Origin of the sequence: Kitasatospora sp. NPDC058048, from assembly GCF_042885555.1 — a bacterium.
Taxonomy (GTDB): Bacteria; Actinomycetota; Actinomycetes; order Streptomycetales; family Streptomycetaceae; genus Kitasatospora; species Kitasatospora lactacystinica.
The window spans coordinates 57672-115342 of sequence record NZ_JBHVRT010000013.1 but is presented as its reverse complement, the minus strand read 5'-3'; the positions used below and the strand labels follow the sequence as shown (position 1 = coordinate 115342).

Annotated in this window: 10 protein-coding genes (2 of these 10 cut by a window edge); 4 read left to right on the top strand and 6 right to left on the bottom strand. The window is 76.2% G+C overall.

Going from position 1 to position 57671, the window contains the following annotated elements; all coding sequences use genetic code 11:
- From ACFVVA_RS16280 to ACFVVA_RS16260, 5 genes are all read right to left on the bottom strand, one after another.
- On the bottom strand, positions 1 to 10872 hold the 5' portion of the coding sequence (locus tag ACFVVA_RS16280) for a type I polyketide synthase (RefSeq protein ID WP_387690101.1). It extends 204 nt beyond the left edge of the window; only the first 10872 of its 11076 coding nucleotides appear in the window; it begins with the start codon at positions 10870 to 10872; its stop codon lies off the left edge, out of view.
- Between the two features lie 75 nt (positions 10873 to 10947).
- The gene (locus ACFVVA_RS16275; protein WP_387689969.1) at positions 10948 to 48762 is read right to left on the bottom strand and encodes a type I polyketide synthase; all 37815 of its coding nucleotides are present in this window, start codon (positions 48760 to 48762) and stop codon (positions 10948 to 10950) included.
- Between the two features lie 307 nt (positions 48763 to 49069).
- Positions 49070 to 49906: an ABC transporter permease gene (locus ACFVVA_RS16270; protein ID WP_380350910.1), complete on the bottom strand. Its 837-nt coding sequence runs from the start codon at positions 49904 to 49906 to the stop codon at positions 49070 to 49072.
- A complete protein-coding gene (locus ACFVVA_RS16265; RefSeq protein ID WP_387689967.1) occupies positions 49906 to 50919 on the bottom strand; it encodes an ATP-binding cassette domain-containing protein in 1014 nt (337 codons plus the stop codon). Before ACFVVA_RS16265 ends, ACFVVA_RS16270 begins: the two co-directional genes overlap by 1 nt.
- A gap of 101 nt (positions 50920 to 51020) precedes the next feature.
- Entirely contained in the window at positions 51021 to 52259 is a 1239-nt protein-coding gene (locus ACFVVA_RS16260) for a cytochrome P450 (RefSeq protein WP_387689965.1), read from the bottom strand.
- Positions 52260 to 52522: 263 nt separating this feature from the next.
- On the opposite strand from ACFVVA_RS16260, the gene ACFVVA_RS16255 reads away from it, so the two are divergent.
- The 4 genes from ACFVVA_RS16255 to ACFVVA_RS16240 all read left to right on the top strand — a co-directional run bounded on the left by ACFVVA_RS16255 (position 52523) and on the right by ACFVVA_RS16240 (position 56205).
- Entirely contained in the window at positions 52523 to 53440 is a 918-nt protein-coding gene (locus ACFVVA_RS16255; RefSeq protein ID WP_387689964.1) for an ABC transporter ATP-binding protein, read from the top strand.
- 54 nt (positions 53441 to 53494) lie between these two features.
- On the top strand, positions 53495 to 54223 hold the full coding sequence (locus ACFVVA_RS16250; RefSeq protein WP_387690099.1) for an ABC transporter permease: 729 nt from the start codon (positions 53495 to 53497) through the stop codon (positions 54221 to 54223).
- Positions 54224 to 54334: 111 nt separating this feature from the next.
- A complete protein-coding gene (locus ACFVVA_RS16245) occupies positions 54335 to 55570 on the top strand; it encodes a sensor histidine kinase (RefSeq protein ID WP_387689962.1) in 1236 nt (411 codons plus the stop codon).
- Positions 55567 to 56205 carry a response regulator gene (locus ACFVVA_RS16240; protein ID WP_387689960.1) on the top strand — a complete coding sequence of 213 codons (639 nt, stop codon included), beginning with the start codon at positions 55567 to 55569 and terminating at the stop codon, positions 56203 to 56205. The genes ACFVVA_RS16245 and ACFVVA_RS16240 overlap by 4 nt, the downstream gene beginning before the upstream one ends.
- 25 nt (positions 56206 to 56230) lie before the next feature.
- Here ACFVVA_RS16240 and ACFVVA_RS16235 read toward each other — a convergent pair whose 3' ends face one another.
- Positions 56231 to 57671 carry the end of a type I polyketide synthase gene (locus tag ACFVVA_RS16235; protein ID WP_387689959.1) on the bottom strand. It continues 9554 nt past the right edge of the window, so 1441 of the gene's 10995 nt are visible here — the last part of the coding sequence; its start codon lies off the right edge, out of view — the gene reads right to left on this strand; it ends in the stop codon at positions 56231 to 56233.

Genomic DNA, 57671 nt, shown 5'->3' with positions numbered 1-57671 from the left:
GGCCTCCCGCAGCCGCTCGATCGGGATGGCCGCCAGCGCCGCGCGGACCGCCGCCTCGTCCGGCCCGGCGGGCCGCTCCTCGGTCAGGACGCCCAGCTCCTCGCCGAGGAAGGCGGCCACCCGCTGGGGGGTGCGGTGGTTGAACACCAGGCTCGGCGGCAGGCGCAGGCCGGTCACCCGGCTCAGCCGGTTGCGCAGCTCGACCGCGGTCAAGGAGTCGAAGCCGAGGTCCTTGAACGCCTGGCCCGCCGCGACGGAGCGGCCGTCCTGGTAGCGCAGCACGGCGGCCGCCTCGGCCCGCACCACGTCGACCAGGATCTGCGGGCGCCGGCGCGGCGGCGCCGCCGCCAGCCGGGCGGCGAGGGCGGACGCCTCGTCGGCGTCCTCCGCCGCGGCCGGCTCCGCGCTCGCGGCCGCCGCCGGCTCCTCCAGCAGTTCGTGCAGCAGCGGGCTGGGCCGGACGGAGGTGAACGCCGCGCCGAAGACCTCCCAGTCCACGTCGGCCACGGTCAGACCGCTCTCCGCCCGGTCGACGGCCTGGGCGAGGGCCTGAACGCCGAGTTCGGGATCCATCGGGGTGACGCCGCGGCGCAGCAGGCCGCCGGTGTCCCCGCTGACGGCCAGTCCGGCGCCCGCCCACGCCCCCCAGGCCACCGAGGTGCCGGCCAGGCCGCCGGCCCGGCGGTGCTCCACCAGGGCGTCCAGGAAGGCGTTGCCCGCCGCGTACGCGCCCTGTCCGCCGCCGCCCCAGACCGCGGCGATCGAGGAGAAGACGACGAACTGCTCCAGGTCGAGCCCGGCGGTCAGCTCGTGCAGGTGCACCGCTCCCCCGAGCTTCGCGGCCAGCACCGCATCGAGCCGGTCGGTGTCGGCCTCGTCCAGCCGGCCCAGGCCGTCGACCCCGGCGGCGTGCAGCACGGCGGTCAGCGGCAGGTCCTGCGGCACGGCGGCCAGCACGCGGGCCAGGGCGTCGCGGTCGGCCACGTCGCACGCGGCGAGGGTGACCCGGCTGCCGTACCCGGCCAGTTCGGCCGCGAGCTCCCGCGCGCCGGGGGTGTCCGCCCCGCGCCGGCCGAGCAGCACCAGGTGCGCGGCGCCGCGCCGGGCCAGCCACCGGGCGGAGTCCGCGCCGAGCGCGCCCAGCCCGCCGGTCACCAGGACCGTTCCGGTGGGCCGCCAGCCCTCGGGCGCCGGAACGGCGGTGTCCAGCGGGGCGCGCACCAGCCGGCGGGCCAGCAGGCCCGTCCCGCGGATCGCGACCTGGTCCTCGCCGGTGTCCTCGCCGAGCAGGACGGTCAGCAGGTCGGCGGCACGGGCGTCCACGGTGACCGGAAGGTCGACCAGGCCGCCCCAGCGCTCCGGATTCTCCAGCGCGGCCACCCGGCCGAGACCCCAGACCGACGCCTGGGCCGGGCTGTCCAGCGGATCGTCCCCGCCGGTGCGGACGGCGCCCCGGGTGGCCACCCAGAGCGGCGCCTCGATCCCCGCGCCGCCGAGCGCCTGGAGCAGGGCCACGATGGCGGCGGTGCCCTCGGGCAGCGCCGATCCGGGCAGCGCGGAGCCGACCGCGGCGGTCAGCGACAGGACGCCGGAGACCTCACCCGCCGCTCCGGCCGCCTCGGCGAGCAGGGCGGCCAGCGCGTCCCGGCCGGTGCCCGGGTCGACCACGACGGTGACCTCGGCCCCGGCGGACCGGAGCGCGGCGGTGGCCCACTCGGTCAGCTCGGAGTCCTGCGGCGCGACGACCAGCCAGCCGCCGTCCAGCAGCCCCGTGGCGGGCAGACCGGTCAGCGGCGTCCAGTCGACGCGGTAGCGCCAGCCGTCGATCGTCGCGTCCCGGCGGCGCCGGGTCCGCCACGCGGCGAGCGCCGGCACGACCGGGTCCAGCGCCTGCGGGCCGAGGTCCAGCGTGTCGGCCAGCTCCGCCAGGTCGCCGCGCTCCACGGCGGCCCAGAACCCGGCCTCCGCCGGGTCCGCCGGGTCGGCGTCCTGCGGCCTGACGGCCGGGGCCTGGACCGGGTCCGGCCAGTAGCGGTCCCGCTGGAAGGCGTAGGTCGGCAGCGGAAGGTGACGGGCCGTGGGCAGCAGCGCGGACCAGTCGATCGCGGCACCCGCCGTCCAGAGCGCGGCCAGCGCGGTCAGGACGGTCTCGCGGCCGTCCCGGTCCTTGCGCAGCAGCGGCACGCCGACCGCGTCCGGGGCGCTCTGCGCGGCCAGCGCGGTCAGCACACCGTCCGGGCCCAGCTCCACGAGGCGGGTCACGCCCTCGCGGTGCAGGGTCTCGACGCCGTCGGCGAAGCGGACGGCCTCCCGGACCTGCCGCACCCAGTACTCGGGGGTGGCGAGCAGGCCCGGCTCGGCGATCCCGCCGGTCAGGTTGGAGACGAGCGGGATCCTCGGCTCGGCGAAGGTCAACTTCGCGAGAACGGCGGCGAATTCGGCGAGCATCGGCTCCATCAGGGCCGAGTGGAAGGCGTGCGAGACCGTGAGCCGGCGGGTCTTGCGGCCCTCGGCCTTCCAGCGCTCCGCGAACTCCTCGACCACCTCCGCCGGACCGGAAACCACCAGCGAGGTCGGGCCATTGACGGCCGCCACGTCCAGGCGGTCGCCGACCGCGTCGCGGACCTCGGCCTCGCTGGCCTGCACGGCGAGCATCGCCCCGCCGCTCGGCAGCGCCTGCATCAGCCGGCCCCGCGCCGCCACCAGGGCGCACGCGTCCGGCAGCGGGAAGACCCCTGCGACGTGGGCGGCGGCGATCTCGCCGATCGAGTGCCCGAGCAGGAAGTCGGCCGTCACGCCCCAGGATTCGAGCAGCCGGTACGAGGCAACCTCGACCGCGAACAGCCCGGCCTGCGCCCACACCGTCCGGTCCAGATCCTCCGCCCCGTCGAACACCACGTCCTTCACCCGCTGGTCCAGCAGCAGGTCGAACTCCGCGCAGACCGCGTCGAAGGCCGCCGCGAAGGCGGGGAACGCCTCGTACAGGTCCCGGCCCATCCCGACCCGCTGCGCACCCTGCCCGGTGAACAGGAACGCCGTCCGGCCCTCCGTCGCGACACCGGAGACGACCCCGCCCGCGGAGCGCCCGTCCGCCAGCGCGGCCAGACCGTCCCGCAGTGCCGCCCGGTCGTCGCCGAACACCACCGCGCGGTGCTCCAGCGCGGCCCGGGAGAGCAGCGTCGACGCCACCTCCACCGGCCCGAACTCCGGCTCCCCGCCGAGGAATTCGGCCAGTCGCCCGGCCTGCGCCGCCAGCGCGCCGGCCGAGCGTCCCGACACGAGCCAGGGCAGCACGCCCTGTGCGGTCTCCGGCTCCTCGGCCGCCACCGCCGGAGCGGCCTCCAGGATCACGTGGGCGTTGGTGCCGCTGATCCCGAAGGAGGACACGCCCGCGCGACGCGGGCGACCGGCCTCCGGCCACGGCCGGGCCTCGGTCAGCAGCTCGACCGCGCCCGCCGACCAGTCCACCTCGGAGGTCCGCTGCTCGGCGTGGAGGGTGGCCGGCAGCACCCCGTGCCGCAGCGCCTGCACCATCTTGATCACACCCGCCACACCGGCCGCCGCCTGGGTGTGCCCGATGTTGGACTTGATCGAGCCGAGCCAGAGCGGCTCGCCGTCGCGGCCCTGCCCGTAGGTGGCCAGCAGCGCCTGGGCCTCGATCGGGTCGCCCAGGCTGGTGCCGGTGCCGTGCGCCTCGACGGCGTCCACCTCGGCGGCCGACAGTCCGGCGCTCGCCAGCGCCTGCCGGATCACCCGCTGCTGGGCCGGACCGTTCGGCGCGGTGAGGCCGTTGGACGCGCCGTCCTGGTTGACCGCGCTCCCGCGCACCACGGCCAGCACCTGGTGCCCGAGCCGCCGGGCGTCCGACAGCCGCTCGACCACCAGCACGCCGACGCCCTCGCCCCAGCCCGTGCCGTCCGCGCCGGCCGCGAAGGGCTTGCAGCGGCCGTCCGCCGCCAGCCCGCCCTGCCGGGCGAACTCGGTGAACACCCCGGAGCCGGTCATCACCGTCACCCCGCTCGCGAGGGCCAGGTCGCACTCGCCGGAGCGCAGCGCCTGCGCCGCGAGGTGCAGCGCGACCAGCGAGGACGAGCAGGCCGTGTCCACGGTCATCGCCGGGCCCTCCAGCCCGAACGCGTACGCCACCCGGCCGGACAGGACGCTGGTCGCGCCACCGGTCAGCCGGTGCCCCTCGGTGTCCTGGGGCAGGTCCACATCGACGCCGTAGTAGGACGGCGCGGCGCCGGCGAAGACGCCGATCGGCTCGCCCTTGAGCGCCCGGGGATCGAGGCCGGCGGATTCGAAGGCCTCCCAGGAGGCCTCCAGCAGCAGCCGCTGCTGCGGGTCCATCGCCAGCGCCTCGCGCGGCGAGATCCCGAACAGCCCGGCGTCGAAGTCCGCGACGCCGTCGACGAAGCCCCCGAGGGTGGCGTAGGCGCCGGACTGCCCGGTGAGGTCCCAGCCGCGGTCGGCCGGGAACCGCACGATCCCGTCCCCGCCCGTGGAGACCAGTCGCCACAGGTCGGCCGGGGAGGCCACGTGGCCGGGGAAGCGGCAGGACATGCCGACGATGGCGATCGGCTCGCCGGGGTCGGCGACGGCAGCCGTCGCGCGGGGCCGGTCGGCCTCCTCGGCCGCGCCGAGCAGCAGGGTGGCGAGGAAGTCCGCGAGGGCCGCGGCCGTCGGGTAGTCGAACACCAGGGTGGCGGGCAGCCGCCGGCCGGTGGCGGTGTTCAGCCGGTTGCGCAGTTCCACCGCGGCCAGCGAGTCGACGCCGAGGTCCTTGAACGCCTGCTGCGGTCCGACCGCCTCGGCACCCGCGTGGCCGAGCACGGTGGCCGTGTTCGTCCGGACCAGGTCGAGCAGCAGCTGCCGCCGCTCGCCGTCCTCCAGGCCCCGGAGGCGGCGTTCCAGCGTGGCCTGCCCGCCCGTCACCGGGCCGTCGGCGGCCTGCCGCAGGGTGGGGCGGACCAGGCCGCGCAGCAGGGACGGCGGCTCGGCGCCCGAGGCGCGGGCGGCCGCGAGGTCGAGCGGGACCGGCAGCAGGTGCGCGGCGGGCAGGGCGGCCGCGCGATCGTGGAGGGCCAGTCCGAGCTCGGCGGTCAGCGTGCCGGAGAGCCGGTCGCCGCTGGTCACGGTGGCACCCTCGGCGAGGTGTCCGGTGAGGGCGCTGGCCTTCGCCCACAGGCCCCACCCGAGCGACTGCGCGGGCAGGCCGTGCGCCCGGCGGTGCGCGGCGAGGGCGTCCAGGAAGGCGTTCGCGGCCGCGTAGTTGGCCTGGCCGCCGGTGCCGAAGGTCCCCGCGGCGGAGGAGTAGAGCACGAACGCGGCCAGGTCGGCGTCGGCGGTGAGCTCGTGCAGGTTGACGGCCGCGTCCACCTTGGGGCGCAGCACCGCATCGAGCCGGGCCGGGGTGAGCGCGCCGAACACGCCGTCGTCCAGGACGCCCGCGGTGTGCACCACGCCGGTGAGCGGGTGCTCGGCGGGGATCGCGGCGAGCACCGCGGCCAGCGCCTCGCGGTCGGCGGCGTCGCAGGCCGCGACGGTCGCCTCGGCGCCCAGGTCCCGCAGTCCGGCGACGAGTTCGGCGGCGCCGGGCGCCTCCGGACCCTGACGGCTCAGCAGGAGCAGGTGCCGCACGCCGTGCTCGGCGACCAGGTGACGGGCCAGCAGCCCGCCCAGGGTGCCGGTGCCGCCGGTGATCAGGACGGTGCCCTCGGGGTCGAGCGGCGCCGGGACGGTGAGGACGTTCTTGCCGATGTGCCGGGCCTGGCCGATGTGCCGGAAGGCCTCGACGGCGTTGCGCACGTCCCAGGCCGTGGTCGGCAGGTCGTGCAGCGCGCCGGCGTCGAACAGCGCGATGACCTCGGCGAGGATCTCGCCCATCCGCACCGGTCCGGCCTCGCCGAGGTCGAAGGCGCGGTAGCGGACGTCCTCGCGCGGGAGGTCGGTGCGGACGTCGGCCTTGCCCATCTCCAGGAAGCGGCCGCCGGGCGCGAGCAGGCGCAGCGAGGCGTCGACGAACTCGCCGGCCAGCGCGTTGAGCACGACGTCCACGCCGCGTCCGCCGGTGGCGGCCCGGAAGGACTCCTCGAAGTCCAGGTCGCGGGAGGAGGCGATGCGGGTGTCGTCGAGGCCCTGGGCGCGCAGCACGTCCCACTTGCCGGCGCTGGCCGTGCCGTAGACGTCGAGGCCAAGGTGCCGGCCGAGCTGGACGGCGGCCATGCCGACGCCCCCGGCGGCGGCGTGCACCAGCACGGACTCGCCGGGCCGGACGTCGGCCAGGTCGCGCAGCCCGTAGTAGGCCGTCGCGAACACCAGCGGGACGGCGGCGGCCCGGCCGAAGGTCCAGCCGTCGGGGATGCGGGCCAGCAGGTCGCGGGCCGTGACCGCGGTGGCGGCGATGCCGCCGGAGAAGAAGCCGAACACCCGGTCGCCGGGGGCGAGGCCGGTGACGCCGGGGCCGGTCCCGACCACCACGCCGGACGCCTCGGCGCCCATCGGCGCGCGCTCCGGGTACATGCCGAGCGCGAGCAGCACGTCGCGGAAGTTCACGCCGGCCGCGCGGACGGCGACCCGCACCTCGCCGGGGCCGAGCGGCCGGTCGGCGTCCGGCGCGGGGACCAGGGCGAGGTTCTCCAGCGTCCCGGGGCCGAGGGTGTCCAGGCGCCAGGCCTCCCGGCCGGACGGTACGGCGAGCGTGTCCGAGGGCCGGGCCAGCCGGGCGGCGAGGACGGCGCCGTCGCGGACGGCCAGCACCGGCTCGTCGCCGTGGGCGGCGACCGGGCACCAGTCGTCGGCCGGGGCCTCGCCGTCCAGGTCGACCAGCACGATCCGGCCGGGGTTCTCGGTCTGCGCGGAGCGGACCAGGCCGCGGACCGCGGCGGCGACCAGGTCGACCGGCTCCTGGCCCACGGCGACGGCACCGCGGGTCACGACCACCAGCCGGGTGTCCGCCAGCCGCTCCTCGGCCAGCCAGGCCTGGAGGTCCGTCAGGAGGCGGCCGGCCGTCTCCCGCACCCTGGCCGGCAGGTCGACGGCCTCGGCGGCGGTGACGGGGACCGGCAGCACGACGGCCTGCGGCGCCGGGCGTCCGTCGTCGAGCGCGGCGACCAGCTCGGCGAGCCCGGCGTACCGGGGCGCGTCGAGCGGCGGGACGGCGGGCGCGGGGGCGTCCGCGCCGCCCGGGGCGGGCGCACCGAGCACGGCCCAGGTCGCGGGCCCGGCACCGGTGGCGCCCACCGGCGTGACCGGGGTCCAGTCCAGCGCGAACAGCGCCTCGGCGACGGCCGGGCCGACGGCGGGGCGCAGCTGCTCGGCCTCGACCTCCCGCAGCACCAGGGACTCGATGGTCATGACGGGCGCCCCGGTGCCGTCGGCGACGCTCAGCGCCACGCCGTCGGCGGTCACGGTCAGGGTGACCCGCAGCACGGCGGCACCGGCCGCGTGCAGCCGGACGCCGGTCCAGGCGAACGGCATCCGGGCGGCCCGGTGGGCGTCCACGGCGGCGGAGAAGCCGACCGCGTGCAGCGCGGCGTCCAGCAGCGCGGGGTGCAGGCCGTACGCCTGCGCCTGACCGGCGGCGGCCTCGGGGAGCAGCACCTCGGCGTGGACGCTGTCGCCGTCGCTCCAGGCCGCGTGCAGGCCCTGGAACACCGGTCCGTAGCCGTAGCCGACGGCCGTCAGGCGGTCGTAGAAGCCGTCGAGGTCGACGGGCTCGGCCCCCACCGGCGGCCAGGTCCCGGCAGCGGCGGAGCCATCGGCGGCCGGAGTGGCGGAGCCGTCGGCGGCCGGGGCGGCGGCGCCCGCCGGGGAGAGCACCCCGGTCGCGTGGCACACCCACGCGGCGTCCTCCGCCTCGGAGCGCGACAGGACCTGCACGGTGCGGTCCCCGGCCTCGTCGGCCTCGGAGACGCTCACCTGGACGGCGACGCCGCCCTGCTGCGGCAGCACCAGCGGCGACTGGATCACCAGCTCGCGCAGCACCTCGCAGCCGGCCTCGCGGCCCGCCCTCAGCGCCATCTCCACCAGGGCGGTGCCGGGGACGAGCACGGTCTCCAGGACGGCGTGGTCGGCGAGCCAGGGGTGCACGGCCAGGCTCAGCCGCCCGGTCAGCACCAGTCCCCCGCCGTGCAGGGCGACGACCGCGCCCAGCAGCGGGTGCCGGGCCCCGGTCTGGCCGAGGGCCTTCACGTCGCCCGCCCCGGCGGTCGGCTTCGGCCAGTACCGCTGCCGCTGGAAGGCGTAGGTCGGCAGGTCGAGCCGGCGTCCACCGGTGACGACCCGGGACCAGTCGAGTTCGGTGCCGCTCGTCCACAGGGTGGCGAGCGCGGTCAGCGCGGTCTCGGACTCCGCGCGGTCACGGCGCATCAGCGGGGCGACCACGCCCTCGGCGAGCTGCTGCCCGACCAGGCCCGACAGCACGGCATCCGGGCCCAGCTCGACGTAGCGGGTGACGCCCCGGCCGTGCAGCGCTTCGACGCCGTCGGCGAAGCGGACGGCCTCGCGGACCTGACGGACCCAGTACTCGGGGGTGGTGAGCAGGCCGGGCTCGGCGATCCCGCCGGTCAGGTTCGAGACGACCGGAATCTGCGGCTCGGCGAAGGTCAACTCCGCGAGGACGGCGGCGAATTCGGCGAGCATCGGCTCCATCAGCGCCGAGTGGAAGGCGTGCGAGACCGTCAGTCGACGGGTCTTGCGGCCCTCGGCCGACCAGCGGGCCGCGAACTCCTCGATCGTTTCGACCGGGCCCGAAACCACCACCGAACGCGGCCCGTTGACGGCCGCCACATCCAGCCGGTCGCCGATCTCCGAACGCACCTCGGCCTCGGCGGCCTGCACGGCGAGCATCGCACCGCCCTCGGGCAGCGCCTCCATCAGCCGACCCCGCGCCGCCACCAGCGCACAGGCGTCCGCCAGCGAGAACACCCCGGCGCAGTGCGCCGCCGCCACCTCACCGATCGAATGCCCGAGCAGGAAGTCGGCCGTCACACCCCAGGACTCCAGCAGCCGGAACGACGCCACCTCGACCGCGAACAGCCCGGCCTGCGCCCACACCGTACGGTCCAGATCCTCGACGCCCTCGAGGACGACCTCCCGCACCGACCGCCCGAGCCTCCCGTCCAGCTCCGCACAGACCGCGTCGAACGCCGTCGCGAAGGCGGGGAAAGCCTCGTAGAGGTCCCGGCCCATCCCGACCCGCTGCGCGCCCTGCCCGGTGAAGAGGAATGCCGTCCGGCCGTCCGCCGCGACACCGGTCACTACCCCGCCCGAGGGACGACCGTCCGCCAGCGCGGCCAGGCCGTCCAGCAGCGCCGCCCGGTCGGACCCGAGCAGCACCGCGCGGTGCTCCAGCGCGGCCCGGGAGAGCAGCGTCCCCGCCACCTCCACCGGTGCGAACTCCGGCTCCCCGCCGAGGAATTCGGCCAGTCGCCCGGCCTGCGCCGCCAGCGCCTCGGACGATCCGCCCGACACCGGCCACGGCGCCATGCCGTTCGGCGCCGGGGGCTCCTCCACCGGAGCCCCCTCCGCCGAAGCCCCCTCCGCTGAAAGCTCCGGCGCCGACTCCAGGATGACGTGGGCGTTGGTGCCGCTGATGCCGAAGGAGGACACACCCGCGCGGCGCGGACGGTCCGCCTCCGGCCACGGCCGGGCCTCGGTCAGCAGCTCGACCGCGCCGGTCGTCCAGTCCACGTGCGGGGACGGCGCGTCCGCGTGCAGGGTGGCCGGAAGGACGCCCTGCCGCATCGCCTGCACCATTTTGATGACGCCCGCGACACCGGCCGCCGCCTGGGTGTGCCCGATGTTCGACTTGATCGAGCCCAGCCACAGCGGCCGCCCCTCGGGGCGCTCCTGCCCGTAGGTGGCCAGCAGCGCCTGGGCCTCGATCGGGTCGCCCAGGCTGGTGCCGGTGCCGTGCGCCTCCACGGCGTCCACCTCGGCCGCCTCCAGCCGGGCATTGGCCAGCGCCTGGCGGATCACCCGCTCCTGCGAGGGACCGTTCGGGGCGGTCAGACCGTTGGACGCACCGTCCTGGTTGACCGCGCTCCCCCGGACCACCGCCAGCACCCGGTGCCCGAGCCGCTGCGCGTCCGACAGCCGCTCCAGCACCAGCACGCCGACGCCCTCGCCCCAGCCCGTGCCGTCCGCGCCGGCCGCGAAGGCCTTGCAGCGGCCGTCCGCCGCCAGCCCGCCCTGCCGGTTGAAGCTGGCATACCCGCCGGGGGTGGACATCACGGTGGCGCCGCCCGCGAGGGCCAGGTCGCACTCGCCGGAGCGCAGCGCGTGCGCCGCGAGGTGCATGGCGACCAGCGAGGACGAGCAGGCCGTGTCCACGGTGACCGCCGGGCCCTCCAGCCCGAACACGTACGAGAGCCGGCCGGACATCACGCTGGCGGTGGTGCCGGTGGCGATGTGCCCCTCCAGGCCCTCCGGGGAGGCGAGCGCGACCAGGCCGTAGTCCTGGCCGTTGGTGCCCGCGAACACCCCGGTTCGGCTGCCGCGCAGCGCGCGCGGGTTCAGGCCGGCGGCCTCGAAGGCCTCCCAGGAGGCCTCCAGCAGCAGGCGCTGCTGCGGGTCCATGGCGGTGGCCTCGCGCGGGCTGATGCCGAAGAACGCGGCGTCGAACTCGTCGGCGTCGTGGAGGAAGCCGCCCTGCCGGGCGTAGTCGTCGTCCTCGTCCTCGGCCCAGCCCCGGTTGGTCGGGAAGTCGCCGACCGCGTCGGTGCGTTCGGCCACCAGCCGCCACAGTTCGGCGGGCGTCCGCACCCCGCCGGGGAAGCGGCAGCCCATGCCGACGATGGCGATCGGCTCCTGCGCGCGGTCCTCGATGGTGCGGATCCGGCGGTGCGCCTGGCGGAGCTCGCCCGTCACCCACTTCAGATGGTCGAGCAGCTTCTGGTCATCCGCCATGGATCTTCCCCTTCACGAACGGTGCCTCGACGACGATCAAGCCGGGCCCCCGAATTCCTTCCGGATGAGGTCGAGGACCTCATCGGCGCTGGCGTCGTCCAGCGCGTCGTCCGATTGCGTCTCGCCCGTGCCCGCCAGGCGGGCCAGCAGGCCCTGGAGCCGGGCGGCGACGTCCGCCCGTTCCCGCTCGTCGGCGTCGAGCCGCAGCAGCCTGGCCTCCAGCCGGTCCAGGTCCGCCACCAGGTCGACCGTCCGGTCGGCCTCCTCGGGCAGCAGCAGGCTGCCGAGGTGGGCGCCGAGCGCGGTGGGCGTCGGGTGGTCGAACACCAGCGTGGCCGGCAGGTTGAGACCGGTCTCGTGGTGCAGCAGGTTGCGGAACTCCACCGCGATCAGCGAGTCGAACCCGATCGAGCGGAACGCCTGGTCCGGTGCGACGGCCTCGGCGCTGTCGCGGCCGAGGACCGCGGCGGCACGGGCGCGGACCAGGTCGAGCAGCATCCGCTGCCGCTGCGGGGCGGGCAGCGCCGCCAGTTCCCGGCGCAGCCCGGCGGAGCCGTCGAGCACGACCGTCTCGGCCACCGACGGGACCAGCGCCGCGAACTCCGCCAGGTCGCGCATCAGCGGGTTCGGCCGCGTCCCGGCGAACCGGGGCGCGAAGGTGGGCCAGTCGATGTCCGCGACCACCAGGTTCGGCCGGTCCCCGCCGATCGCCCGGGCCAGGGCCCGGACCGCCGAACGCGGGTCCATCGCCGGGACCCCGCTGCGGCGCAGCCGGTCCGTCACGACCTGACCGGTGGCCATGCCGTCCTGCGCCCACGGGCCCCAGGCCACCGACACGCCGGGCAGGCCCCGGTCGTGCCGGTGCTCCATCCAGGCGTCCAGGAAGGCGTTCGCCGCGGCGTAGTTGCCCTGTCCGGCGCTGCCGACGGTGCCGGCCAGCGAGGAGAACGCCACGAAGAAGTCCAGGTCACCGGTGAGTTCGTCCAGGTGCACCAGTCCGGACGCCTTCGCCGCCAGGACGGTGGCGAACCGCTCCGGGGTGAGGGCGTCGAGCGTGCCGTCGTCCAGGACCCCGGCCGCGTGCACCACGCCGATCAGCGGGGCGTCGGACGGGACCTGCGCCAGCACCGCCGCCAGCGCCTCGCGGTCGGCGGCGTCGCAGGCCGCGACGGTCGCCTCGGCGCCCAGTTCGGCGAGTTCGGCGACGAGTTCGGCGGCGCCGGGCGCCTCCGGGCCGCGGCGGCCGGTCAGCAGCAGCCGGGTGACGCCGGACTCGGCGAGCCAGCGGGCGACCACCGCGCCCAGCGCGCCGGTTCCGCCGGTGACCAGCACCGTGCCGGGACCGGACGGCGCCCACGAGGGCTCCGCCGCACCGTCGGTGGCGGCGACCCGGCCGAGGCGCCGCACGAGGGCCTCGCCCGCGCCGCGCAGCGCGACCTGGTCCTCGCCCGGTGCGCCGCCCAGCACGCCGGCCAGGGTCCGGCCGGCCGCCGCGTCCACGGTCTCCGGCAGGTCGACCAGGCCGCCCCAGCGCTGCGGGTGCTCCAGCGCGGCGACCCGGCCGAGGCCCCACACCTGCGCCTGCGCCGGGTCGGCGAGCAGGTCACCGGTGCCGGTCCGGACGGCGCCGCGGGTGAGCGTCCACAGCGGCGTCTTCAGGTTGGCGTCGCCGAGCGCCTGCACCGTCACCAGGGTGGCGGCCACGGCCGGCGACACGGCGCGGTCGGCGTCCGGGCCGTCGTGGGCGGCGGCCAGCAGCACCGCGCCGGCCACGTCGGGCACGCCCTCGACCGCGGCCAGGAGGCGGGCCGCCAGAGCGGCCCGGTCGAGGTCCGCCGGGTCCAGCACGAGGTCGACGGTGCGCGCCCCGGCGGAGCGGATCGCCGTGCGCACGCCCTCGGCCGGGTCCCGGTCGGTCCCGTCGAGGACCAGCACCAGCCAGCTCCCGTCCAGTTCGGGCTCGGCGACCGGCGCCGGGACCGGCTTCCAGGTGACCTCGTAGCGCCAGCTGTCGAGCACCGAGTCCCGGCGGCGCAGCCGGCGCCAGGAGGAGAGCGCGGGCAGGATCTCGCCGAGCACCTCGGACCGCTCGCCGAGGCGCAGCGTGCCCGCCAGTTCGGCCAGGTCCTCGCGCTCGACGGCCTCCCAGAACCGGGACTCCACGGCGTCCCCGGACGGCACCGGCGCGGGCGCCGGGGTCGGCCAGAACCGCTCGTGGTGGAAGGCGTACGTCGGCAGGTCGACCCGCCGGCCGCGCGGCAGGACCGCCGGCCAGTCCACCTCGGCGCCGGCCGTCCAGAGCCGGGCCAGCGCGTGCAGCGCCGTCCCGGCCTCGTTCCGGTCGCGCCGCATCACGGGGGCGAACACGGCCTCGGCGACGGACTGCTGGGCCAGCGCGCAGAGCACGCCGTCCGGGCCGAGCTCCGCGAAGCGGGTCACGCCCTCGCGGAGCAGGGCCTCGACGCCGTCGGCGAAGCGGACGGCCTCGCGGACCTGCCGCAGCCAGTAGTCCGGCGTGGACAGCAGGCCGGGCTCGGCGAGCTCGCCGGTCAGGTTGGAGACGACCGGGATGCGCGGCTCGGCGAAGGTCAACCCGCCGAGCACGGAGGCGAATTCGTCGAGCATCGGCTCCATCAGCGCCGAGTGGAAGGCGTGCGAGACGGTCAGACGGCTGGTCTTGCGGCCCTCGGCCTTCCAACGCGCCGCGAACTCCTCGACCACCTCGATCGGACCGGAAACCACCAGCGAGGTCGGGCCGTTGACGGCCGCGACGTCCAGGCGGTCGCCGATCGCCTCCCGGACCTCGGCCTCGGTGGCCTGCACCGCCAGCATCGCCCCGCCGCTCGGCAGCGCCTGCATCAGCCGGCCCCGCGCCGCCACCAGGGCGCACGCGTCCGCCAGCGAGAACACGCCCGCAGCATGGGCGGCGGCGATCTCACCGATCGAGTGCCCGAGCAGGAACTCCGGTGCCACGCCCCAGGATTCGAGCAGCCGGAAGGACGCCACCTCGACCGCGAACAGCCCGGCCTGCGCCCACACCGTACGGTCCAGATCCTCGACGCCCTCGAACACCACGTCCTTCACCCGCCGGTCCAGCAGCAGGTCGAACTCCGCGCAGACCGCGTCGAAGGCCGCCGCGAACACCGGCTGCGCGTCGTACAACTCCCGGCCCATGCCCGCGCGCTGGGCGCCCTGGCCGGTGAACAGGAAGGCCAGGCGGCCCTCCCGCACGGTGCCGGTGACCACGTCCGCCGAGAAGGCCGCCGAGGCGAGGGCCCCGGCGCCGGAGCGCAGCGCGTCCCGGTCGGCGCCGAGCACGACGGCGCGGTGCGCCAGCCCGGCCCGTCCGGTCGCCAGCGACCAGGCCGCGTCCACCGGGTCGTGGCCGGGTTCGGCGTCCAGGTGCGCGGTGAGCCGCTGTGCCTGGGCCCGCAGCGATTCGGCGCTCTGCCCGGAGAGCAGCCACGGCAGACCGCCCGCCGGCACGGCGGTCGGGGGCTCCACCGCTTCCGCCGCTTCCGCCGACTCCACCGGGTCCGCCGGGGCGGACTCCAGGATGATGTGGGCGTTGGTGCCGCTGATCCCGAAGGAGGAGACACCGGCCCGGCGCGGCCGGTCCAGCTCGGGCCACGGCCGGGACTCGGTGAGCAGTTCCACCGCGCCCGCCGACCAGTCGACCTGGGGCGACGGCTCACCGACGTGCAGGGTGGCCGGGAGCGTCCCGTGCCGCAGCGCCTGCACCATCTTGATCACACCCGCCACACCGGCCGCGGCCTGGGTGTGGCCGATGTTGGACTTGATCGAGCCCAGCCAGAGCGGCTCGCCCGCACGCTCCCGGCCGTACGTGGCCAGCAGCGCCTGCGCCTCGATCGGGTCGCCGAGCCTGGTGCCGGTGCCGTGCGCCTCGACGGCGTCCACGTCCGCGGCCGTCAGTCCGGCGTTGGCGAGTGCCTGGCGGATCACCCGCTGCTGAGCAGGGCCGTTCGGGGCGGTCAGGCCGTTGGAGGCGCCGTCCTGGTTGACCGCGCTGCCCCGCACCACAGCCAGCACCCGGTGCCCGTTGCGGCGCGCGTCCGAGAGCCGCTCGACCAGCAGGACGCCGACGCCCTCGCCCCAGCCCGTACCGTCCGCGTCCGCTGCGAAGGCCTTGCAGCGGCCGTCGGCGGCCAGGCCGCCCTGGCGGTCGAACTCGCTGAACACGCCCGGCGTGGACATCACGGTGACACCGCCGGCCAGCGCCAGTTCGCACTCGCCCCGGCGCAGCGCCTGCGCCGCGAGGTGCAGGGCGACCAGGGAGGCGGAGCAGGCCGTGTCCACGGTCAGCGCCGGTCCTTCGAGGCCGAAGGCGTACGCCACCCGGCCGGAGAGCACCGCCGCCGCGTTGCCGGTGGCGACGTGCCCCTCGACCTTGTCCTCGGCGGCGGCGAGCAGCGTCGGGTAGTCCTGGCCGTTGGTGCCCGCGAAGACGCCCACGGACCGGCCCCGCGCGGACCGCGGGTCCATTCCGGCGGACTCGAAGGTCTCCCAGACCGTCTCCAGCAGCAGGCGCTGCTGGGGGTCCATCGCCAGCGCCTCGCGCGGCGAGATGCCGAACAGCGTGGCGTCGAACTCCGCGACGCCGTCGAGGAAGCCGCCGACGGCCGCGAACGAGCCCGACCGGTCGGCGAGGTCCCACCCGCGGTCGACGGGGAAGCCGGTCATCGCGTCCCCGTTGCCGGAGAGCAGCGCCCACAGGGCCTCCGGCGTCCGGGCGCCGCCCGGGAACCGGCAGGCCATGCCGACGATCGCGATCGGCTCGTCCTCGGCGGCGACGGACGCGGTGTCCGGCGCCGACACCGGCACCGGGTCGGCCGCACCGTACAGCTCGGCGAACAGGAACTCGCCCAGGGCGATCGGCGTCGGGTGGTCGAAGACCAGGGTGGCCGGCAGCCGGAGGCCGGTGCGGGCACCGATCAGGTTGCGGAAGGCCACCGCGGTCAGCGAGTCGAAGCCGATGTCGCGGAAGGCCCGGCCCGGTTCGACGCTCGCGCTCGACGCGTGCCCCAGCACCGCGGCCGCGCAGCTGCGGATCAGGTCCAGCAGCGCCCGGTCGCGCAGGGCGGGGGGCAGCTCCGCGAGCCCCTGCGCCCCGGTCGCTTCCGCCCCGGCGTCGTCGGCCCGCTCGGCCCGGTCGGCCCGGGCCGCTTCGGGCAGCTCGGCCAGCAGCGGGCTGGTCCTGGCCCCGGCGAAGGCGGGCAGCATCCGCGCCCAGTCGACGTCGGCGATCGCCACGAGGTCCTCGCCGTGGTCGACGGCCCTGGCCATCGCCTCCATCGCCAGCCGTGCGTCCATCGGCGTCAGTCCGGCGCGCCGGACCCGGTCGGCCACCACGTCCTCGGTGGCCATGCCCTGCTCCGCCCAGGCGCCCCAGGCGATCGAGAGTCCGGCGAGACCGCGGTCGCGGCGCCGCTGGATCCAGGCGTCCAGGAAGGCGTTCGCCGCCGCGTAGTTGCCCTGCCCGGCACTGCCCAGCATCCCCGCCAGCGACGAGAACACCACGAACAGGTCCAGCTCCAGCCCGGCGGTCAACTCGTCCAGGTGCAGCAGCCCGCCGACCTTGCCCGCGAAGACCGTCTCGAAGCGCTCGGCCGACTGCGCGTCCAGCATCCCGTCGTCCACCACACCCGCGGTGTGCACCACACCGCTCAGCGGCAGCTCGGCCGGAATCCCCGCCAGCAGGGACACCACCGCGCCACGGTCCGCCACATCACAAGCCACCACCGTCACCCGGGCACCCAGGCCCGCCAGTTCCGCCACCAGCTCACCGGCGCCCGGCGTCTCGATGCCCCGACGACCGGTCAGCACCAGATGCGGCACACCACGCCCGGCCAGCCAACGGGCCACCGACGCACCCAGCGCCCCCAGACCACCGGTCACCAACACCGTCCCGGACGGCGTCCACCCGTCGACCCGGCCGACGGGCTGGGGCGCGTGCACGAACCTGCGGCCGTACGCACCCGAGGAGCGCACCGCCACCTGGTCCTCACCACCCCCCAGAACGGAGGCCAGCCGACGACCGGCCCGCTCGTCCACCACCGGCGGAAGATCGACCAACCCGCCCCATACATCCGGCAGCTCCAGCGCCGCCACCCGGCCCAGCCCCCACACCTGCGCCTGCCACGGACTCACCAACCGGTCCGCCCGGCCGATCGACACCGCACCGGACGTCAGGGACCACAGCTTGGCGCGCACGCCGGAGTCGGCGAGGGCGTGCAGCAGGGTCAGCGTCGCGGCCACCCCTGCCGGGAGCAGCGAGCCCCCGGCGTACGGCTCGGCGTGCGACTCGGCGTCGGCAGCGAGCAGCGAGACCACGCCCGCCAGCCCGCCCCCGGCGTTCAACTCGCGGATCCGGTCGGCCAGTTCCTCCCGGTCGGCGCAGTCGACGGCCAGCGGAACGACCTCCGCACCGGCGGCCAGCAGCGCGCTCTCCACGCCCTCCACCGACACACCCGCACCGGCACCGGCACCGGCACCGGCACCGGCACCAGCACCAGTCACCAGCAGCCAACGGCCCGACAGCCGCCCCTCCGCCGAACCGGCCAACGGCTTCCACGTCACCCGGTACCGCCAGGAATCCACCACCGAATCCACCCGGCGCCGCTGCCGCCACGAGGACAGCACCGGCAGGACGGAGCCCAGTTCCTCGGGCGCCCGGTCGATGTCCAGGGCCGCGGCGAGTTCGCCGAGGTCCTGGCGCTCCACGGCCTGCCAGAAGCGCGCCTCGTCCGGGTCGGCCACGACGGCCGTTCCGGGCGCGGCCTTCGGCCAGTAGCGCTCCCGCTGGAAGGCGTAGGTCGGCAGCTCGGTCCGGCGGCCGGCGGGCAGCAGCCCGGACCAGTCGATCTCCGCCCCGGCCGTCCACAGCGTGGCGAGCGCCCGCAGTACCGTGTCGTGGTCGTCCCGGTCCTTGCGCAGCAGCGGCGCGCAAACCGCGTCGGGGAGCATCCGGCCGGCCAGCGCGGTCAGCACGCCGTCCGGGCCGAGCTCCACGAAGCGGGTCACGCCCCGGCCGTGCAGCGCCTCGACGCCGTCGGCGAAGCGGACGGCCTCACGGACCTGCCGCACCCAGTAGGACGGGGTCGACATCAGCCCGGGCCCGGCGAGTTCGCCGGTCAGATCGGAGACGATCGGCAGCTGCGGCTCCGAGTAGGTCAACTCCGCCAGAACGGCGGCGAATTCGGCGAGCATCGGCTCCATCAGGGCCGAGTGGAAGGCGTGCGAGACGGTCAGCCGGCTGGTCTTGCGGCCCTCGGCCTTCCAGCGCTCGGCGAGCTCCTCGACGGCCTCCGCCGGGCCCGAGACCACCACGGCGGCCGGGCCGTTGACGGCCGCGACGTCCAGGCGGCCGCCGATCGCCTCGCGGACCTCGGCCTCGGTGGCCTGCACCGCCAGCATCGCCCCGCCCTCGGGCAGCGCGTCCATCAGGCGGCCGCGCGCCGCCACCAGGGTGCACGCGTCGGCGAGCGAGAACACGCCCGCCGCATGGGCGGCGGCGATCTCGCCGATCGAGTGCCCGAGCAGGAAGTCGGGCGTCACGCCCCAGGATTCGAGCAGCCGGAACAGCGCCACCTCGACCGCGAACAGCCCGGCCTGCGCCCACACCGTACGGTCCAGATCCTCGACGCCCTCGAACACCACGTCCTTCACCGGCCGGTCCAGCAGCAGGTCGAACTCCGCGCAGACCGCGTCGAAGGCCTCGGCGAACACCGGGAACCGCGCGTACAGCCCGGCCCCCATCCCGGCCCGCTGCGCGCCCTGCCCGGTGAACAGGAACGCCGTACCCCCCTGCGCCGTGACGCCCGAGACCACCTGGGCCGAGGGCTCGCCCGCCGCCAGCGCGGCGACACCGGAGCACAGCTCGTCCCGGTCGCCGCCGAACACCACCGCGCGGTGGTCCAGCGCGGCCCGGGAGAGCAGCCCCGCGGCCACCTCCGCCGGTGCGAACTCCGGTGCGGCCGCGAGGAATCCGGCCAGCCGCCCGGCCTGCGCCACCAGTGCGGAGGCGGTCCGCCCCGACACCGGCCACGGCAGCACACCCTCGACGGCCACCGACTCCTCGGCCGCCACCGCGGGCGCGGCCTCCAGGATGATGTGGGCGTTGGTGCCGCTGATGCCGAAGGAGGAGACACCCGCGCGCCGCGGCCGGTCCAGCTCGGGCCACGGGCGGGACTCGGTGAGCAGTTCCACCGCGCCCGCCGACCAGTCGACCTCGGAGGTCCGCTGCTCCGCGTGCAGGGTGGCCGGCAGCACCCCGTGGCGCAGCGCCTGCACCATCTTGATCACACCCGCCACACCGGCCGCGGCCTGGGTGTGGCCGATGTTGGACTTGATCGCGCCGAGCCAGAGCGGCTCACCGGCCCGCTCCTGGCCGTACGTGGCCAGCAGCGCCTGGGCCTCGATCGGGTCGCCGAGCCTGGTGCCGGTGCCGTGCGCCTCGACGGCGTCCACGTCGGCGGCCGACAGCCCGGCGCTCGCCAGCGCCTGCCGGATCACCCGCTCCTGCGAGGGACCGTTCGGGGCGGTGAGGCCGTTCGACGCGCCGTCCTGGTTGACCGCGCTGCCGCGCACCACCGCCAGCACCTCGTGCCCGTTGCGGCGCGCGTCCGACAGCCGCTCCAGCACCAGTACGCCGACGCCCTCCGACCAGCCGGTGCCGTCCGCCTCGGCCGAGAAGGCCTTGCAGCGGCCGTCCGAGGCCAGGCCGCCCTGCCGGGCGAACTCGGCGAAGGCGGTGTTGGTGGACATCACGGTGACACCGCCGGCCAGGGCCAGTTCGCACTCGCCGCGGCGCAGCGCCTGCGCCGCGAGGTGCAGGGCGACCAGGGAGGCGGAGCAGGCCGTGTCCACGGTCAGCGCCGGTCCTTCGAGGCCGAAGGCGTACGCGACCCGGCCGGAGAGCACCGACGCGGCGTTGCCGGTGAGCACGTGCCCCTCGACCTCCTCGTCGGAGGCGGCGAGCAGGGTGCCGTAGTCCTGGCCGTTGGTGCCGACGAAGACGCCGACGGGGGCGCCGTGGACGGACAGCGGGTCGGTGCCCGCCGATTCGAAGGCCTCCCAGGCGGCCTCCAGCAGCAGCCGCTGCTGGGGGTCCATCGCGAGGGCCTCGCGCGGCGAGATGCCGAACAGGCTCGCGTCGAAGTCGGTCGCGTGCCGGAGGAAGCCGCCCTCGGGCGCGTACGTCCCGGCGTCGCGGTCGAGGTCCCAGCCGCGGTCGGTCGGGAACGGGCCGACGCCGTCCGCGCCGTCGGTCAGCAGCTGCCACAGTTCGGCGGGCGTGCCGACGTCGCCGGGGAAGCGGCAGCTCATGCCGACGATCACGATCGGCTCGTCGGTCCCGGCCGGTGCGGGCGCCATCGCCTCGGTCAGCACGGCCCGGTCACCGAGCATCAGGCCGAGCAGGTGATCGGCGAGCCGGGTGGGCGTCGGGTGGTCGAACACGAGCGTCGTCGGCAGCCGCAGCGCGGTCTCGGCACCGAGCCGGTTGCGCAGTTCGACGGCGGTCAGCGAGTCGAAGCCCAGCTCCCGGAAGGCCCGGGCGGGCGCCACCGCGTCGACCGAGGCGTGGCCGAGCACGGACGCGGCCTGGGCCCGGACGAGGTCGAGCAGCAGCTGACGGCGCCGGCCGGCCGGCGCCGAGGCCAGCTCGGAGCCCATCGGCACGGGGGCCTCCGCCCCGGCGGGCGCGGGCCGCGCCGCGGCTTCCGGCAGGTCCGCGAGCAGGGTGCTCGGACGGGAGCCGGTGAAGCCGCCGAGGAACTGCGGCCAGTCGATGTCGGCGACGCTCAGCTCGGTCTCGTCGTGGTCGACGGCCCTGGCCAGGGCCTGGATCGCGAGTTCCGGGTCCATCGGCAGCACGCCGCCGCGCCGCAGCCGCTCGACGACGACCTCGCCGGTGGCGAGGCCGTCCTGCGCCCAGGCGCCCCAGGCGATCGAGAGTCCGGGGAGACCGCGGTCGCGGCGCCGCTGGATCCAGGCGTCCAGGAAGGCGTTCGCCGCCGCGTAGTTGCCCTGCCCGGCACTGCCCAGAGTGCCCGCCAGCGAGGAGAACACCACGAACAGGTCCAACTCCAGCCCGGCGGTCAACTCGTCCAGGTGCAGCAGCCCGCCGACCTTGCCCGCGAAGACCGTCTCGAAACGCTCGGCCGACTGCGCGTCCAGCATCCCGTCGTCCACCACACCCGCGGTGTGCACCACACCGCTCAGCGGCAGCTCGGCGGGGATCCCTGCCAGCAGCGCCGCCACCGCTTCATGGTCCGCGACATCACAGGCAGCGACCGTCACCCGGGCACCCAGGGACGTCAGTTCGGCCACCAGCTCGCCCGCGCCGGGCGTCTCGATGCCCCGACGACCGGTCAGCACCAGATGCGGCACACCACGCCCGGCCAGCCAACGAGCCACCGACGCACCCAGCGCCCCCAGACCACCGGTCACCAACACCGTCCCGGACGGCGTCCACCCGTCGACCCGGCCAACGGGCTGGACGGCCCGGACGAACCTGCGGCCGTAGACGCCCGAGGAGCGCACCGCCACCTGGTCCTCGTCGCCACCCAGCACCGCCACCAGCCGACGACCGGCCCGCTCGTCCACCACCGACGGCAGATCGACCAACCCGCCCCACACATCCGGCAGCTCCAGCGCCGCCACCCGGCCCAGACCCCACACCTGCGCCTGCCACGGACTCACCAACCGGTCCGCCCGGCCGATCGACACCGCACCGGACGTCACCGACCACAGCTTCGCCCGCACGCCGGAGTCACCGAGCGCCCCCAACAGCCCCAGGGTGGCCGGCACCCCGGTCGACACCGGGGTGCCCTCGTCCTGCGGCTCCTCGACGGCGAGCAGTGAGACCACTCCCGCGAACTCGCCACCGGCGTTCAACTCGCGGATCCGGTCGGCCAGTTCCTCCCGGCCGGCGCCGTCGACGGCCAGCGGAACGACCTCCGCACCGGCGGCCAGCAGCGCGCTCTCCACGCCCTCCACCGACACACCCGCACCAGCACCGGCACCCGCACCCGCACCCGCGCCCGCACCCGTCACCAGCAGCCAACGACCCGACAGCCGCCCCTCCGCCGAACCGGCCAACGGCTTCCACGTCACCCGGTACCGCCAGGAGTCCACCACCGAATCCACCCGGCGCCGCTGCCGCCACGAGGACAGCACCGGCAGCAGCGAGCGCAGCGCGCCGTCCTCGTCCAGCTCCAGGGACTCCGACAGCTCGGCCAGGTCCCCGCGCTCGACGGCGTCCCAGAACCGGGCCTCGGTCGGGTCGCCCTCGGCCGCCACGGCGGCCGCCTCCAGCCAGTAGTGCTCGCGCTGGAAGGCGTAGGTCGGCAGCTCGACCGGGCGACCGGCGGGCAGCAGCGAGGCGAAGTCGACAGGCGCACCCGCGGTCCAGGCCTCCGCCAGCGCCAGCAGCACCTGCTCGGGGCCGCCCCGGCCGCGCCGCAGCGTGCCCAGCACGGCCGCCTCGGCCTCGACCGCGTCGGCGGTCTCCTGCACGCCCACTGTCAGCACCGGGTGGGGGCTGCACTCCACGAACACCGACCGGCCACCGGCCAGCAGCGCCCGCGTCGCCTCCTCGAAGCGCACCGGGGAGCGCAGGTTGTCGAACCAGTACCCGGCGTCCATCCGCGCCGTGTCGATCGGGGTCCCGGTCAGCGTCGAGTAGAGCGGAACCACGGACGTGGTCGGGCTGATCCCGGCCAGCTCCGTCAGGATGCGCTCGCGCAGCCGGTCGACCTGGGCGGAGTGCGAGGCGTAGTCGACGGGAATGCGGCGGGCCCGTACGTCCCGCTCCTCGCAGAGCGCCATCAGCGCGTCCAGCGCCTCCGGTTCGCCCGAGACCACCGTCGAGGACGGCCCGTTGTACGCCGCCACCGAGATCCGGCCGTCGAACGAGCCGATCAGCTCCTCGACCACCGCGCTGCCCGCCGCGACGGACACCATCCCGCCACCACCGGCCAGTTCGACGATCGCCCGGCTGCGCAACGCGACCACCTTGGCGCCGTCCTCGACGGACAGCGCACCCGCGACCACCGCCGCGGCGATCTCACCCTGGGAATGGCCGATCACGGCCGAGGGCTCCACACCGTGCGCCCGCCACACCTCGGCCAGCGACACCATCACCGCCCACAGCACCGGCTGGACCACGTCCACCCGGTCCAGCTCCGCACCCTCGCGCAGCACCTCGGTCAGCGACCAGTCCGTGAACGGCGCCAGCGCCGCCTCGCACTGCGCCAACCTGGCCGCGAACACCGGTGAGGCCTCGGCGAGTTCCCACGCCATGCCCACCCACTGCGAACCCTGGCCCGGGAACACGAACACCACGTCACCCGGGACGACCCGGCCCCGGACCACGCCCTCGCCGCCGAGCACCGCGAGGCCGTCCAGCAGCGCCTCCCGCTCCGCGCCCAGCACCACCGCACGGTGCTCCAGACCCGCCCGCGACAGCAGCGCGGACCCCACGTCCGCCACCCCGAGCTCCGGACGCCCCAGCACGAACTCCCGCAACCGCTCCGCCTGCGCACCCAGCGCGGCCGGCGTCCGGCCCGACAGCAGCCACGGCACCGGGCCCGCGCCCGGAACGGCGGGCTTCGAAGGCCGCGTCTCGGGCACGGATTCGAGGATCACATGGGCGTTGGTGCCGCTGATCCCGAAGGAGGAGACACCCGCGCGACGCGGCCGCTCCGCCTCGGGCCACGGCCTGGCCTCGGTGAGCAGCTCCACCGCCCCGGCCGACCAGTCCACGTGCGGGGACGGCGCGTCCGCGTGCAGGGTCGCCGGCAGCACGCCGTGCCGCATCGCCAGCACCATCTTGATCACACCCGCCACACCGGCCGCGGCCTGGGTGTGCCCGATGTTCGACTTGATCGAGCCCAGCCAGAGCGGCCGGTCCGCGAACCGGTCCTGACCGTACGTCGCCAGCAGCGCCTGGGCCTCGATCGGGTCGCCCAGCTTGGTGCCCGTGCCGTGCGCCTCCACCGCGTCCACCTCGGCGGCCGACAGCCCGGCGTTGGCCAGCGCCTGCCGGATCACCCGCTCCTGCGACGGACCGTTCGGCGCCGTCAGCCCGTTCGACGCACCGTCCTGGTTGACGGCGGTGCCCCGCACCACCGCGAGCACCCGGTGCCCGTTGCGGCGCGCGTCGGAGAGCCGCTCCAGCACCAGCAGGCCCACGCCCTCCGACCAGCCGCTGCCGTCGGCCGCGGCCGAGAAGGCCTTGCAGCGCCCGTCGGCGGCCAGCCCGCCCTGGCGGCTGAACTCGGTGAACACCGAGGGCGTGGCGAGCACGGTGACACCGCCGGCCAGCGCCAGGTCGCAGTCTCCGGAGCGCAGCGCCTGGGCCGCCTGGTGCATGGCGACCAGGGAGGAGGAGCACGCGGTGTCCACGGTGACCGCCGGGCCCTCCAGACCGAAGGTGTAGGAGACCCGGCCGGAGGCGACGCTGCCCGCGTTGCCGGTGCCGAGGAAGCCCTGGACCTCGTCCGGGACGGCTCCGCCGCCGGTCGCGTAGTCGTGGTACATCAGTCCGGCGTAGACGCCGGTCCGGCTGCCGCGCAGCGCGGTCGGGTCCAGGCCGGCGCTCTCGAAGGCCTCCCAGGAGGCCTCCAGCAGCAGGCGCTGCTGCGGGTCCATCGCCAGTGCCTCGCGCGGGGAGATCCCGAACAGGCCGGCGTCGAACCGGGCGGCGTCGTGCAGGAAGCCGCCCTCGAAGACGGTCGCGGCGCCCGCGCTCTCGCCGGCGTACACGGCGCCGACGTCCCAGCCGCGGTCGGTCGGGAAGGCGGTGATGCCGTCCCCGCCGGAGGCCAGCAGCTCCCACAGCCGGTCCGGGTCGGTGACGCCGCCGGGGTAGCGGCAGCTCATGCCGACGATCGCGATCGGCTCGTCCGGGGCGGCGGTCGTGGCGGAGGGCCCGGTGGCGGCCGGGGCGGCCGGGCGCCGGCCGAGCAGCTCGGCGCGGACGAACTCGGCCAGCACGGCCGGGGTCGGGTGGTCGAACACCAGGGTGGCGGGCAGCCGCAGCCCGGTGACCTCCTGGAGCCGGTTGCGCAGCCGGACCGCGAGCAGCGAGTCGAAGCCGAGGTCCTTGAAGGCCCGGCCGGGCTCGACGGCGGCCGCGCTGGCGTGGCCGAGGACGGCGGCGACCTCGGTGGCGAGCAGTTCCCCGACCGTCCGGGCCTGCTCGGCCTCGGTGAGCCCGGTCAGCCGGTGCGCGAGCGAGCCGGTGGCGGTCTCGGCGGCGGCGGCGCGCCGCGGGGCCGGGCGGACCAGTGCGCGCAGCAGCGGCGGCACCTCGCCGTCCGGGCCGACGGCCGAGCGCAGCCGGATCGGCAGCAGGTGCGGGCGTGCGGAGCCGACGGCCGCGTCGAACAGGGCGAGTCCGTCGGCGTCGCCGAGCGAGTCCGCGGTGCGGGAGGCCCGGGCGACCTGCTCGGTGGAGAGGTGGCCGGTCATCCCGCTGGCGCCGGCCCACAGGCCCCAGCCGAGCGAGACCGCCGCGAGGCCCGCGGCGGCGCGGCGGGCGGCCAGCGCGTCCAGGGCCGCGTTCGCCGCCGCGTAGGCGGCCTGGCCCTCCGGGCCGAAGGTGCCGGCGGCGGAGGAGAACAGGACGAACAGGCCGAGGTCGCGGTCGGCGGTCAGCTCGTGCAGGTTGAGCGCCGCGTCCACCTTGGGCCGCAGCACCCCGGCCAGCCGGGCGTCGTCGTACGAGCCGACGGTGCCGTCGTCGATCACGCCGGCCGCGTGGACGATGCCCGTGACCGGGTGTTCGGCCAGCACGGCGGCGAGCGCGTCGCGGTCGGCGGCGTCGCAGGCGACGACCGTCGCCTCGGCGCCCAGTGCCCGCAGCTCGTCGACCAGTTCGGCCGCGCCGGGGGCGTCGGCGCCCCGCCGGCCGAGCAGCACCAGCCGGCGCACCCCGTGCCGGGCGGCCAGGTGCCGGGCGACCAGGCCGCCCAGTGTTCCGGTGCCGCCGGTGATCAGTACCGACCCGGGCAGCGCGGGCGTGTCCGCGGCCGGGGTGCGGACCAGGCGCGGGAGCAGCACGGCGCCGTCGCGCAGCGCGGTGCGGGGCTCGGTGTCCACGGCGGACGGCCAGGGGCCGCCGTCCCCGGCCGGGTCGCGGTCGACCAGGACGAAGCTGCCGGGGTGCTCGGCCTGGGCCGAGGCGACCAGGCCGTGCACGGCGGCGCCCGCGAGGTCGGCGCCCGTGCCGACGGCGCCGCGGGTGAGCAGCACCAGCCGGGAGGTGCCGAGCCGCTCCTCGGCGAGCCAGTCGCGCAGCAGGCCGAGGACGGCGGAGGTGGTGGCCAGCACGGCCCGTGCGTCGTCGCCGGACGGGACCGGCATGACGACGACGGCCGGGGTGGGCGCGCCCGCGTCGAGGGCGGCGGTCAGTGCGGCGAGATCCGGGTGGCGGACGGCCCGCGGCAGTCCGGCGTCGTCGGCGCCGAGCACCGCCCAGCCGGTGGTGTCGGGGGTCGCGGTCGGGTCGGTCGCGGGCACCCAGTCCAGGGCGAACAGGACGTCGTGGACGCCGCGCGCGGCGCTGCCGTCCAGGGCCTCGGGGGTGACCTCCCGGGCGGCCAGCGCGTCGACGGCGAACACGGGTGCGCCGGTGGGGTCGGCGGCCCGCACGGTGGTTCCGCCGGGGCCGCGGGTCAGGGCGACCCGCAGCGTGGTGGCGCCGACGGCCTGGAGCGAGACGCCGGTCCAGGCGAAGGGCAGCCTGGTTCCGGCCTCGGCGTCGAGGGCGTCCGCGTGCAGGGCGGCGTCCAGCAGGGCGGGGTGCACGCCGTAGCCGTCGGCCTGGACGTCCTGGGGCAGGGCGACCTCGGCGTAGACGGTGCTGCCGTCGCGCCAGGCGGCGCGCAGGCCCTGGAAGGCGGGGCCGTAGCCGTAGCCGGCCTCGGTGAGCGCCTGGTAGAAGCCGGCCAGGTCGACGGGCCGGGCGCCGTGGGGCGGCCACTGGGCGTGGTCGAAGCCGGCGGCGGGCGCGTGCGCGCCGAGCAGACCGGTGGCGTGGCAGGTCCACGGCGCGTCCTCGGCGGCCCGGGAGGAGACCTCCACGGTGCGGTCGCCCGCGCCGTCCGCCGGGCCGACGGCGACCTGGACGGCCACCGCGTCGGCCGCGGTCAGCACCAGCGGTGCCTGGAGCACCAGTTCCCGCAGCAGGGCGCTGCCGGCCTGTTCGCCGGCCCGCAGGGCCATCTCCACGAAGGCCGCGCCGGGCACCAGGGTGCGGCCGAGCACGGTGTGGTCGGCCAGCCACGGGTGACTGGTCGTGGACAGCCGTCCGGTCAGGACGACGCCGTCGTGGGCGAGCGGGACGGCGGCCCGCAGCAGCGGGTGGCCGGCCGTCACCTGGCCGACGGCGGCGGCGTCGTGCGCCGCGAGGGGCTTGGGCCAGTAGTACTCGCGCTGGAAGGCGTAGCCGGGCAGGGCGACGCGGCGGGCGGGCGGCAGCACCCCGGTGGCGTCCACCGGCACGCCGGCCGTCCAGAGTTCGGCGAGGACGGTCAGGAAGCGCTCGGCGCCGCCGTCGTCGCGCCGCAGGGTGCCGACCGCGGTGAGCGCGGTGCCGGCGTCCTCGGCGGTCTCCTGGAGGGCGACCGAGACCACGGGGTGGGGGCTGCACTCGACGAACACCGAGCGGCCGTCGGCCAGCAGGGCCCGGGTGGCCTGCTCGAACAGGACAGTGGAACGCAGGTTGTCGTACCAGTACCCGGCGTCCATCCGCGCGGTGTCGATCGGCTCACCGGTCAGCGTCGAGTAGAGCGGCACCACGGACGTGGTCGGGCTGATCCCGGCCAGCTCCGCCAGGACCCGCTCGCGCACCCGCTCCACCTGGGCGGAGTGCGAGGCGTAGTCCACCGGGATCCGACGGGCCCGCACCCCGCTCTCCTCGCAGAGCACCAGCAGCTCGTCCAGCGCGCCGGGCTCGCCCGAGACCACCGTCGAGGACGGGCCGTTGAACGCGGCCACCGAGATCCGGCCGCCGAAGCCGGCGATCAGCTCCTCGACCACCGCGCTGCCCGCGGCGACGGACACCATGCCGCCGTCACCGGCCAGTTCGATCAGCGCCCGGCTGCGCAGCGCCACCACCTTGGCGCCGTCCTCGACGGACAGCGCACCGGCCACCACCGCGGCGGCGATCTCACCCTGCGAGTGACCGATCACCGCCGAGGGCTCCACACCGTGCGCCCGCCACACCTCCGCCAGCGACACCATCACGGCCCACAGCACCGGCTGGACCACGTCCACCCGGGACAGGTCCGCGCCCGAACGCAGCACCTCGGTCAGCGACCAGTCGGTGTACGGCGCCAGCGCCGCCTCGCACTCGGCCAACCTGGCCGCGAACACCGGTGACCAGTCGGCGAGTTCCCGCGCCATGCCGACCCACTGCGAGCCCTGGCCCGGGAAGACGAAGGCCACCGAACGGCCGTCGCGCTCCTCCGCGACGCCGGTGACCACCCCGGCCCGGGCCGTGCCCTCGGCGAGTGCCGCCAGCCCGTCCAGCAGGTCGGTCCGGTCGGCGCCGAGCAGCACCGCGCGGTGCTCCAGGTCGGCCCGGGACAGCAGGGACCGGCCGATCTCCGCCGGGGTGAGCTCGCCGTGTCCGGCCGCGAACTCGCGCAGCCGCGCGGCCTGCGCCGCCAGTCCGGCCCGGGTGCGGGCCGACAGGAACCACGGGAGGACTCCGGAGCCGGTCTCCGGGGCCGCGGCGGTCTCGGTGACGACCGGGGCGGCTTCCAGGATGACGTGGGCGTTGGTGCCGCTCATGCCGAAGGAGGACACGCCCGCGCGGCGCGGCCGGTCCGCGGCCGGCCAGGGGCGCGCCTCGGCCAGCAGTTCCACGGCGCCCGCCGCCCAGTCCACGTGACCGCTCGGCGCGGCGACGTGCAGGGTGGCCGGGAGCGTCCCGTGCCGCATCGCCTGCACCATCTTGATCACCCCGGCGACGCCGGCGGCGGCCTGGGTGTGGCCGATGTTGGACTTGATCGAGCCGAGCCAGAGCGGCTCGCCGTCGCGGTCCCGGCCGTAGGTGGCCAGCAGTGCCTGGGCCTCGATCGGGTCGCCGAGCCGGGTGCCGGTGCCGTGCGCCTCGACGGCGTCCACGTCCGAGACGGTCAGCCCCGCGTTGGCCAGCGCCTGGCGGATCACCCGCTCCTGCGAGGGCCCGTTGGGGGCGGTGAGCCCGTTGGAGGCGCCGTCCTGGTTGATCGCGCTGCCGCGCACCACGGCGAGCACCCGGTGGCCGTTGCGGCGCGCGTCGGAGAGCCGCTCCAGCACCAGCACGCCGACGCCCTCGGACCAGCCGGTGCCGTCCGCCTCGGCGGAGAACGGCTTGCAGCGGCCGTCCGCGGCGACGCCGCCCTGCCGGCTGAACTCGGCGAAGATCTCCGGTCCGGCCAGCACCGTGACACCGCCGGCCAGCGCCATGGCGCACTCGCCGCCGCGCAGCGCCTGGGCCGCGAGGTGCAGGGCCACCAGCGAGGAGGAGCAGGCGGTGTCCACCGTGAGGGCGGGGCCCTCCAGGCCGAAGGTGTACGACACCCGGCCGGAGATCACGCTGTTCGAGGTGCCGGCGAGGACGTGCCCCTCGGCGGTGGTGGACAGGTCGGTGCCGATCCCGTAGTACGAGGTGCCGGCGCCGAGGAAGACGCCCACCTGCTCGCCGCGCACCGCGGTCGGGTCGATGCCGGCGTCCTCGAAGGCCTCCCAGGCGGCCTCCAGCGAGAGCCGCTGCTGCGGGTCCATCGCCAGCGCCTCGCGCGGGGAGATCCCGAACAGGGTGGCGTCGAAGCCGGTGGCGTCCGCGAGGAAGCCGCCGCGCAGCGCGTACGGCGCGTCCGCGACCTCGGCCTCCCAGCCGCGGTCGGCGGGGAAGTCGGTCATGCCGTCGCCGCCCTCGGCGAGCAGCCGCCACAGCCGCTCCGGGCTGTCGGCGCCGCCGGGCAGGCGGCAGCTCATCCCGACGATCACGACCGGGTCCTGGTCGGTGGCCGTCGCGGCGGCCAGGACGGGCGCGGGCAGGTCACGGCCGCCGAGCAGTTCGCCGAGCAGGTACTCGGCGAGCGCGGCCGGGCTCGGGTGGTCGAAGACCAGGGTGGCGGGCAGCCGCAGGCCGGTGGCGGCCTGCATCCGGTTGCGCAGTTCCACCGAGGTCAGCGAGTCGAAGCCGGCCTCCTTGAAGGCGCGGCCGGCCGCGACGGCGTCCGGGGAGGCGTGGCCGAGCACCAGGGCGGTCTGCTCCCGGACCAGGTCGACCAGCAGCGGGAGCCTGCCGTCCGGCCGCACCCCGGCGAGCCGCTGGGTGAGGCTCGCGGCGGTCGGGGCGTCGCTGGCCCGGCGCAGCGCGGCGCCGGCCAGCGAGCGGAGCACCGGCGGCGGTCCCGCCGGGTCGTTGCGCAGCGCGGTCACGTCGAGGTTGGAGGTGACCAGGTGCGCGCGGGGCACGGTGCGGGCGACGTCGAACAGGGCCATGCCCTGCGCGGTGGTCAGCGGGGCGCCGACCCTGGCCGCCCGGGCCAGGTCGGCGCCGGTGAGGTGGCCGGTGATGCCGCTGGACTCGGCCCACAGGCCCCAGGCCAGCGAGACGCCGGCCAGGCCGCGGGCCCGCCGCTGGGCGGCGAGGGCGTCCAGGAAGCCGTTCGCGGCGGCGTAGTTGCCCTGCCCGGGCGGGCCGAGCACGGCGGCGACGGAGGAGAACAGCACGAACATCGCGAGGTCGCGGTCGGCGGTCAGCTCATGCAGGTTGACGGCGGCATCCGCCTTGGGGCGCAGGACGGTGGCGAGCTGTTCGGCGGTGAGGGCGGTGACCACGCCGTCGTCGACCACGCCGGCGGTGTGGATGACGCCGGTGAGCGGGTGCTCGGCGGGGATCGCGGCGAGCACCGCGGCCAGCGCCTCCCGGTCGGCGGCGTCGCAGGCCGCGAGGGTCGCCTCGGCGCCCAGTTCCCGCAGTTCGGCGACGAGTTCGGCCGCGCCCGGGCCGTCGGCGCCGCGCCGGCTGAGCAGCAGCAGATGCCGCACGCCGTGCTCGGCCACCAGGTGACGGGCCAGCAGCCCGCCCAGGGTGCCGGTGCCGCCGGTGATCAGCACGGTGCCCTCGGGGTCGAGCGGCGCCGGGACGGTGACCACGTTCTTGCCGACGTGCTTGGCCTGGCTGATGTGCCGGAACACGGCGGGCGCCTCGCGGACGTCCCACGCGGTGATCGGCAGCAGCCGCAGCGCACCGGACTCGAACAGGCCGAGCACCTCGGTGAGGATCTCGCCCATCCGCTGCGGGCCGGCCTCGGAGGGGTCGAAGGCGCGGTAGCGCACGCCGGGGTGGTCGGCGGCGACCTGCTCGGCGTCGCGCGGGTCGGCCTTGCCCATGTCGGCGAAGCGCCCGCCCTCGGCGAGCAGCCGCAGCGAGGCGTCCGTGAACTCGCCGGCCAGCGAGTTGAGCACCACGTCCACGCCGCGTCCGCCGGTGGCGGTACGGAACGACTCCTCGAAGGCGAGGTCGCGGGAGGAGGCGATGCGGGAGTCGTCCAGACCGGCGGCGCGCAGCGCGTCCCACTTGCCGGGGTTGGCGGTGCCGTACACCTCCAGGCCCAGGTGGCGGGCGAGTTGGACGGCGGCCATGCCGACGCCGCCGGCCGCCGCGTGCACCAGCACCGACTCACCGGGCCGGACCGCGGCCACGTCCACCAGCCCGTAGTAGGCGGTCACGAAGACGACCGGCATCGAGGCGGCCTCGGTGAAGGTCCAGCCGGCCGGGATCCGGGCGAGCCGGCGCCGGTCGGCGACGGCGACGGGGCCGAAGCCGCCGGGGAACAGGCCGAAGACCCGCTCGCCGGGGGCGAGGTCGGTGACCTCGGCGCCGACCTCCAGGACGACGCCGGCGCCCTCGGAGCCCAGCTCGGCGCGCTCGGGGTACATGCCGAGCGCGAGCAGCACGTCGCGGAAGTTCACGCCGGCCGCGCGGACGCCGATCCGCACCTCGCCGGGGCCGAGCGGCCGCTCGGCGGTGTCGGCGGGCAGCAGCCGCAGGCTGGTCAGGATGCCGGGCTCGGTGGGGTCGAGGGTCCAGGCGGCGGCGTCCTCGGGGACGGTCAGCGCGGCGGAGGCGGGCACGCGCACCAGTCGGGGCGCGTACAGGGCGCCGCCGCGCGCGGCGAGCTGGTTCTCCCCCAGCTCCACCGCCCGGCGGACCTGCGCCCAGTCGGCCGAGCCGTCGTCGTCGAGCAGCAGGACGCGGTCCGGGTGCTCGGACTGGGCCGAGCGCAGCAGGCCCCACACCGCGGCGCCCGCCGGGTCGGCGGGCTCCTCGCCCGGGTGGACGGCCGCGGCACCGCGGGTGACGACCACCAGGCGGTCGGCCTCGTCCCGGTCGCCGGCCAGCCAGCGCCGGGCGGCGTCGAGCGCCCCGGCGGTGGCGGTGCGGGCCCGGGCGGCGTCGTCCGCGCCGGTCGCCTCGACCCGGTGCAGCACCAGGGCCGCGCGGGCGTGGCCGGCCTCGACGGCGGACAGCTCCGCCACCGGGCACTCCTCGGCGGCGGCGCCGGTCGGCAGCGCGCTCCACTCGACCGCGAACAGCGCGTCGCCGGCCTCGGCGCGGCGGCCGTCCGGCTGACCGGTGGGCGCCGCCCGCAGGGTCAGCGAGCGGACGTCGGCCACCGGTGCGCCGGTGGCGTCGGCGACCCGGATCGAGATCGCGTCCCGGCCCGCGGGGGCGAGCCGGACCCGGGCCACGGAGGCGCCGGTGGCGTGCAGGGTCACCCCGGACCAGGCGAACGGCAGCGGTGTCGCGCCGGCGTCGTCGAGGAACCCGCCGACGGTGGTGGCGTGCATGGCCGCGTCGAGCAGCGCCGGGTGCACGCCGTAGCCGGCGGCCTCCTCGGCGGCGCCCGCCGGGAGGGCGATCTCCGCGTAGACGGCGCCCTCGGCCCGCCAGGCCCGGCGCAGCCCGCGGAAGACCGGCCCGTAGCCGTAGCCGGCCTCGGTCAGCCGCTCGTAGTAGCCGTCCAGCTCCACCGGCTCGGCGTCGGCCGGCGGCCAGGCGGAGAGGTCGTACGGTTCGGCGTCCGTCCCGGCGGCCAGGGCGCCGGAGGCGTGCCGGGTCCAGCCGGCCGCGCCGTCGGACTGGGCGTGGACGGCCACCGGACGGTCGCCGGCCGCGTCCGGGTCGCCGACCCGCACCTGGATGCGGACGCCGCCGGTGGCGGGGACGGCCAGCGGGGCCTCGACCATCAGCTCGCGCAGCGCGGTGCAGCCGACCTCCCGGCCGGCCCGCAGCGCCAGTTCCACGAAGCCGGTGCCGGGCAGGATCGCCGTGCCGCGCACGGCGTGGTCGGCCAGCCAGGGCTGGGCGGCGAGCGACAGCCGGCCGGTGAGCAGCGCGCCCTCGCCGTCGGCGAGCGGCACGGCGGCGGTCAGCAGCGGGTGCTCGGTCCGCAGCAGGCCGGCGCCGGTCACGTCGGCGCCGGACCGGCCGGGGCGCAGCCAGTAGGGCCGGCGCTGGAAGGCGTACGGGGGCAGGGTGATCCGGCGGACGCCGCGGTCGGCGAGGACGGCGGACCAGTCCACCGCGGTGCCCCGGGTCCAGGCGGTGGCGACGGCGGCCAGCAGGGTCTCGGCCTCGGGCCGCTCGCCCCGGGAGGCGGGCACCAGTGCGGCGTCGTCGCGGCCGGTGGCGTCCAGGGTGAGGCGCGCCATGGCGGTGAGCACCGCCTCCGGGCCGAGCTCCAGGAAGCGGGTCGCGCCCTGGCCGGCGAGCCAGCGCACGCCGTCGGCGAAGCGGACGGCCCCGCGGACGTGCCGCACCCAGTAGTCGGGGGTGCAGATCTCCTCGGCGCCGGCGGCGGTGCCGGTGAGGTTGGAGACCACCGGCAGGCGCGGCGGGTGGTAGGCGAGGCCCTCGGCGACGGCGCGGAACTCGGCGAGCATCGGCTCCATCAGTGCCGAGTGGAAGGCGTGCGAGACCCGCAGCCGGCTGGTCCGGCGGCCCTCGGCGCGCCAGTGCCCGGCCAGGTCGGCGATCGCGTCCTGCGGTCCGGAGACCACGATCGCCCGCGGGCCGTTGACGGCGGCGACGTCGACCCCGTCGTGGGTGGCGAGCGCCTCGGCGGCCCCGGCCTCGTCGATCTCGACGGCCAGCATCGCGCCGCCGGCGGGCAGCGCCTGCATCAGCCGGCCGCGGGCGGCGACCAGGGTGCAGGCGTCGTCCAGCGAGAGCACGCCCGCGACGTGGGCGGCGGCGATCTCGCCGATGGAGTGGCCGAGCAGGAAGTCGGGGCGCACGCCCCAGTCCTCCAGCAGCCGGAACAGCGCCACCTCGAAGGCGAACAGCGCGGCCTGGGTGTGGACGGTCCGGTCCAGCAGGGCCGCCTCGGGGGTGTCCGCCTCGGCGAACATCACCGCGCGCAGCGGGTGGTCCAGCTCGGTGTCGAGCCGGGCGCAGACGGCGTCCAGGGCGTCGGCGAACACCGGGAAGGCGGTGTAGAGGGCGCGGCCCATGCCGGGGCGCTGGGAGCCCTGGCCGGAGAACAGGAACGCCGAGCGGCCGTCGGCGCTCTCGCCGCGCAGCACGCCGGGCGCCTCGGCGCCGGTGGCCAGCGCGCCGAGGCCGGCGAGCAGGCCGGTACGGTCGGCGGCCAGGACGACGGCGCGGTGCGCCAGGCCGGTGCGGCCGGTGGCCAGTGCCAGGGCGATGTCGGCCGGGTCCGGGTCGGTGCCCGTCCCCGCGTCGGCGAAGCCGTGCAGCCGCTCGGCCTGGGCGGCGAGCGCGGTGGGGTCGGCGGCGGACAGCAGCCACGGCAGCGGCGCCCCGGTGGCGGGTGCCGCCGGGCCGCGGGCCGCCGTCTCCTCGACGGGGGCGCTCTCCAGGATGACGTGGGCGTTGGTGCCGCTGACGCCGAAGGAGGAGACGCCGGCCCGCAGCGGTCGGCCGTTCTCGGGCCAGGGCCGCGTGGCGGTCGGCAGCTCGATCGCGCCGGCCGACCAGTCCACGTGCGGTGAGGGCGCGTCCAGGTGGAGCAGGCCGGGCAGCTCGCCGTGGCGCATCGCCATGATCGTCTTGATCACCCCGGCGACGCCGGCGGCGGCCTGGGTGTGGCCGATGTTGGACTTCACCGAGCCGAGCAGCAGCGGCCGGTCGGCCGGCCGGTCCTGGCCGTAGGTGGCCAGCAGGGCCTGGGCCTCGATCGGGTCGCCGAGCCGGGTGCCGGTGCCGTGCGCCTCGACGGCGTCGACGTCGGCGGCCGTCAGTCCGGCGTTGGCGAGCGCCTGGCGGATCACCCGCTGCTGGGCGGGGCCGTTGGGCGCGGTGAGGCCGTTGGAGGCGCCGTCCTGGTTGACCGCGCTGCCGCGCAGCACGGCGAGCACCCGGTGCCCGTTGCGGCGCGCGTCGGAGAGCCGCTCGACCAGCAGCATGCCCACGCCCTCGGCCCAGCTGGTGCCGTCCGCCGCCGCCGAGAACGGCTTGCAGCGGCCGTCGACGGCGAGGCCGCGCTGCCGGCTGAACTCGATGAAGGAGTCGGGCGACACCATCACCGTCACGCCGCCCGCGAGGGCGATGCCGCACTCGCCGGAGCGCAGTGCCCCGGCCGCCATGTGCAGGGCGACCAGCGAGGAGGAGCAGGCGGTGTCCACCGTGATGGCGGGGCCCTCCAGGCCGAAGGTGTACGCGAGCCGGCCGGAGGCGACGCTGGTCGTGGTGCCGGTCAGCACGTGGCCCTCGACGCCGTCCGGCAGCTCCGCGCCCTGCCCGTAGCCGGAGGAGGTCATGCCGACGAAGACGCCGCCCTGGCTGCCGCGTACGGCGGTGGCGTCGATGCCGGCGTCCTCGAAGGCCTCCCAGGCGGCCTCCAGCAGCAGCCGCTGCTGCGGGTCCATCGCCAGGGCCTCGCGCGGGGAGATCCCGAACAGGCCGGCATCGAACTCGCCCGCGCCGGAGAGGAAGCCGCCGGAGCGGACATAGGTGTGCCCCTGCCGGTCGGGGTCCGGGTCGTAGAGGCCCTCGACGTCCCAGCCCCGGTCGGTCGGGAAGCCGACGATCGCGTCCCCGCCGGCCGCGACCAGCCGCCAGAGGTCCTCGGGGCCCTCGACGCCGCCGGGGAAGCGGCAGCTCATGCCGATGATCGCGATCGGCTCGTCGGTGGCGGCGGTGGCCGTCGCGGCCGGGCCGGAGTCGAGCCCGCCGACCAGGTAGCGGGTCATCTCGCCGATGGTCGGGTGGTCGAACACGGCGGTGGCGGGCACCGGGGTGCCGGTGCCGGCCGCCAGGCGCTTGCCCAGCTCGACGGCGGTCAGCGAGTCGAAGCCGAGGTCCTTGAAGGTCCGGCCGGTCTCCAGGCCGCTCGGGTCGGCGTGCCCGAGCACCGCGGCGACCTCGGCGCGGACGACGGCCAGGGTCTCCCGCTCGCGCTCGGCGGCGGACAGTGCGGCGATCCGGCCGCCGAGGGCGGCCGCGCCGTCGGTGCCGGCGGCGGCCGCGGCGGTGCGCGGGCCGGGCAGGTCGGCGAGCAGCGGGCTGGGCCGGGCGGAGGTGAAGGAGGCGGTGAAGGTCGGCCAGTCGACGTCGGCGACGACGACGGTGCTCTCGTCCCGGTCGACGGCCCGGTCCAGCGCGGCCAGGGCCAGCCGCGGGTCCATGGCCGGGATGCCGCGGCGGCTCAGGAAGTCCGCGCCGCGGCCGTCCGGGCCGCCGGACCACGGGCCCCAGGCGACGGAGGTCGCCGGCAGGCCGAGCGAGCGGCGGTGCTCGGCCAGGGCGTCGAGGTAGCTGTTGCCGGCCGCGTAGGCGGCCTGGCCGCCGCTGCCCCAGACCCCGGCGATCGAGGAGAACAGCACGAAGGCGTCCAGCGGCACGTCCGCGAGCGCGGCGTGCAGCCGGGCGGCACCGGCGGTCTTGGCGGCGAGGACGGCCGCGAACTCCGCCGGACCGGTCAGCTCCAGGGCCTCGGTCGGGCCGACCTCGGCGGTGAGGACCACGCCCGCGACGGGGTGCTCGGCCAGCAGCGCGGCGAGCGCGTCGGCGTCGCCGAGGTCGCAGACGGCCACGGTGGCCGGGGTGCCGGCCCCGGTCGACTCGGCGGCGAGGTCGGCGAGTTCCCCGGACGGTGCGGAGGCGACCAGCAGCAGGTGCGCCGCACCGCGGCCGGCCGCCCAGCGGGCGGCCTGGCGGCCGAGGGCACCGTCGGCTCCGGCGACCAGGACGGTGCCGGTCAGCCGCCGGCCCTCGCCGGCGGGCGCGGGCTCGGGGGCGCGCAGCAGCCGGGCGGCGTAGGTCCCGGAGGAGCGTACGGCGCTCTGGTCCTCGCCGGTGGCGCCGGAGAGGAGGGCCGCGAGGCGCCGACCGGCGCGCTCGTCGAGCACCGGCGGCAGGTCGATCAGGCCGCCGGTGCGCTCCGGGTGCTCCAGCGCCAGCGACCGGCCGAAGCCCCAGAGCTGGGCCTGCACCGGGTGGTCCAGCCGGTCGGCCCGGCCGGTGGAGACGGCGCCCCGGCTCAGGGTCCACAGCGGGGCGGTGATCCCGGCGTCCCCGAGCGCCTGCACCAGCGTCAGCGACACCGCCAGGCCGGCGGGCAGCACCGTCCCGGGCAGCGGCTCCTCGGCCAGGCCGGCCAGCGAGACCACGCCGGCGAACGGCTCGGCCGCGGGAAGCGCCGCGCGGAGGGTGTCGGCCAGCGCCGTACGGCCGACGGCCGGGTCGGCCACGACCAGGGTCACGGTCTGCGCACCGGCGGTGCGGATCGCCGCGACCACCTCCTCGACGGCGGTCTCCTCGGCGGCCACCACCAGCCAGGTGCCGGTCAGGGCGACCGCCCCGCGCGGGGCGTCCACCGGCTTCCAGCCGATCCGGTAGCGCCAGGAGTCCAGCGTCGAGCGGTCCCGGCGGCGGCGCCGCCAGTCGGCCAGCGCGGGCAGCACCGAGCCGAGCAGCTCCGGCGTGTCGTCCAGCCGCAGCGCCTCGGAGAGCTCGGCCAGGTCCTCGCGTTCCACGGCGTCCCAGAACCGGGCCTCGGCCGGGTCGCCCTCGGCCACCGGGGCGGCGGCCTGCTCCAGCCAGTAGCGCTCGCGCTGGAAGGCGTAGGTCGGCAGCTCGATCCGGCGGCCGGCGGGCAGCAGCGTGGTGAAGTCGACGGCCACGCCGGCGGTCCAGGCCTCGGCCAGGGCGGTCAGCAGCTGCTCGGGGCCGCCCCGGCCGCGCCGCAGCGTGCCCAGCACGGCCGTCGCGGTCTCGGCCGCGTCGGCGGTCTCCTGCACGCCGACCGTCAGCACCGGGTGGGGGCTGCACTCGACGAACACCGCGCGGCCGCTGCCGAGCAGCGCGCGGGTGGCCTCCTCGAAGCGCACCGGGGAGCGCAGGTTGTCGAACCAGTACCCGGCGTCCATCCGGGCGGTGTCGATCGGGGTGCCGGTCAGCGTCGAGTAGAGCGGCACGGTGGAGGTCACCGGGGCGACCTCGGCCAGCTCCGTCAGGATGCGCTCGCGCAGCCGGTCGACCTGGGCGGAGTGCGAGGCGTAGTCGACGGGAATGCGGCGGGCCCGTACGTCCCGCTCCTCGCAGAGCGCCATCAGCGCGTCCAGCGCCTCCGGTTCGCCCGAGACCACCGTCGAGAACGGCCCGTTGTACGCCGCCACCGAGATCCGGCCCTCGAACGAGCCGATCAGCTCCTCGACCACCGCGCTGCCCGCCGCGACGGACACCATCCCGCCACCACCGGCCAGTTCGACAATGGCCCGGCTGCGCAACGCGACCACCCGGGCGCCGTCCTCGACGGACAGCGCACCCGCGACCACCGCCGCGGCGATCTCACCCTGCGAGTGACCGATCACGGCCGAGGGCTCCACACCGTGCGCCCGCCACACCTCCGCCAGCGACACCATCACCGCCCACAGCACCGGCTGGACCACGTCCACCCGGTCCAGCTCCGCACCCTCGCGCAGCACCTCGGTCAGCGACCAGTCCGTGAACGGCGCCAACGCCGCCTCGCACTGCGCCAACCTGGCCGCGAACACCGGTGAGGCCTCGGCGAGTTCCCACGCCATGCCCACCCACTGCGAACCCTGACCCGGGAACACGAACACCACGTCACCCGGAACCACCCGGCCCCGGACCACACCCTCGCCGCCGAGCACCGCGAGGCCGTCCAGCAGCGCCTCCCGCTCCGCACCCAGCACCACCGCACGGTGCTCCAGACCCGCCCGCGACAGCAGCGCCGACGCCACGTCCGCCACCCCGAGCTCCGGACGCCCCAGCACGAACTCCCGCAGCCGCTCGGCCTGCGCACCCAGCGCGGCCGGCGTGCGGCCCGACAGCAGCCACGGCTGCACACCGCCGGCCTCCGCCGGCTCCTCGGCCGCCGTCGCGGGCGCGGCCTCCAGGATCAGGTGCGCGTTGGTGCCGCTCATGCCGAACGAGGAGACGCCCGCCCGGCGCGGGCGACCGGCCTGCGGCCAGGGACGTGCCTCGGACAGCAGCTCCACGGCGCCCGTCGCCCACTCCACGTGCGGGGACGGCTCGTCCGCGTGCAGCGTCGCCGGCAGCACGCCGTGCCGCATCGCCAGCACCATCTTGATCACACCCGCCACACCGGCCGCCGCCTGGGTGTGCCCGATGTTCGACTTCACCGAGCCCAGCCAGAGCGGCTCGCCGGCCCGCTCCTGGCCGTAGGTGGCCAGCAGGGCGTGCGCCTCGATCGGGTCGCCCAGCGTGGTGCCGGTGCCGTGCGCCTCGACGGCGTCGACCTCGGCGGCCGCGACGCCGGCGTTGGCCAGCGCCTGCCGGATCACCCGCTCCTGCGACGGGCCGTTCGGCGCCGTCAGCCCGTTGGACGCACCGTCCTGGTTGATGGCGGTGCCGCGGATCACCGCCAGCACCTGGTGCCCGTTGCGGCGGGCGTCGGAGAGCCGCTCCAGCATGACCAGGCCGACGCCCTCGGCCAGCCCGAAGCCGTCCGCACCCGAACCGAAGGCCCGGCAGCGGCCGTCCTCGGACAGTCCGCGCAGCCGGCTGAACTCGATGAACAGGCCCGGGGTGGACATCACGGCGGCGCCGCCGGCCAGGGCGAGGTCGCACTCGCCGCCCCGCAGCGACTGGACCGCGAGGTGCAGGGCGACCAGCGAGGAGGAGCAGGCGGTGTCGACGGTGACCGCCGGGCCCTCCAGGCCGAGCGCGTACGCCACCCGGCCGGAGGCGACGCTGCCCGCGCTGCCGGTGACCCGGTAGCCCCCGTAGTTCTCCAGGGCGTGGTCCATCCGCGGGCCGTACTCCTGGGTGGCGACACCGGTGAACACTCCGGTGGCGCTGTGCCGCAGCGTGGCCGGGTCGATCCCGGCGCGCTCGACGACCTCCCAGGCCGTCTCCAGCAGCAGCCGCTGCTGCGGGTCCGCGGCGGCCGCCTCGCGCGGCGAGATGCCAAAGAACGCGGCGTCGAACAGGTCCGCGTCGTACAGGAAGCCGCCCTCGCGGGTGTACGAGCGGCCCGGCTCGTCGGGGTCCGCGTGGTACAGCCGGTCGAGGTCCCAGCCGCGGTTGGCGGGCAGGGTGGAGATCATGTCGCCGCGTTCGGCGACGACCTGCCACAGCTCCTCGGGCGAGCCGATGCCGCCGGGGAAGCGGCAGCCCATCGCGACGATCGCGATCGGCTCGCCCGGGGCGGCGGTCGCGGCCCTGGCCGCGGTCGGCGCCGGGCCGGTGCCGGTGGCGTCGGTCAGCAGGGCGAGCAGGTGGTCGGCGAGCGCGTTCGGCGTGGGGTGGTCGAAGGCGACGGTGGTGGGCAGCCGCAGGCCCGACGCCGCGTTCAGCCGGTTGCGGAACTCCACCGCGATCAGCGAGTCGAAGCCGAGCGCCTTGAACGCGCCGTCCACCGCGATCCCGGCCGGGTCGGCGTGGCCCAGCGCGGTCGCGGCACTGGAGCGGACCAGGTCCAGCAGGGTGCGGCGGCGGTCGGCGGCGGGCAGCACGGTCAGCCGGTCGGCCAGGCCGCTCGCCGCCGCGGCGGCCGACGCCCGGCGCAGCGGGGTGCGGATCAGGCCGCGCAGCACCGCGGGGACGGCCTCGGCGCGGCCGGCCGCCTCGGCGACGGCGATCCGGGCCGGGGCGATCAGCGGGCGGCCGTCGGCGAGGGCCGCGTCGAAGAGCGCGAGGCCCTGCTCGGCGGTCATCGGTGCCAGGCCGCCGCGGACCAGGCGGGCCCGGTCGGCCTCGCCGAGCCGGCCGCCCATGCCCTCGCCGTGCGCCCAGAGGCCGGAGAGCAGCGCCTGGGCGGGCAGCCCGAGGGCGTGCCGGTGCTGGGCGAGCGCGTCGAGGAAGCCGTTGGCGGCGCCGTAGCTGCCCTGGCCGGCGGCGCCGACGGTGCTGGCCAGCGAGGAGAAGAGCACGAACGCGCTCAGGTCGAGGTCGCGGGTGAGCCGGTGCAGGTTCCAGGCCGCGTCGGCCTTGGGGCGCAGCACCGCGTCCAGCTGCTCGGGGCGCAGCCGCTGCACGGAGGCGTCGTCGACCACGCCGGCGGCGTGCACCACGGCGGTGAGCGGGTGCTCGGCCGGGACTGCGGCCAGCAGGGCGGCCAGGGCGGCCGGATCGGCCGCGTCGCAGGCGGCGGCGGTGACCTCGGCGTCCAGCCCGGCGGTCAGCTCCGCGAGTTCTCCGGCGGGCAGGCCGCGGCGGCCGACCAGCAGCAGGTGGCGGACCCCGTGCGCGGTGACCAGGTGCCGGGCCAGCAGGCGGCCGATGGCGCCGGTGCCGCCGGTCAGCAGGACGGTGCCGTCCGGGTCGAACGGGGTGCGGGCGGGCTCGGCCCCGGCGAGCGGGGCGGGTCCGGCCTTGACCAGCCGCGGCGCCAGCAGGCGGCCGGCGCGCAGCGCGAGCTGCGGCTCGTCGCCGGCGAGGGCGTCGCGCAGGGCCTCGTCGGTGGGCCGCTCGCCGTCGTGGTCGAGGATCAGGATGCGGCCGGGGTGCTCGATCTGGGCGCTGCGGGCCAGGCCGAGGACGGCGGCCGCGGCGAGGTCGCGCACCTCCTCGTCCGGGCCGGCGGCGAGGGCCTGCCGGGTGAGCAGGACGAGTCGGGAGTCGGCCCGGCCCTCCTCGGCGAGGAAGGCCTGGATCAGTCCGAGGGCGCTGCGGGTCAGGGCGTGCGCGCTCTCGGCGGGGGCGTCGGGGTCGCCGGTGACCGGGACGAGGACGGCCTCGGGCGCCGGGCCGCCGTCGAGCGGCGGCAGGCCCTGGGCGAGGTCGGCCGGGGCGGTCCGGACGGCGCCGCCGGTGGCGGCGGCCGCGGTGGCGGCGGGGATCCAGTCGAGCCGGTGGAGCGGGTCGGCGGTGCTCCGGCCGGCGGCCGACCGCTCCGGGTCGACGGCCCGCAGGACGAGCGCGTCGACGTCCAGGACGGCGGCGCCCGCCGGGTCGCTCAGCGTGACGGCGTAGCCGCCCTCGGGGCCGGCGGGCGCGGCGTGCACCCGGACGGCGGTGGCCCCGGCGGCGTGCAGCCGGACGCCGGCGAACGAGAAGGCGAGCCGGGTGGTCGCCGGGTCGCCGTCGAGCAGCAGCACGTGCAGCGCGGCGTCCAGCAGCGCCGGGTGGATGCCGAAGCCCTCGGTCGGGAGCGTCTCGGGGAGGGCGATCTCGGCGAACAGCTCCTCGCCGCGCCGCCAGGCGGCGGTCAGGCCCTGGAAGGCCGGGCCGTAGGCGTAGCCGCGCCCGGCCAGGCCGGGGTAGGCGTCCTGGACCGTGAGCGGGACGGCTCCGGCGGGCGGCCAGGCGCCCTGCGGTGCGGGCGCGGCGGCCGGCCCGGCGGTCAGCGCGCCGGTGGCGTGCCAGGTCCAGGGGCGGTCCTCGGCGGCGGCCCGCGGGCGGGAGTGGACGGTGACCGGGCGGCGGCCCGCCTCGTCCGGCGGCAGCAGCACCACCTGGATCTGGACGGAGCCGTCGGCCAGGAGGACCAGCGGGCTCTGGAGGGTGAGCTCCTCCAGGTGCGGGTGGCCGCAGCGCAGGCCCGCGTGCAGCGCGAGGTCGACGAGCGCGGAGCCGGGCAGCACGACCGCGCCGTTGACGACGTGGTCGGCGAGCCAGGGCTGGTCGGCGGTGGCGAGCCGGCCGGTGAGGACGAGGGTGTCGTCGCCCGCGAGGGTGACGGCGGCGCCGGCCAGCGGGTGGTCGGCGGGGTCGAGGCCGAGACCGGTGGCGTCGGTCGAGGCGGCGCCGGGCGCCAGCCAGTACCGCTCGCGCTGGAAGGGGTAGGTGGGCAGCGGGACCCGCCGGGCGGAGCCGGGGAAGGCGTCCGCCCAGTCCACCGCGACGCCGGCGACGTACGCCTCGGCGAGCGCGCCGAGGAACCGCTCGGGGCCGCCGTGGTCGCGGCGCAGGGTGCCGAGGGCGGCGCCGCCGCGGCCGTCGGCCTCCAGCGTCTCCTGGACGCCGACGGTGAGCACGGGGTGCGGGCTGGACTCGACGAAGGTGCGGTGGCCGGCCGCGAGCAGCGCCCGCACGGTGGGCTCGAAGCGCACCACCTGGCGCAGGTTGCGGAACCAGTAGTCGGTGTCGAGTGCGGTGGTCGCCAGCAGGCCGCCGGTGACGGTGGACCAGAAGGCCGTGTGGCCTTCGCGCGGCTCGATCCCGGCGAGGGCCTCGGCCAGCTCCTCGCGCAGCGGGTCGACGGCCGGCGAGTGCGAGGCGTAGTCGACCGGGACGCGCCGGGCGCGGACGTCCTGGGCCTGGCACTGGGCGACGAACTCGTCGAGGGCCTCGGCCTCCCCCGCGACCACGGTGGCGGACGGGCCGTTGTGCGCGGCGACGGTGATCCGGCCGTCGAAGCGGGCGATGCGCGCCTCGACCTCGGCGGTCGGCAGCGGGATCGACGCCATGCCCCCGGTGCCCGCGATGGCGCGCAGGTAGCGGCTGCGCAGGGCGACGATCCGGGCGGCGTCGGCCAGGGTGAGGCCGCCGGCGACGTGCGCGGCGGCGATCTCGCCCTGGGAGTGGCCGATCACGGCGGCGGGGACGACGCCGGAGTGCCGCCAGAGCTTCGCCAGCGACACCATCACGGCGAACAGCGCGGGCTGCACCACGTCGACGCGCTCCAGCGAGGGGGCGCCGGGGGCGCCGTGCAGCACGTCGATCAGCGACCAGTCGGTGTGGGGGGCGAGGGCCTCGGCGCACGCGGTGAGCTCGGCGCGGAAGACCTCGGAGGAGGCGTACAGCTCGGCGGCCATGCCCTCCCACTGGGAGCCCTGGCCGGGGAAGACGAACACGGGGCCGTCGGGGGCGCCGGCCGTGCCGGTGGTCAGGTTGGCGGCGGGCAGTTCCCGGGTCAGCGCGTCCAGGCCGGTCAGCAGTTGCTCGCGGTCGGCGGCGACCACCACGGCGCGCCGGTCGAAGGCGGCCCGGGCGGTCAGCGACAGGCCGAGGTCGGCGAGGGAGGCGGCGGCGGCCGGCCCGGCGCCGGTGCGGACGGCCTCGGCCAGCCGGGCGGCCTGGGCGCGCAGCGCGGCCTCGCCGTGGGCGGAGAGCGGGAACGGCAGCGGACCGGTGCCGGTGGCGGCGGGGGCCGCCGGGGCGTCCTGCGGCACGCTCTCGACGATCATGTGGGCGTTGGTGCCGCTGATGCCGAAGGAGGAGACCGCGGCGCGGCGCGGACGTCCGCGCTCGGGCCAGTCCCGGGCCTCGGTCAGCAGCCGGACGCCGCCGGCGCTCCAGTCCACCCGGCTGGAGGGGGTGTCCGCGTGCAGGGTGGCCGGGAGCGTCCCGTGCCGCATCGCCTGCACCATCTTGATGATCCCGGCGACGCCGGCGGCGGCCTGGGTGTGCCCGATGTTGGTCTTCACCGAGCCGAGCCAGAGCGGGTCCTCGGCGGCGCGGTCCCGGCCGTAGGTGGCCAGCAGCGCCTGGGCCTCGATCGGGTCGCCGAGGGCGGTGCCGGTGCCGTGCGCCTCGACGGCGTCCACGTCGGCGGCGGCGAGTCCGGCGCCGGCCAGCGCCTGGCGGATCACCCGTTCCTGGGAGGGGCCGTTGGGCGCGGCGAGGCCGTTGGAGGCGCCGTCCTGGTTGATGGCGCTGCCGCGGATCACCGCGAGCACCGGGTGGCCCAGCCGCTCGGCGTCGGAGAGCCGCTCCAGGGCCAGCAGGCCCACGCCCTCGCCCCAGCCGGTGCCGTCGGCGCCCTCGGCGAAGGCCTTGCAGCGGCCGTCGGCCGACAGGCCCTGCTGCTTGCTGAACTCGATGAACATGCCGGGCGTCGCCAGCACGGTGGCGCCGCCGGCCAGGGCCATGTCGCACTCGCCGAGGCGCAGCGACTGGGCGGCCAGGTGCAGGGCGACCAGCGAGGAGGAGCAGGCCGTGTCGACGGTGACCGCCGGGCCCTCCAGGCCGAGCACGTAGGCGATCCGGCCGGAGGCGACGCTGGCGGTGTTGCCGGTCAGCAGGTGGCCTTCGAGGTCGGCCGGGGCCTGGTGCAGCCGGGGGCCGTAGTCCTGGGCGGTGGCGCCGACGAACACGCCGGTGCGGCTGCCGCGCAGCACGGCCGGGTCGGCGCCGAGGCGCTCGACGGCCTCCCAGGCGGTCTCCAGCAGGAGCCGCTGCTGCGGGTCCATGGCGAGGGCCTCGCGCGGGGAGATGCCGAAGAACGCCGCGTCGAAGCGGGTCGCGTCGGTCAGGAACGCCCCGGCGGGGGTGAGCGTGCCGGTCGGGTTGCGGCCCTCGTCGGCGTAGATGCCCGCGATGTCCCAGCCGCGGTCCTCGGGGAAGCCGGTGACCAGGTCGCGGCCGTCGAGGACCGCCTGCCACAGGGCCTCGGGGGTGTCGATGCCGCCCGCGTAGCGGCAGCTCATTGCGACGATCGCGATCGGCTCGTCGCTCACGGCGCCGGGGGCGGGCGTCGCGGGCGCGACGGCGGCGGGCTCGCCGTAGAGCAGGCCGGACAGGTGCCCGGCCAGGCGCAGCGGGGTCGGGTGGTCGAAGACCAGGGAGTCCGGCAGCCGCAGCCGGGTGGCCGCGGCGAGGCGGTCGCGCAGTTCCACGGCGGTGAGCGAGTCGAAGCCCAGGTCGCGGAAGGTGAGCCGGGCGTCCACGTCGCCGGGGGTCTCGTAGTCGAGGACGGCGGCGACCTGGGCGCGGATCTGGTGCAGCAGCGCCCGCTCGTCCCGCCGCTCGGCGGCGGGTCCGGTCGGGGCCTCGGCCGGGGCCGGCGCGGCAGGAGCGGGTTCGACGGCCGGACGGGCGGCCGTGTCCAGCCAGAAGCGGCGGCGCTGGAAGGCGTAGGTGGGCAGGTCGACCGGTCGGGGGGCGTGGCCCGCGAAGACGGCGTCCCAGTCCAGCGGCGCGCCGGCGGTGTACAGCCGGGCGACGGCGCCGAGCAGGGTCTCCGCGTCGTCGCGGTCCTTGCGCAGGGCCGGGGCCAGCAGGCCCTCGGCGCCGGCCTGCCGGGCCATCGCGCAGAGCACGCCGTCCGGGCCGACTTCGAGGAAGCGGGTGACGCCCTCGCGGTGCAGGGTCTCGACGCCGTCGGCGAAGCGGACGGCCTCGCGGACCTGGCGCACCCAGTAGTCGGGGGTGGTGAGGAGACCGGGTTCGGCGATCCCGCCGGTCAGGTTGGAGACGACCGGGATCCGCGGCTCGGCGAAGGTCAACTCCGCGAGGACGGCGGCGAATTCGGCGAGCATCGGCTCCATCAGGGCCGAGTGGAAGGCGTGCGAGACGGTCAGCCGGCTGGTCTTGCGGCCCTCGGCCTTCCAGCGCGCCGCGAACTCCTCGACCGCCTCGGTCGGGCCGGAAACCACCAGCGAGGTCGGGCCGTTGACGGCCGCCACGTCCAGCCGGTCGCCGATCGCGTCACGGACCTCCGCCTCGGTGGCCTGCACCGCCAGCATCGCCCCGCCCTCGGGCAGCGCGTCCATCAACCGCCCGCGCGCCGCCACCAGGGCGCACGCGTCCGCCAGCGAGAACACGCCCGCCACATGGGCGGCCGCCACCTCGCCGATCGAGTGCCCGAGCAGGAACTCCGTTGCCACGCCCCAGGATTCGAGCAGCCGGAAGGACGCCACCTCGACCGCGAACAACCCGGCCTGCGCCCACACCGTACGGTCCAGATCCTCCGCACCCGCGAAGACGACCTCGCGAACCGACCGCCCGAGCCTCGCGTCCAGCTCCGCGCAGACCGCGTCGAAGGCCGCCGCGAAGGCGGGGAACGCCTCGTACAGGCCCCGGCCCATGGCGACCCGCTGCGAGCCCTGCCCGGTGAACAGGAAGGCCGTGCGGCCCTCGTCCGTCTCCCCCGTGACCACCCCGCGCACCGGCTCGCCGGCGGCCAGCGAGCCGAGGCGGCGCAGCAGTTCGTCCCGGCCGCGGCCGAGCACGGCGGCCCGGTGGCCGAAGGCCGCGCGGGTGGTGGCCAGCGAGTGGCCGATGTCGGCCGGGTCGGCGGCGGGGGCGGCCTCCAGGTGGGCGCGCAGCCGGGCGGCCTGCTCGCGCAGCGCGTCCTCGGTGCGGCCCGACAGCGGCCAGAGCACCGGCGCGTCGGCGTCGGCGGTCCGCTCGCGCGGGTCCTCGGCCCGGCCGGGCCACTCCGTGAGCACGACGTGGCAGTTGGTGCCGCCCATGCCGAAGGAGCTGACGCCCGCGATCCGCGGGCCCTCGGGCCAGGGTTCGAGGGCGGTCTGCACCCGCAGGCCGAGGTCGTCCAGGGGGATGCGCGGGTTGGGCCGTTCGAAGTTGAGGCTCGGCGGGAGCTGCCGGTTGGCCACCGACAGGACGGCCTTGAGCAGGCCGGCCGCGCCGGCGGCGCCTTCGAGGTGGCCGATGTTGGTCTTGGCGGAGCCGACCCGCAGCGCGGCGTCGGGGGTGCGGCCGGCGCCGAGGACGGCGCCGAGGGCCGCCGCCTCGACCGGGTCGCCGACGGCCGTTCCGGTGCCGTGCAGTTCGACGTAGCGCACCGCGTCGGGGGCGATCCCGGCGCGCCGGTAGGCGGCGCCGAGCACGTCGGCCTGGGCGTCGCGGCTGGGGGTGGTCAGGCTGTCGCCGCCGCCGTCGTTGTTGACGGCGCTGCCGCGGATGACGGCGTAGATCCGGTCGCCGTCGGCGACGGCCCGGGCGACGGTCTTGAGCGCGACGACCACGCCGCCCTCGCCGCGGACGTAGCCGTTGGCGCGCTCGTCGAAGGTGTAGCAGCGGCCGTCCGGGGAGAGCGCGCCGAAGCGGGCCGCGCCGACGGTGCTCTCCGGGGCCGCGATCAGGTGCACGCCGCCGGCCAGGGCGAGGGTGGCCTCGCCGCGCCGCAGGCTGTCGGCGGCGACGTGCACCGCGACCAGGGAGGAGGACTGTCCGGCGTCGACGGTCATGCTGGGGCCGCGCAGGCCGACGGCGTAGGAGACCCGGTTGGCGATCAGGCCGCGCTGCAGGCCGGCCAGCGAGTGCGGGCCGATCTGCGCGGTGCCGCCGCGCTGGGCGAGGGTGGCGTAGTCGGAGGCCATCACGCCGACGAAGACGCCGGTCCGGCTGCCGCGCAGGGCGTCCGGCACGATCCGGGCGTCCTCCAGCGCCTCCCAGCTCAGCTCCAGCATGAGCCGCTGCTGCGGGTCCATGGCGGTGGCCTCGCGCGGCGAGATGCCGAAGAAGCCCGGGTCGAACCCGTCGATCCGGTCGAGGAAGCCGCCGCGGCGCGGGACGTCCCGCTCGGCGAGGTCGCCCCGGTCGAGGGGGACGTCACCGATCGCTTCCACGCCGTCGCACAGCAGCTCCCAGAAGGCGCGCGGGTTCGCGGCGCCCGGCAGTCGGCAGGCGAGTCCTACGACGGCGATGGCAGCGTCATCGGCATGGACCTCAGGCATGGGACACCTCAACACGTAATGCACCGGAAATAGCCGAACGGAATTCACGGGTGGAATTGCCCACCCGTCGACCTGGGCGGATTGGCGTTTCGCAAGGGCCACCGCGGTCCGCCGGGTGGAATTCCCCGGCGTACCCGATGGCGCGTCATCCGCGAGCTTAGGGAGCGAACCGACCGGCACCAACCCCTAAGCAGGGCGGATGCCGGCCCCCGGTGCCGGCCCCACAGTTAGGGGTGCCGGTCCGGGGACTTCCGGCCGGGGACCCCGGTCCCGGGGATTCCCACCGGGCGGTGCGGGGTTCGCCGGGTCAGCGGTTCTTGCGCTGGAACGAGCGCACCGACAGCGGCACGAAGACCACCAGGAGGCCCACCGACCACAGCAGCGTCGCGGCCACCGGGTGGTCCACCGGCCAGGCGTGCGAGCCGGTCACCGTCCCCGGGTTGCCGAACAGCTCGCGGCAGCCGGCGGTCAGGGCGCTGAGCGGGTTCCACTCGGCGATGAACCGCAGCCAGGCGGGCATTCCGTCGGTCGGCACGAAGGCGTTCGACAGCATGGTCACCGGCATCACGAGCAGCGTGAGCTGCTGCGCCATCTGCTCGTTGGGGACCTTCAGGCCGAAGAAGCAGCCGACCCAGCTGAGCGCGTAGCGCATCAGCACCAGCAGCCCGAAGCCGGCCAGGGCGTTCAGCAGCCCGTCGGACGCGCGCCAGCCGACCAGCAGGCCGGCCACCGCCATGATGGCCACGCTGAGCAGGCCGCCGACCATGTCGGAGGCGGTGTGCCCGAAGGCGACCGCGACCCGCGACATCGGCATCGAGCGGAACCGGCTCATCAGTCCGCGCGAGACGTCGGCGGCGACCCGCTCGATCACCGCCACCACCGAACTGGCCGTCACCATGGCGAACAGCCCGGGCATCAGGTAGGCGCGGTAGTCACCGCCGCCCGGAATCCGGATGGCGCTGCCGAAGACGTAGCCGAACAGCAGCACCATCACGGCGGGGAAGATCAGGGCGGCGATCAGTGAGCCGGGCTCCTGGCGCAGCCGGCTGAACTCGCGCCCGACGAGGACGAAGCCGTCCGACAGCGCCCAGCGCAGGCGGGTCACCGGGGTCCGGCGGGCAACGGGGGTGCTCTGGACGGTCATCAGGCGTGGTCCTTGACTCTGTCGTCGGCTCGGGCGCCGGCCGGGGCGTCGCCGTCGGTCTCGGTGTCGGTGTCGGCCGGGGCCGAGCGGTCGGTCAGGCGCAGGAACACCTCGTCGAGGGTGGGGCGGCGCAGGCTGACGTCGGCGACCTCGATCCCCGCCCGGTCCAGCTCCCGGACGAGTGCGGAGACCCGCACGGTGCCGTCCGCGGACGGCACGCTCAGGCTGTTCTCGCCGGTCCCGGTCGGCTCGGCCCCGGTCAGCCGGTGCAGCACGGCGGAGGCCTGCGGCAGCAGCGCCGGGTCCTCGACGACCACGTCGAAGCGGTTGCCGATCGTCGACTTGAGCTGGTCGGGGGTGCCGTCGGCGATCACCCGGCCGTAGTCCACCACCGCGATGTCGTCGGCCAGTTGGTCGGCCTCGTCCAGGTACTGGGTAGTGAGCAGCACGGTGGTGCCCTCGGCGACGAGCTCCCGCACGCAGTCCCAGATCTCGCCGCGGCTGCGCGGGTCGAGGCCGGTGGTCGGCTCGTCCAGGAAGAGCACCTGGGGGCGCAGGATCAGGCTGGCGACGAGGTCGAGCCGGCGGCGCATGCCGCCGGAGTAGCCGCGCACCTGCCGGTCGGCCGCCTCCATCAGGCCGAAGCGCTCCAGGAGTTCGTCGGCCCGCTGGTGCACCTGCCGACGGGGCAGGTGGTAGAGCCGGCCGAACATCCGCAGGTTGCCGCGGCCGGTCAGCTTCTCGTCCACCGCGGCGAACTGCCCGGCCAGGCCGATCACCGAGCGCACCCGGTCGGCCTCGCGGACCACGTCCAGCCCGGCGATCCGGGCGTGCCCGGCGTCCGGGTCCATCAGGGTCGCGAGGATGTTCACCGCGGTGGTCTTGCCGGCGCCGTTGGGGCCGAGCACCCCGCAGACCGTCCCGGCCGGGACGGCGAGGTCGAGCCCTCGTAGGGCGTGGACCTCGCCGAAGTGCTTGTGCAGTCCTTCGGCGAGGATGATCGGGTCCGCCATGATCCCTCCACTGGGAAGTGCCGTGTGCGCGGGTCGCGCCGTACGCGGTCGTGGTGCGGTCGCGGCCGACCCGCGCCGGGGAGCCGTGCGCCGACGACGGGTCAGCTCGCCGACAGCGGGAACTCCCGCAGGCCGCGAATGATGAAGGAGCCCCGCCGGCGCACCGGCCCGGCCTGCCGCAGCCCGGGCATCCGGGAGATGAGGGTCCGGTAGGCCACCTCGGCCTCGAACCTGGCCAGCGGCGCGCCCAGGCAGTAGTGGATGCCGGCCGAGAACGCCAGGGTGTCGTTGCGGCTGACCCGGGTGATGTCGAAGCGGGCGGGGTCGGGGAAGACCTGCGGGTCCCGGTTGGCCCCGGCGGCCACGATCGCCAGCTCGCTGTCCACGGGCAGCACGACGCCGCCCAGCTCGACCGGCTCGTGGGCGATCCGCCGGTAGGTCTGCACCGGCGGATCGTGGCGCAGCGTCTCGTTGACCACGTTCTGGGCCAGTTCCGGGTCCTCGGCCACCATCCGCCACTGCTCGGGGTGGCGCAGCAGCGCCAGGATGCCGTTGCCGATCAGGTTGACGGTGGTCTCGGTGCCGGCCAGCGGCAGGAACATGCACAGCGGCAGCAGTTCGTCCATGCTCAGGCTGCCCTCGTCGACCAGCGGCAGCATCCGGCTGATCATGTCCTCGCGCGGCTCGACCCGGCGCTGCTCGACGATCCGGGTGAACAGCTCGGTCATCCCGGCGATGGCGGCGTCCACGCTGCGCGCCTTCTCGTAGGTGACCACACCGTCCAGCAGCGGGACGATCTCCCGGCTGAGGTGGTGGAAGTGCTCCCGGTCCTCCTCGGGGATGCCGACCAGGTCGCCGATCACCGCGGTCGGCAGGTGGTGGGCGAAGGCGGTCATCAGGTCGAACCGGTCGCCCTGGGCCAGGATGTCGTCGATCAGCCGGTGGCAGATCTCCTCGGCCCGGCCGCGCCAGCGCTCGACGACGCGCGGGTTGAGGGTGGGCATGGTCATCCGGCGCAGCCGGGTGTGCTCCGGCGGGTCGAGGCCGAGCATGGAGTTGTCGAAGTTCATGAACTCCGGCACCTTCTCGCCGTCGGCCTTGCGCACGCCGAAGCGCTTGTCCCGCAGCACCTGGTTGGCGAGTTCGTGGTCGGTGGTGACCCAGGTGCCCAGCGGGCTGCGGTAGACCCGGCCCCGCGCCCGGATCTCCTCGTACGCGGGGTAGGGGTTGTCCGGCGCGCTCAGCACCTTCGCGTAGGGATCGCCCTGGGCGGCGAGCTTGCGCACCAGGTCGTGGAAGAAGCGCATCTGCGCCCGGAGTTGCCGCTCACTCGACTCCATCGTCCCGTGCCCCTTCAGCCTCCGCGAATGGGGCCGAGCGTAGACACGGCCGTAACAGGGCCGACACCCCTATCCGGGGCCCGGGCAGGTGATTAGGGGCCGGGCCCGGGAGCCGGTCGCGACGTCCGGGGACGCGCGGGGCGGATCCGGGTGTCAACCGTTCGATCGCGGGAAGTTCCACCGGATGGATATCACCAGGTCGATCCGGGCACGGCGGTGCCGGCCGGACACTGGTGGGACCTCGGAGATCGGAGACCAAGACCGTGCCAGCGATCGTCGTTTCGAACCTGCGGATGCAGTACGGCCAGAAGGTCGTCGTCGACGACATCTCGTTCGAGGTGCAGGAGGGGGAGATCTTCGGCATCCTCGGCCCCAACGGCGCCGGGAAGACCACGACGGTCGAGTGCATCGCCGGGCTGCGCAAGCCCGGCGGCGGGAGCATCTCGGTGCACGGCCTGGACCCCCAGCGCGACGCCGCCAAGCTGCACCGCATCCTGGGCATGCAGTTGCAGAAGAGCGAGATGCCGGACAAGCTGCGGGTCGCCGAGGCGATGGAGCTGTACGCCTCCTTCTACGACGACCACGCCGACTGGCGGGAGCTGCTCGCCGAGCTGAACCTGCTGGACAAGATGAACAGCCCGTTCGCCAGCCTGTCCGGCGGCCAGAAGCAGCGGCTGTCCATCGCGCTGGCACTGGTCGGCAACCCGAAGGTGGCCGTGCTGGACGAGCTGACCACCGGTCTGGACCCGGCGGCCCGGCGGGACACCTGGGAGCTGATCGAGCAGGTCCGCGCCCGGGGCATCACCGTCGTCCTGGTCACCCACTTCATGGAGGAGGCCGAGCGGCTCTGCGACCGGCTGGCCCTGATCGACGGCGGCCGGATCGTCGCGCTGGACACCCCCGCCGGCCTGGTGGCCGGGGTGGGCGCCGAGCAGAAGGTGCGCTTCCGCCCGACCTCCCCGCTCGACGACCACATCCTGACCTCGCTGCCCGAGGTGACCTCGGTCCAGCGGCACGGCTCCCAGGTGGAGGTCACCGGCACCGGAAACCTGGTGTACGCCGTCACCTCGGCGCTCGCCCGCAACCAGATCGTCGCGGCCGACCTGCGCGCGGAACTGGCCAGCCTGGAGGACGCGTTCCTCGCCCTGACCGGCCGCCGGTTCGACCACCCCTCCCACTGATCCCCGGCCCGTAGCCGACCCCCGACCCCTAGAAGGAGAACCCCCGTGCGGGCGATGAACCGGCTCACGGCCGTGGAGTTCAAGCTCTTCCTGCGAGACCCGGCCGCGTACTTCTGGACGCTGCTCTTCCCGGTCGCCCTGGTGGTGATCATCGGCAGCATCCCGTCCTCCCGCGAGTTCAAGGCCGAGATCGGCCAGCGCGCCATCGACTCCTACACGCCCGTCACCGTGGTGCTGGCCTTCGCGATGACCGGCCTGTTCATCACCCCGGGCTACCTGGTGGGCTACCGGGAGAAGGGCATCCTGCGCCGGCTGTCGACCACGCCGGTGGGCCCGGCCCGGGTGCTGATCGCCCAGTTGGTGGTCCAGATCACCGTGGCGATCGCCACCACCCTCCTGGTGCTCGCGACCGCGCGCCTGCTGTGGGACGTCAAGCTGCCGAGCAACCCGCTCGGCTTCGCGCTGACCTTCCTGCTCTCGGCCACCGCGGTGCTGTCCATCGGACTGTTCGTCGCCTCGGTGCTCAAGACCACCAAGGCCGCCACCGGCGCGGGCAGCATGCTGTTCTTCCCGCTGATGTTCTTCGCGGGCCTGTACGTGCCCCGTGACCAGATGCCCGCCGCGGTCAACCGGATCGGTGACTTCACCCCGCTCGGCGCCTCCGTCCAGGCCTTCGGCGACGTGGCCAAGGGTCACCTGCCGGGCGCCACGGCGCTGTTGGTCCTCGTCGGCTACACGGTGGTCTTCGGTGTCGCGGCCGCACGGCTCTTCCGCTGGGAGTAGGCCCGGGACGGAGGATCGCGCCGGGAGTAGGCCTAGGCTGGAGGTCCGCGGTCACGGGCGGTCGCGGCGGGGCGGGAGCCGGGGAAGCAGCGGGGGCCGAGGAGCAGCACCATGAAGAGCGACGAACCGATCAACCTGCGCCGCTTCCTCACCCCGCTGCCCGTCGTGCTGCTGGGCGTGGCCACCGTGCTGTGCGTGGTGCAGCCGGAGGAGGGCGCGGCCACCGCGCGGGTCACGGTCTTCCCGCTGGTCGTGGTGACCGCCGCGTGGACGCTGGCGATGTACACCCTGCGGTCGCCGCAGTGGACGGGCCGCACCGGCCCGATGCTGACCTACGTGGCGGGCCAGCAGGTGCTGGCCGCACTGCTGATGACCCAGCACCCGATCTTCTTCGTCTTCGCCGTGGTCGGGTTCGTCCAGGCCTACGACCTGCTCCCGCCGCAGTGGGCCTTCGTCAGTGTCGGCGCCACCTCGCTGATCATCAACCTGATCCCCGGCGGGGTGCCGGACAGCTCCCGGCGGATCGCCATCGCGGCCGCCTCGGTCTGCCTCCAGACCTGCCTGATCGGCCTGTTCGGCAACCTGTCGCACCGCTTCAACGAGCGCAGCGAGGAACGCTGCCGGCTGGTCACGGAGTTGAAGACGGTGATCGGCGAGAACAACGGCCTGCACGCCCAGTTGCTGATCCAGGCCCGGGAGGCGGGCATCCAGGACGAACGCCAGCGGATGGCCCGGGAGATCCACGACACCATCGCCCAGGGGCTGGCCGGCATCATCACCCAGCTCCAGGCCGCCGACCGGGCCCGGCCGCAGTCCGAGCAGCGCGAGTGGCACCTCGAACAGGCCCGGGGGCTGGCCCGGGAGAGCCTCACGGCGGCCCGGCGTTCGGTGGCCGCGCTGCGGCCGGCGGAGCTGGAGGAGGCGCACCTGCCGAACGCGATCCGGGAGCTGGCCCAGCGCTGGTCGGCGCGTGCGGACGTGCCGGCCTCGGTGGAGGTCACCGGTGATCCGGTCCCGCTGCTGACGGAGATCGAGGTCGCCCTGTTCCGTGCCGCCCAGGAGACCCTGGCGAACATCGCGAAGCACGCCGCTGCCAGTAAGGTCAGACTGACCATTTCCTACCTGGAGGACACGGTCATGCTGGACGTTCACGACGACGGGGTCGGCTTCACCGTGACCGACCTCGACGGGCCGCCGCCCGCCGACGGCGACAGCGGTTACGGGCTGGACGGCCTGCGCCGACGGCTCGACCGGGTGCTCGGGACACTGACCGTGGAGAGCGCTCCGGGCTCGGGCACCGCGGTGAACGCGAGCGTGCCGGCGATCCGCCGGGGCGGCACCGCATGAGCGAACAGTCCGCCCCCGTACGGCTGCTGATCGTCGACGACCACCCGATCGTCCGGGACGGCCTGCGCGGCGCGTTCGCCAACAGCCCGGAGTTCGAGGTCGTCGGCGAGGCCGGCAACGGCGCCGAGGCGCTCGACCGGGTCGCCGAGCTGAAGCCCGACCTGGTGCTGATGGACCTGCGCATGCCGGTGATGGACGGTGTCACCGCGATCCACCGGCTCGGCGAGAGCGCGCCCGGGGTGCGGGTGCTGGTGCTGACCACCTTCGACACCGACAACGACGTGCTGCCCGCGATCGAGGCCGGCGCCACCGGCTATCTGCTGAAGGACGCGCCCACCGAGGAGCTGCTGCGCGCGGCCCGGGTCGCGGCCCGGGGCGACGCGATGCTCTCCCCCGCCATCACCAAACGGCTGATGGACCGGGTGCGCCGGCCCAGCCTCGGTGTGCTGAGCGCCCGTGAGCTGGAGGTGATGCGGCTGGTCGCCCACGGCTCCTCCAACAAGGAGGTCGCCGGCAAGCTGTTCATCACCGAGGCCAGTGTCAAGACGCACCTGCTGCGGATCTACGACAAGCTCGGGGTCCGCGACCGGGCGGGCGCGGTCGGCGAGGCGTTCCGGCGCGGTCTGGTGACCTGACCCGGAACGCCCCGCCGGCCCGCCGTCAGCTCCCCAGTTCGTCGTCGATCAGGGCGAAGATGTCCTCGGCCGTCGCGGACTCCAGGTCGCTGTCGTCGTGCTCCGGCTGCGGCCCGTCGGCGTCCCGCAGCCGGTCGAGCAGCTGCTCCAGCCTGGCGCGGGCCCCGGCCCGTTCCGCCCCGGCCAGCGCGACCAGGTCGGCCTCCATTCCGGCCAGCCGGCCGAGCAGGTCCTCCACCGGGTCGGCCTGCGGCAGCAGGCTCTCCCGCAGGTGGCGGGCGAGCGCGGCCGGGGTCGGGTGGTCGAAGACCAGGGTGGGGGGCAGCCGCAGGCCGGTGGCGGTGTTCAGCCGGTTGCGCAGCTCGACCGAGGTCAGCGAGTCGAACCCGAGGTCCTTGAACGGCCGGTCGGCCGCGACGGCGTCCGTCGAGCCGTGTCCGAGGACCACCGCGGCGTTCCCGGTGACCAGGTCCAGCAGGGCCGCGTCGCGCTGGGCGTCGGCCATCACGGCCAGCCGCTCGGCCAGCGCCGGGCCGTCCGGGCGCCGGTTGTCGGCGGCCCGGCGGACCGGCTGGCCGACCAGCGCCCGCAGCAGCGCGGGCACCGGGTGGGCGGCGGCGCGCAGCACGCCCAGGTCGATGTCCACCGGCACCAGGTGGGAGCGGCCCGTGGTGCGCGCCCGGTCGAACAGGGCGAGCGCCCGGGCGGTGGACAGCGGCGCGCTGAGGCTGCCGGCCCGGGCCTGGTCGACCTTCCCGAGGTGGCCGGTGAGCCCGCTGGCCTGCTCCCACAGGCCCCAAGCCAGCGACTGGCCGGCCTGGCCGGAGGCCGTCCGCCGGGCGGCCAGCGCGTCCAGGAAGGCGTTCGCGGCCGCGTAGTTGGCCTGCCCGCCGGAGCCGAAGGTGCCCGACACCGAGGAGTACAGCACGAACATCGACAGGTCGAGGTGCGCCGTCAGCTCGTGCAGGTTGAGCGCCGCGTCCACCTTCGGGCGCAGTACCCGGGAGAGGCGCTCCGGCGTCAGGGTGCCGAACACCCCGTCGTCCAGCACGCCGGCGGCGTGCACCACGCCCGTCAGCGGACGGGCGAGGCCGTCGAGCACCCGGGCCAGGGCGGTGCGGTCGGCCGCGTCGCAGGCGACGACCTCCGCCCGGGCGCCCGCCTCACCCAGCTCGGCGAGGAGTTCCCGCACGTCCGGGCCGTCCGCGCCCCGGCGGCTCAGCAGGGTCAGGTGGCGCACGCCGTGCACGGCCGCCAGGTGCCGGGCCAGCAGTCCGCCCAGCGTCCCGGTGCCGCCAGTGATCAGCACCGTGCCCTCGGGGTCCGGCTCCACCGGCAGCGTCAGCACGTTCTTGCCGACGTGCCGGGCCTGGCTGACGTGCCGGAAGGCGCCGACCGCGTCCCGGACGTCCCAGGCGGTGATCGGCAGCATCCGCAGCGCACCGGCCTCGAACAGCTCGATCACC

What these genes read in the sequence shown, in the direction of transcription:
- ACFVVA_RS16270 (WP_380350910.1), bottom strand. Translation starts at nt 49,906, where the DNA reads ATGACCGTCCAGAGCACCCCCGTTGCCCGCCGGACCCCGGTGACCCGC.
- ACFVVA_RS16245 (WP_387689962.1), top strand. Translation starts at nt 54,335, where the DNA reads ATGAAGAGCGACGAACCGATCAACCTGCGCCGCTTCCTCACCCCGCTG.
- ACFVVA_RS16265 (WP_387689967.1), bottom strand. Translation starts at nt 50,919, where the DNA reads ATGGCGGACCCGATCATCCTCGCCGAAGGACTGCACAAGCACTTCGGC.
- ACFVVA_RS16275 (WP_387689969.1), bottom strand. Translation starts at nt 48,762, where the DNA reads ATGCCTGAGGTCCATGCCGATGACGCTGCCATCGCCGTCGTAGGACTC.
- ACFVVA_RS16240 (WP_387689960.1), top strand. Translation starts at nt 55,567, where the DNA reads ATGAGCGAACAGTCCGCCCCCGTACGGCTGCTGATCGTCGACGACCAC.
- ACFVVA_RS16250 (WP_387690099.1), top strand. Translation starts at nt 53,495, where the DNA reads ATGAACCGGCTCACGGCCGTGGAGTTCAAGCTCTTCCTGCGAGACCCG.
- ACFVVA_RS16260 (WP_387689965.1), bottom strand. Translation starts at nt 52,259, where the DNA reads ATGGAGTCGAGTGAGCGGCAACTCCGGGCGCAGATGCGCTTCTTCCAC.